60 protein-coding genes, 4 tRNA genes, 2 pseudogenes and 1 other annotated feature (1 of these 67 running past the window's edge) are annotated in these 55,958 nt (G+C 53.2%); of the genes and pseudogenes, 34 read left to right on the forward strand and 32 right to left on the reverse strand.

Going from position 1 to position 55,958, the window contains the following annotated elements:
- Positions 1 to 425: 425 nt before the first annotated feature.
- The 3 genes from clpB to rluD all read right to left on the reverse strand — a co-directional run bounded on the left by clpB (position 426) and on the right by rluD (position 4,838).
- Complete coding sequence (gene clpB / locus ACUTSU_RS19235) at positions 426 to 2,999, reverse strand: ATP-dependent chaperone ClpB (RefSeq protein WP_445651465.1); 2,574 nt, start codon at positions 2,997 to 2,999, stop codon at positions 426 to 428.
- Between the two features lie 130 nt (positions 3,000 to 3,129).
- On the reverse strand, positions 3,130 to 3,861 hold the full coding sequence (yfiH, locus tag ACUTSU_RS19240) for a purine nucleoside phosphorylase YfiH (protein WP_445651464.1): 732 nt from the start codon (positions 3,859 to 3,861) through the stop codon (positions 3,130 to 3,132).
- Positions 3,861 to 4,838, reverse strand: coding sequence for a 23S rRNA pseudouridine(1911/1915/1917) synthase RluD (gene rluD / locus ACUTSU_RS19245; protein WP_135315212.1), 978 nt, complete (start codon positions 4,836 to 4,838; stop codon positions 3,861 to 3,863). The genes yfiH and rluD overlap by 1 nt, the downstream gene beginning before the upstream one ends.
- 131 nt (positions 4,839 to 4,969) lie before the next feature.
- Between rluD and bamD the strand changes: the two genes are divergently transcribed.
- The 4 genes from bamD to pheA all read left to right on the forward strand — a co-directional run bounded on the left by bamD (position 4,970) and on the right by pheA (position 7,803).
- Positions 4,970 to 5,701, forward strand: a complete 732-nt coding sequence (bamD, locus tag ACUTSU_RS19250; RefSeq protein ID WP_445651463.1) for an outer membrane protein assembly factor BamD — start codon at positions 4,970 to 4,972, stop codon at positions 5,699 to 5,701.
- 312 nt (positions 5,702 to 6,013) lie between these two features.
- Entirely contained in the window at positions 6,014 to 6,355 is a 342-nt protein-coding gene (gene raiA, locus ACUTSU_RS19255; protein WP_012005327.1) for a ribosome-associated translation inhibitor RaiA, read from the forward strand.
- 122 nt (positions 6,356 to 6,477) lie between these two features.
- Positions 6,478 to 6,604 (forward strand) — a sequence feature (Phe leader region).
- On the forward strand, positions 6,479 to 6,526 hold the full coding sequence (pheL, locus tag ACUTSU_RS19260) for a pheA operon leader peptide PheL (RefSeq protein ID WP_198010413.1): 48 nt from the start codon (positions 6,479 to 6,481) through the stop codon (positions 6,524 to 6,526). It overlaps the preceding feature by 48 nt.
- Positions 6,605 to 6,645: 41 nt before the next feature.
- On the forward strand, positions 6,646 to 7,803 hold the full coding sequence (gene pheA / locus ACUTSU_RS19265) for a bifunctional chorismate mutase/prephenate dehydratase (RefSeq protein ID WP_153857977.1): 1,158 nt from the start codon (positions 6,646 to 6,648) through the stop codon (positions 7,801 to 7,803).
- Positions 7,804 to 7,843: 40 nt separating this feature from the next.
- Here pheA and tyrA read toward each other — a convergent pair whose 3' ends face one another.
- The gene (gene tyrA, locus ACUTSU_RS19270) at positions 7,844 to 8,965 is read right to left on the reverse strand and encodes a bifunctional chorismate mutase/prephenate dehydrogenase (RefSeq protein WP_445654601.1); all 1,122 of its coding nucleotides are present in this window, start codon (positions 8,963 to 8,965) and stop codon (positions 7,844 to 7,846) included.
- A 6-nt stretch (positions 8,966 to 8,971) separates the two neighbouring features.
- Entirely contained in the window at positions 8,972 to 10,045 is a 1,074-nt protein-coding gene (locus ACUTSU_RS19275) for a 3-deoxy-7-phosphoheptulonate synthase (RefSeq protein ID WP_135315208.1), read from the reverse strand.
- A 584-nt stretch (positions 10,046 to 10,629) separates the two neighbouring features.
- Between ACUTSU_RS19275 and ACUTSU_RS19280 the strand changes: the two genes are divergently transcribed.
- The gene (locus ACUTSU_RS19280; protein WP_445651461.1) at positions 10,630 to 11,394 is read left to right on the forward strand and encodes a DUF481 domain-containing protein; all 765 of its coding nucleotides are present in this window, start codon (positions 10,630 to 10,632) and stop codon (positions 11,392 to 11,394) included.
- Between the two features lie 52 nt (positions 11,395 to 11,446).
- Here the strand turns inward: ACUTSU_RS19280 and ACUTSU_RS19285 are convergent, their stop codons facing one another.
- On the reverse strand, positions 11,447 to 12,343 hold the full coding sequence (locus tag ACUTSU_RS19285; RefSeq protein WP_445654602.1) for a helix-turn-helix domain-containing protein: 897 nt from the start codon (positions 12,341 to 12,343) through the stop codon (positions 11,447 to 11,449).
- A 246-nt stretch (positions 12,344 to 12,589) separates the two neighbouring features.
- Between ACUTSU_RS19285 and ACUTSU_RS19290 the strand changes: the two genes are divergently transcribed.
- From ACUTSU_RS19290 to ACUTSU_RS19355, 14 genes are all read left to right on the forward strand, one after another.
- On the forward strand, positions 12,590 to 12,895 hold the full coding sequence (locus ACUTSU_RS19290; RefSeq protein WP_037424877.1) for a hypothetical protein: 306 nt from the start codon (positions 12,590 to 12,592) through the stop codon (positions 12,893 to 12,895).
- A gap of 74 nt (positions 12,896 to 12,969) precedes the next feature.
- Complete coding sequence (locus tag ACUTSU_RS19295; RefSeq protein WP_445651459.1) at positions 12,970 to 13,191, forward strand: TraR/DksA C4-type zinc finger protein; 222 nt, start codon at positions 12,970 to 12,972, stop codon at positions 13,189 to 13,191.
- Positions 13,192 to 13,195: 4 nt separating this feature from the next.
- Positions 13,196 to 15,259 carry a replication endonuclease gene (locus ACUTSU_RS19300; protein ID WP_445654603.1) on the forward strand — a complete coding sequence of 688 codons (2,064 nt, stop codon included), beginning with the start codon at positions 13,196 to 13,198 and terminating at the stop codon, positions 15,257 to 15,259.
- A 63-nt stretch (positions 15,260 to 15,322) separates the two neighbouring features.
- Positions 15,323 to 15,517, forward strand: a complete 195-nt coding sequence (locus tag ACUTSU_RS19305; protein ID WP_445651457.1) for a hypothetical protein — start codon at positions 15,323 to 15,325, stop codon at positions 15,515 to 15,517.
- Positions 15,518 to 15,724: 207 nt separating this feature from the next.
- Positions 15,725 to 15,928: a tail protein X gene (locus ACUTSU_RS19310; protein ID WP_012005318.1), complete on the forward strand. Its 204-nt coding sequence runs from the start codon at positions 15,725 to 15,727 to the stop codon at positions 15,926 to 15,928.
- A 3-nt stretch (positions 15,929 to 15,931) separates the two neighbouring features.
- Complete coding sequence (locus tag ACUTSU_RS19315) at positions 15,932 to 16,150, forward strand: HP1 family phage holin (RefSeq protein WP_445651456.1); 219 nt, start codon at positions 15,932 to 15,934, stop codon at positions 16,148 to 16,150.
- Entirely contained in the window at positions 16,134 to 16,646 is a 513-nt protein-coding gene (locus ACUTSU_RS19320) for a lysozyme (RefSeq protein WP_445654604.1), read from the forward strand. Before ACUTSU_RS19315 ends, ACUTSU_RS19320 begins: the two co-directional genes overlap by 17 nt.
- Positions 16,647 to 16,685: 39 nt before the next feature.
- A complete protein-coding gene (locus ACUTSU_RS19325; RefSeq protein WP_445654605.1) occupies positions 16,686 to 17,150 on the forward strand; it encodes a phage tail protein in 465 nt (154 codons plus the stop codon).
- Between the two features lie 88 nt (positions 17,151 to 17,238).
- Positions 17,239 to 17,874: a phage baseplate assembly protein V gene (locus ACUTSU_RS19330; protein ID WP_261097060.1), complete on the forward strand. Its 636-nt coding sequence runs from the start codon at positions 17,239 to 17,241 to the stop codon at positions 17,872 to 17,874.
- Entirely contained in the window at positions 17,871 to 18,221 is a 351-nt protein-coding gene (locus ACUTSU_RS19335) for a GPW/gp25 family protein (protein ID WP_037424856.1), read from the forward strand. The genes ACUTSU_RS19330 and ACUTSU_RS19335 overlap by 4 nt, the downstream gene beginning before the upstream one ends.
- Positions 18,222 to 18,225: 4 nt before the next feature.
- The gene (locus tag ACUTSU_RS19340) at positions 18,226 to 19,134 is read left to right on the forward strand and encodes a baseplate assembly protein (RefSeq protein ID WP_445654606.1); all 909 of its coding nucleotides are present in this window, start codon (positions 18,226 to 18,228) and stop codon (positions 19,132 to 19,134) included.
- Positions 19,127 to 19,735: a phage tail protein I gene (locus ACUTSU_RS19345; protein WP_445654607.1), complete on the forward strand. Its 609-nt coding sequence runs from the start codon at positions 19,127 to 19,129 to the stop codon at positions 19,733 to 19,735. The genes ACUTSU_RS19340 and ACUTSU_RS19345 overlap by 8 nt, the downstream gene beginning before the upstream one ends.
- The gene (locus ACUTSU_RS19350) at positions 19,732 to 21,180 is read left to right on the forward strand and encodes a phage tail-collar fiber domain-containing protein (RefSeq protein WP_445654608.1); all 1,449 of its coding nucleotides are present in this window, start codon (positions 19,732 to 19,734) and stop codon (positions 21,178 to 21,180) included. Before ACUTSU_RS19345 ends, ACUTSU_RS19350 begins: the two co-directional genes overlap by 4 nt.
- A complete protein-coding gene (locus ACUTSU_RS19355) occupies positions 21,180 to 21,803 on the forward strand; it encodes a tail fiber assembly protein (protein ID WP_445651448.1) in 624 nt (207 codons plus the stop codon). Before ACUTSU_RS19350 ends, ACUTSU_RS19355 begins: the two co-directional genes overlap by 1 nt.
- A gap of 63 nt (positions 21,804 to 21,866) precedes the next feature.
- Here the strand turns inward: ACUTSU_RS19355 and ACUTSU_RS19360 are convergent.
- Positions 21,867 to 22,489, reverse strand: a pseudogene (locus ACUTSU_RS19360) (transposase).
- Between the two features lie 202 nt (positions 22,490 to 22,691).
- On the opposite strand from ACUTSU_RS19360, the gene ACUTSU_RS19365 reads away from it, so the two are divergent.
- From ACUTSU_RS19365 to ACUTSU_RS19400, 8 genes are all read left to right on the forward strand, one after another.
- Positions 22,692 to 23,861: a phage tail sheath protein gene (locus ACUTSU_RS19365; RefSeq protein ID WP_445654609.1), complete on the forward strand. Its 1,170-nt coding sequence runs from the start codon at positions 22,692 to 22,694 to the stop codon at positions 23,859 to 23,861.
- Positions 23,862 to 23,874: 13 nt separating this feature from the next.
- Complete coding sequence (locus tag ACUTSU_RS19370) at positions 23,875 to 24,384, forward strand: phage major tail tube protein (protein ID WP_006323695.1); 510 nt, start codon at positions 23,875 to 23,877, stop codon at positions 24,382 to 24,384.
- A gap of 65 nt (positions 24,385 to 24,449) precedes the next feature.
- A complete protein-coding gene (locus ACUTSU_RS19375; RefSeq protein WP_085120321.1) occupies positions 24,450 to 24,737 on the forward strand; it encodes a phage tail assembly protein in 288 nt (95 codons plus the stop codon).
- A 20-nt stretch (positions 24,738 to 24,757) separates the two neighbouring features.
- Positions 24,758 to 24,892, forward strand: coding sequence for a GpE family phage tail protein (locus tag ACUTSU_RS19380; protein WP_445651446.1), 135 nt, complete (start codon positions 24,758 to 24,760; stop codon positions 24,890 to 24,892).
- Positions 24,885 to 26,942, forward strand: coding sequence for a phage tail tape measure protein (locus ACUTSU_RS19385; RefSeq protein WP_445651445.1), 2,058 nt, complete (start codon positions 24,885 to 24,887; stop codon positions 26,940 to 26,942). The genes ACUTSU_RS19380 and ACUTSU_RS19385 overlap by 8 nt, the downstream gene beginning before the upstream one ends.
- A 12-nt stretch (positions 26,943 to 26,954) precedes the next feature.
- On the forward strand, positions 26,955 to 27,416 hold the full coding sequence (locus ACUTSU_RS19390) for a phage tail protein (RefSeq protein ID WP_445651444.1): 462 nt from the start codon (positions 26,955 to 26,957) through the stop codon (positions 27,414 to 27,416).
- A complete protein-coding gene (locus ACUTSU_RS19395; protein WP_445651443.1) occupies positions 27,413 to 28,567 on the forward strand; it encodes a contractile injection system protein, VgrG/Pvc8 family in 1,155 nt (384 codons plus the stop codon). The genes ACUTSU_RS19390 and ACUTSU_RS19395 overlap by 4 nt, the downstream gene beginning before the upstream one ends.
- Before the next feature lie 90 nt (positions 28,568 to 28,657).
- Complete coding sequence (locus ACUTSU_RS19400; protein ID WP_445654610.1) at positions 28,658 to 28,876, forward strand: ogr/Delta-like zinc finger family protein; 219 nt, start codon at positions 28,658 to 28,660, stop codon at positions 28,874 to 28,876.
- Between the two features lie 155 nt (positions 28,877 to 29,031).
- On the opposite strand, the gene rplS is transcribed toward ACUTSU_RS19400, so the two are convergent.
- The 5 genes from rplS to ffh form a co-directional block, all read right to left on the reverse strand.
- Positions 29,032 to 29,388, reverse strand: a complete 357-nt coding sequence (rplS, locus tag ACUTSU_RS19405) for a 50S ribosomal protein L19 (protein ID WP_445651442.1) — start codon at positions 29,386 to 29,388, stop codon at positions 29,032 to 29,034.
- Positions 29,389 to 29,442: 54 nt separating this feature from the next.
- The gene (gene trmD / locus ACUTSU_RS19410; RefSeq protein ID WP_012005299.1) at positions 29,443 to 30,210 is read right to left on the reverse strand and encodes a tRNA (guanosine(37)-N1)-methyltransferase TrmD; all 768 of its coding nucleotides are present in this window, start codon (positions 30,208 to 30,210) and stop codon (positions 29,443 to 29,445) included.
- 52 nt (positions 30,211 to 30,262) lie between these two features.
- On the reverse strand, positions 30,263 to 30,811 hold the full coding sequence (gene rimM / locus ACUTSU_RS19415; protein WP_037424830.1) for a ribosome maturation factor RimM: 549 nt from the start codon (positions 30,809 to 30,811) through the stop codon (positions 30,263 to 30,265).
- An 18-nt stretch (positions 30,812 to 30,829) separates the two neighbouring features.
- On the reverse strand, positions 30,830 to 31,078 hold the full coding sequence (rpsP, locus tag ACUTSU_RS19420; protein WP_004932501.1) for a 30S ribosomal protein S16: 249 nt from the start codon (positions 31,076 to 31,078) through the stop codon (positions 30,830 to 30,832).
- 215 nt (positions 31,079 to 31,293) lie between these two features.
- Positions 31,294 to 32,655: a signal recognition particle protein gene (ffh, locus tag ACUTSU_RS19425; protein WP_135315188.1), complete on the reverse strand. Its 1,362-nt coding sequence runs from the start codon at positions 32,653 to 32,655 to the stop codon at positions 31,294 to 31,296.
- Positions 32,656 to 32,824: 169 nt separating this feature from the next.
- Here ffh and ACUTSU_RS19430 point away from each other — a divergent pair, with 169 nt between their 5' ends.
- The gene (locus ACUTSU_RS19430) at positions 32,825 to 33,616 is read left to right on the forward strand and encodes a cytochrome C assembly family protein (RefSeq protein WP_445654611.1); all 792 of its coding nucleotides are present in this window, start codon (positions 32,825 to 32,827) and stop codon (positions 33,614 to 33,616) included.
- Between the two features lie 40 nt (positions 33,617 to 33,656).
- Positions 33,657 to 34,946, forward strand: coding sequence for an HlyC/CorC family transporter (locus tag ACUTSU_RS19435; protein WP_445654612.1), 1,290 nt, complete (start codon positions 33,657 to 33,659; stop codon positions 34,944 to 34,946).
- 68 nt (positions 34,947 to 35,014) lie between these two features.
- Here the strand turns inward: ACUTSU_RS19435 and luxS are convergent, their stop codons facing one another.
- The 13 genes from luxS to pncC all read right to left on the reverse strand — a co-directional run bounded on the left by luxS (position 35,015) and on the right by pncC (position 44,689).
- Positions 35,015 to 35,530: an S-ribosylhomocysteine lyase gene (gene luxS, locus ACUTSU_RS19440; RefSeq protein WP_020825287.1), complete on the reverse strand. Its 516-nt coding sequence runs from the start codon at positions 35,528 to 35,530 to the stop codon at positions 35,015 to 35,017.
- Between the two features lie 166 nt (positions 35,531 to 35,696).
- Complete coding sequence (gshA, locus tag ACUTSU_RS19445) at positions 35,697 to 37,259, reverse strand: glutamate--cysteine ligase (protein WP_445651439.1); 1,563 nt, start codon at positions 37,257 to 37,259, stop codon at positions 35,697 to 35,699.
- An 82-nt stretch (positions 37,260 to 37,341) separates the two neighbouring features.
- Complete coding sequence (locus ACUTSU_RS19450) at positions 37,342 to 37,770, reverse strand: YqaA family protein (RefSeq protein ID WP_012005293.1); 429 nt, start codon at positions 37,768 to 37,770, stop codon at positions 37,342 to 37,344.
- Positions 37,767 to 38,333, reverse strand: a complete 567-nt coding sequence (gene yqaB, locus ACUTSU_RS19455; protein WP_445654613.1) for a fructose-1-phosphate/6-phosphogluconate phosphatase — start codon at positions 38,331 to 38,333, stop codon at positions 37,767 to 37,769. The genes ACUTSU_RS19450 and yqaB overlap by 4 nt, the downstream gene beginning before the upstream one ends.
- A 174-nt stretch (positions 38,334 to 38,507) precedes the next feature.
- Positions 38,508 to 38,584 (reverse strand) — tRNA-Arg (locus tag ACUTSU_RS19460).
- A gap of 51 nt (positions 38,585 to 38,635) precedes the next feature.
- Positions 38,636 to 38,712: transfer RNA gene (locus ACUTSU_RS19465), tRNA-Arg, on the reverse strand.
- 61 nt (positions 38,713 to 38,773) lie between these two features.
- Positions 38,774 to 38,850: transfer RNA gene (locus ACUTSU_RS19470), tRNA-Arg, on the reverse strand.
- Between the two features lie 3 nt (positions 38,851 to 38,853).
- Positions 38,854 to 38,946, reverse strand: a tRNA-Ser gene (locus ACUTSU_RS19475).
- A 310-nt stretch (positions 38,947 to 39,256) separates the two neighbouring features.
- Positions 39,257 to 39,442 (reverse strand): carbon storage regulator CsrA, encoded by a 186-nt coding sequence (csrA, locus tag ACUTSU_RS19480; RefSeq protein ID WP_002209449.1) that lies wholly within the window; start codon positions 39,440 to 39,442, stop codon positions 39,257 to 39,259.
- A 252-nt stretch (positions 39,443 to 39,694) separates the two neighbouring features.
- On the reverse strand, positions 39,695 to 42,322 hold the full coding sequence (alaS, locus tag ACUTSU_RS19485) for an alanine--tRNA ligase (protein ID WP_445651437.1): 2,628 nt from the start codon (positions 42,320 to 42,322) through the stop codon (positions 39,695 to 39,697).
- A 133-nt stretch (positions 42,323 to 42,455) separates the two neighbouring features.
- Entirely contained in the window at positions 42,456 to 42,962 is a 507-nt protein-coding gene (gene recX / locus ACUTSU_RS19490; protein WP_445651436.1) for a recombination regulator RecX, read from the reverse strand.
- A gap of 64 nt (positions 42,963 to 43,026) precedes the next feature.
- Positions 43,027 to 44,088 (reverse strand): recombinase RecA, encoded by a 1,062-nt coding sequence (recA, locus tag ACUTSU_RS19495; RefSeq protein ID WP_012005289.1) that lies wholly within the window; start codon positions 44,086 to 44,088, stop codon positions 43,027 to 43,029.
- A 112-nt stretch (positions 44,089 to 44,200) separates the two neighbouring features.
- Positions 44,201 to 44,689, reverse strand: a complete 489-nt coding sequence (gene pncC / locus ACUTSU_RS19500) for a nicotinamide-nucleotide amidase (RefSeq protein ID WP_445651435.1) — start codon at positions 44,687 to 44,689, stop codon at positions 44,201 to 44,203.
- A gap of 250 nt (positions 44,690 to 44,939) precedes the next feature.
- Between pncC and ACUTSU_RS19505 the strand changes: the two genes are divergently transcribed.
- Entirely contained in the window at positions 44,940 to 46,334 is a 1,395-nt protein-coding gene (locus tag ACUTSU_RS19505; protein ID WP_445651434.1) for an MFS transporter, read from the forward strand.
- Positions 46,335 to 46,368: 34 nt separating this feature from the next.
- Here ACUTSU_RS19505 and chbG read toward each other — a convergent pair whose 3' ends face one another.
- The 5 genes from chbG to ACUTSU_RS19530 form a co-directional block, all read right to left on the reverse strand.
- Positions 46,369 to 47,130 carry a chitin disaccharide deacetylase gene (chbG, locus tag ACUTSU_RS19510; protein ID WP_445654614.1) on the reverse strand — a complete coding sequence of 254 codons (762 nt, stop codon included), beginning with the start codon at positions 47,128 to 47,130 and terminating at the stop codon, positions 46,369 to 46,371.
- Between the two features lie 153 nt (positions 47,131 to 47,283).
- Entirely contained in the window at positions 47,284 to 48,147 is an 864-nt protein-coding gene (gene chbR / locus ACUTSU_RS19515; protein ID WP_445651432.1) for a transcriptional regulator ChbR, read from the reverse strand.
- Entirely contained in the window at positions 48,147 to 49,532 is a 1,386-nt protein-coding gene (locus ACUTSU_RS19520; RefSeq protein ID WP_445654615.1) for a glycoside hydrolase family 1 protein, read from the reverse strand. Before ACUTSU_RS19520 ends, chbR begins: the two co-directional genes overlap by 1 nt.
- Before the next feature lie 49 nt (positions 49,533 to 49,581).
- Positions 49,582 to 50,943 (reverse strand): PTS N,N'-diacetylchitobiose transporter subunit IIC, encoded by a 1,362-nt coding sequence (gene chbC, locus ACUTSU_RS19525; RefSeq protein WP_012005283.1) that lies wholly within the window; start codon positions 50,941 to 50,943, stop codon positions 49,582 to 49,584.
- A gap of 11 nt (positions 50,944 to 50,954) precedes the next feature.
- Positions 50,955 to 51,272 carry a PTS sugar transporter subunit IIB gene (locus tag ACUTSU_RS19530; RefSeq protein ID WP_445654616.1) on the reverse strand — a complete coding sequence of 106 codons (318 nt, stop codon included), beginning with the start codon at positions 51,270 to 51,272 and terminating at the stop codon, positions 50,955 to 50,957.
- A 1,041-nt stretch (positions 51,273 to 52,313) separates the two neighbouring features.
- On the opposite strand from ACUTSU_RS19530, the pseudogene ACUTSU_RS19535 reads away from it, so the two are divergent.
- Both ACUTSU_RS19535 and ACUTSU_RS19540 read left to right on the forward strand, forming a co-directional pair.
- Positions 52,314 to 52,484: pseudogene (locus tag ACUTSU_RS19535) on the forward strand (cell filamentation protein Fic); the annotation flags it as partial.
- A gap of 101 nt (positions 52,485 to 52,585) precedes the next feature.
- Positions 52,586 to 53,721 (forward strand): IS3 family transposase gene (locus ACUTSU_RS19540; RefSeq protein ID WP_445654617.1). Its coding sequence is split into 2 segments (ribosomal slippage): positions 52,586 to 52,832 and positions 52,832 to 53,721, totalling 1,137 coding nucleotides; the frame shifts between segments, so codons are not numbered across the junction.
- 13 nt (positions 53,722 to 53,734) lie between these two features.
- Here ACUTSU_RS19540 and ACUTSU_RS19545 read toward each other — a convergent pair.
- Together ACUTSU_RS19545 and ACUTSU_RS19550 are read right to left on the reverse strand one after the other, a co-directional pair.
- Entirely contained in the window at positions 53,735 to 54,070 is a 336-nt protein-coding gene (locus ACUTSU_RS19545; RefSeq protein ID WP_445654618.1) for a hypothetical protein, read from the reverse strand.
- A gap of 63 nt (positions 54,071 to 54,133) precedes the next feature.
- On the reverse strand, positions 54,134 to 54,514 hold the full coding sequence (locus tag ACUTSU_RS19550) for a DUF4136 domain-containing protein (RefSeq protein WP_445650874.1): 381 nt from the start codon (positions 54,512 to 54,514) through the stop codon (positions 54,134 to 54,136).
- A 69-nt stretch (positions 54,515 to 54,583) separates the two neighbouring features.
- On the opposite strand from ACUTSU_RS19550, the gene ACUTSU_RS19555 reads away from it, so the two are divergent.
- Positions 54,584 to 54,934 (forward strand): DUF4377 domain-containing protein, encoded by a 351-nt coding sequence (locus ACUTSU_RS19555; protein WP_445650875.1) that lies wholly within the window; start codon positions 54,584 to 54,586, stop codon positions 54,932 to 54,934.
- Positions 54,935 to 55,153: 219 nt separating this feature from the next.
- Positions 55,154 to 55,958, forward strand: the 5' portion of a protein-coding gene (gene fabV / locus ACUTSU_RS19560; protein ID WP_012006373.1) for an enoyl-ACP reductase FabV. The gene runs 395 nt beyond the window's last position; 805 of the gene's 1,200 nt are visible here — the first part of the coding sequence; its start codon is at positions 55,154 to 55,156; its stop codon lies beyond the right edge, outside the window.

Raw genomic sequence — 55,958 nt, forward strand, 5'->3', positions numbered from 1 at the left:
TTAGAGGAGTCGTTGTTCCCGGTCAGTGGAGGCGCATTATAGGGAGTTCTCAGAAGGCCGCAACCCCTAAATGCAAAAAACTTTTCAAGCGTTCAAATAACAACCAACAAAGTCCTTTTAGGATATTTATTAGCCAGAAAAGTGGTATTTTAAGGCCGTTAGCCCGGAAAACTCTATAAGTGCAATGAAAACAGATAAAGAAAAGGGAGCGGTCGACCGCTCCCTTCAGACTGATGACAAACCTCATTCCTGCCCAGACCTGCCCAGAGCGAGTAGAGGTCGATAAATAAAAATCAGGAAAATCAATTTGTTGATTTTCGGCTGTTCACCACAAAGCAGGAAAAACCACGCTTTTTCCTGCTTTGTCAGCAACCTAAAGGGAGCGGTCGCCCGCTCCCTTTTATCACAATGGCTATAGATAGCCGCTATTGTTTGGCGACGATATGCTCGTCTTCTACATCCAGCGTCACCGGTTTGCCCGGAATCAACTTGCCGGAAAGAATTTGCTGCGCCAATGGGTTTTCGATCTCTTGCTGGATAGCGCGTTTCAACGGACGCGCGCCATACACAGGATCGAAACCGGTTTTGCCCAGCAGCTCCAACGCCGGTTCGGTGATAGTGACTTCGTAACCGCGCTCTTCCAGACGTTTGTACAGACGCGCCAGCTGAATCTTGGCAATCTCGGCAATATGTTTCTGGCTGAGAGGGTGGAACACTACTACCTCATCTATACGGTTGATGAATTCCGGACGGAAATGATGCGTGACCATTTCCATCACCGATTCCTTCATCTGCGCGTAGTTCATCTGACCGAAGTGTTCCTGGATCAGATCGGACCCCAGGTTAGAAGTCATAATCACCACGGTATTACGGAAATCAACGGTACGTCCCTGACCATCGGTCAGACGCCCATCGTCCAATACCTGCAACAGGATGTTGAACACATCCGGGTGCGCTTTCTCCACTTCATCCAGCAGGATCACTGAATAAGGTCGACGACGTACTGCCTCGGTCAGATAACCGCCCTCTTCATACCCGACATAACCCGGAGGCGCCCCCACCAGCCGCGATACCGAATGTTTTTCCATAAACTCGGACATATCGATACGCACCATTGCGTCGTCACTGTCAAACAGGAACGAGGCCAGCGCCTTACAGAGTTCGGTTTTACCCACCCCAGTCGGGCCGAGGAACAGGAACGAACCGATAGGACGGTTTGGATCTGAAAGCCCGGCTCGGCTACGGCGAATTGCGTTAGATACCGCGCTTACTGCTTCATCCTGGCCAATGACCCGAGAATGCAGTTCCTGCTCCAAACGCAACAGCTTGTCACGCTCGCCTTCCAGCATTCTGGCAACAGGAATACCGGTAGCCCGCGCCAACACTTCGGCAATTTCTGCGTCAGTCACCCGGTTACGCAACAGCTTCATGGTTTTGCCTTCGGCCAGCGTGGCGGCGGCAAGCTGTTTTTCCAACTCAGGGATCTTGCCGTACTGCAGTTCCGACATCCGCCCCAGATCGCCAACGCGACGCGCCTGCTCTAGGGTGATCTTGACCTGCTCAAGTTCCGCTTTGATATTCTGCGTACCGGAGAGTGAAGCTTTTTCCGCCTTCCACTCTTCTTCCAGCTCTGAATATTCACGCTCTTTCTGTTCCAGCTCACCGCTAAGCATTTCCAGGCGTTTTTTGCTGGCGTCGTCCGACTCTTTACTCAGCGCCTGCTGCTCCAGCTTAAGCTGAATAATGCGACGTTCCAGACGGTCGAGCGATTCCGGCTTGGAGTCCATCTGCATGCGGATGCTGGACGCCGCCTCATCGATCAGGTCAATAGCCTTATCCGGCAATTGACGATCGGAGATATAACGGTGTGATAAGGTCGCCGCCGCAACAATCGCCGGGTCAGTGATCTGCACATGGTGATGCAGTTCATAACGTTCTTTCAGGCCTCGCAGGATCGCGATGGTGTCTTCAACGCTGGGTTCCGCCACATAGACTTTCTGGAAACGACGCTCGAGCGCCGCATCCTTCTCTATATACTGACGATATTCGTCCAGCGTGGTGGCACCGACGCAGTGTAGTTCCCCACGCGCCAGCGCCGGTTTCAACATATTGCCGGCATCCATCGCGCCATCGGCTTTACCCGCGCCGACCATAGTATGCAATTCATCAATAAACAGAATGACGCTTCCTTCCTGTTTGGACAGATCGCTCAGCACCGCTTTCAGACGCTCTTCAAACTCACCGCGGTACTTGGCCCCGGCTATCAGCGCCCCCATATCGAGGGACAGCACACGTTTATGCTTTAGGCCTTCCGGGACTTCACCATTAATGATGCGTTGCGCCAAACCTTCTACGATGGCGGTTTTACCTACGCCAGGCTCGCCGATCAACACCGGGTTGTTTTTGGTACGACGTTGCAGCACCTGAATGGTGCGACGGATCTCTTCGTCACGGCCGATAACCGGGTCAAGTTTGCCCTGCTCGGCACGTTCGGTCAGATCAATAGTGTATTTCTTCAATGCCTGACGTTGGTCTTCAGCACCTTGGTCTTCCACGCTGTCTCCACCTCGCATTTGCTCAATAGCCTTGCTGATTTTATCGGTTGTCGCACCGGCCGCTTTCAACAGATCGGTCAATGTTCCACGATCCTCAAGCACCGCCAGTACAAAGAGTTCGGAAGAAATGAATTTGTCCGCCCGCTTTTGCGCCAGCTTGTCGCACAGGTTAAGGACACGCACCAGTTCATGGGACGGTTGAACGTCACCACCGGTACCTTCGACTTGAGGCTGACGAGACAGTGCCTGTTCGATTTCAGTGCGCACGCGCCCTGCATCAATACCGGCAGAAGTTAAGAGTGGACGAACCGTGCCCCCGTCCTGATTGAGTAAAGCGCTCATCAGATGTAACGGTTCAATAAACTGGTTGTCGCGCCCAAGGGCTAAAGATTGGGCATCGGCGAGAGCAAGCTGGAATTTGTTAGTAAGACGATCCAGACGCATAACACCTCCAAGATGAGTCGAAATTGCTACTGGAGATTAAATGAGGTCATCCCTCAAAAATTCAAGGTTATTTCGACTGTATATTTTCGGTACTACATCATGCGTCGTTGGACCGTCCTAATTCAATAGGTTATATCAGCCAGATTAAACTTGCCAGACGTCCGGTTATTCCATCACGACGATAAGAGAAAAAATGACTGATTTCGCTCACCGTACAGCGATCGCCACCGTAGATGGCGTGGATGCCTGCGCGTTGCAGGCGCTGACGAGCTAATAAATAGATATCGGCCAGGAATTTATCACCCTGGGGGGTGAAAGCTGCCGCCGCGGCGTCATCCACAGCAATAAATGCCGCACGGACCTCCGGCCCCACCTCAAACTGCTGCGGGCCAATCGCCGGACCGAGCCAGGCATTGATACGAGCCGGTTCAGCAGCAAAAGCAGCCAGAGTTTGTTCCAGCACGCCATTGCACAACCCACGCCAACCAGCATGGGCTGCTGCAACTTCATCACCGGCCTGCGAGCAAAACAACACCGGCAAGCAATCCGCCGTCATCACGGCACATACTTGCCCTGGGACATTACTGTAAACGGCATCCGCTTGCAGGTCAGCTAGCGTTTGCCCATCCAGCCGCACTACACGGGTACCATGAACCTGCTCCAGCCAGACTGGCATCTGCGGCAAGTCGGCCCCCATCACCAGCCGTTGGCGGTTATCCGCCACTGCCCGCGCATCGTCACCCACGTGGGTTCCGAGGTTGAGCGAGTCATACGGCGGCAAACTAATACCGCCATGACGAGTAGTGCTGCAGGCTTTTACCCCTGCAGGCAACGGCCAATCGGGCAGGATGAGCGTATCCATTACCAGTTCATCTGATCTTTAAATTCTTCGGTATCGGCTTTCAGCGCGTTAATCAAATCGACCATATCCTGAGGCAGCGGCGCATGCCACTCCATCTGGATACCGCTGATGGGATGATATAAACGCAGCATGGTAGCGTGCAGTGCCTGACGATCGAAACCGCGCAGCGTGGCAATAAATGCATCCGACGCACCTTTTGGTGGACGCGGACGGCCACCGTACAGCTGATCGCCCACCAACGGATGATTGATATGTGACATATGCACGCGGATCTGGTGAGTACGGCCGGTTTCCAGACGCAGACGCAGACGAGTGTGCGCACGGAAGTGCTCCATAATACGGTAATGCGTCACCGCGGGTTTCCCCATCGGGTGCACTGCCATATGGGTGCGCTTGGTCGAATGGCGCGAAATTGGCTCTTCGACAGTACCGCCGGCGGTCATGGTACCAATGGCGACCGCTTCATATTCACGGGTAATATCCCGCGCCTGCAGCGCTTCTACTAGTCGGGTTTGCGCCGGAACAGTTTTGGCCACGACCATCAAACCGGTCGTGTCCTTGTCCAAACGGTGCACGATGCCGGCACGTGGCACATCGGCAATTTCAGGATAGTAATGCAGCAACGCATTGAGCACCGTGCCATCCGGGTTACCGGCGCCAGGGTGCACGACCAGGTCGCGTGGCTTGTTGATGACCAGAATATCACTGTCTTCGTAGACGATATTCAGCGCGATGTCCTGCGGTTCCCAACGGGCATCTTCTTCTATCTGTGCATCAATGGCGACCGTCTCTCCCCCCAGTACCTTCTCTTTCGGTTTGTTTATCGTTTTGCCATTAACCTGTACCCGATCGTCCAGGATCCAATCTTTTATGCGAGATCGTGAATAATCAGGGAACAATTCGGCCAAAGCCTGATCTAAACGTTGTCCGAGTTGAGATTCGGCCACCGTTGCGGTGAGTTGTACTTGTTGTGCCATATGCAGCTTCTTCGTTAACGTTGGGTTTTCACGGCGATGCCGTTTAATATAATGTGCTATTGTAACTGGTCTTTGTCGGGAGCTTAACGGACAGTCTCCCGGAATAACACCCTGAGGATAATCAAAACGTCATGACGCGTATGAAATATCTGGTGGCGGCAGCCACGTTGAGCCTGGCGCTGGCAGGTTGCTCCACATCCAAGGATGCGGTTCCCGACAACCCACCTTCGGAAATCTATGCTACTGCCCAGCAAAAACTGCAGGACGGTAACTTTAAGGGCGCGATTACGCAACTCGAAGCGTTAGATAACCGCTATCCTTTCGGGCCGTACTCTCAGCAGGTTCAGTTGGACCTGATTTATGCCTACTACAAATCTGCCGATTTACCACTGGCTCAGGCGTCTATCGATCGTTTCATGCGTCTGAACCCTACGCACCCAAACATCGACTACGTGATGTACATGCGTGGTCTGACCGATATGGCGTTGGATGACAGTGCATTGCAAGGCTTCTTCGGGGTCGATCGTTCAGACCGCGATCCACAGCATGCTCGCGCTGCGTTTCGCGATTTCAGCCAGCTGATTCAGCAATACCCGAACAGTCAGTATGTGACCGATGCCAACAAGCGCCTAGTGTATCTGAAAGACCGCCTGGCCAAGTATGAGCTTTCGGTGGTGGAATACTACACTAAACGCGGTGCCTACGTCGCGGTCGTTAATCGCACCGAACAGATGCTACGTGAATATCCGGATACCAAAGCGACGCGCGACGCGCTGCCGCTGATGGAAAATGCGTATAAGCAGTTGCAATTGAACGGTCAGGCCGACAAAGTGGCCAAAGTGATTGCCGCCAACCCGGCATAACCAAATTGGCAACGGCAGAAAAACAAAACGGCAGCTTCGGCTGCCGTTTTCATTTGCTGTGAACTTAGCCAGAGCTGGAAAAATACACGAGCAAAAACACGATGTTAGCAAGTCTGCCTCACCGCTTATCCTTTCAATAATGCGCGTTCTGCTCACAAGACTCAAGCGTTAGATAGCCAATTCAAATGCTGAATCACAGATTGAACTAACTTTGCAAAAAGTGACAAAAATACGTGATTTTCATCACACATTTAAGCAAAAAGCGAGGTATGCTGGATCCATCCAAGACGGAAAGACAGAGAGGTAAGTTATATGACATTGAACATTACCAGCAAACAAATGGATATCACTCCCGCAATCCGCAGTCACGTCGAAGACCGTCTCACCAAACTGGAAAAATGGCAGGCCCAACTGATTAACCCACATATCGTCTTATCCAAAGAACCGAAAGGGTTTGTTGCCGACGCCACCATTACTACCCCTAACGGCCCGCTGGTCGCCAGCGCTAAACATGAAGACATGTACACCGCCGTTAACGATCTGATCGCCAAGCTGGAGCGTCAGTTGAATAAGGTGCAGCACAAAGGCGAAGCACGCCGTGCCGCAACCAGCGTGAAGGACATCATTCCGGAAGTAGAACCGGAACAGGAATAACCGTTTAGCGGCTGTTTCACATCAAACGCGCCTGAGGGCGCGTTTTTTGTCTGGTTTTTTTATTGACGAGATAAAGGCCTGCGGTTACTTTAAAACCTGTCTCACGCATACTCTGGATAACCCATGCTCCGTAAACCGTTTTTCTTCGCATTCTTTTTTACCTTCCCCTGATTGGGAGGCGTTTCGTCGTGTGATAAAGAATGCGAAGACGAACAGTAAAGCCTCCTGAAACCAGGGGGCTTTTTTTATGGCTATTTACGACGTATAAAAATATAAGGCAGAAGCTGATTATGACTGACAACCCGTTACTCGTGCTGCGCGAACGCATCAGCGCACTGGATCTGAAACTGCTGTCCCTGCTGGCAGAACGCCGTGAGCTAGCGGTAGAAGTAGGGAAAACCAAGCTTCACTCTCATCGTCCAATCCGGGATAAAGAGCGTGAGCGCGACCTGCTGGACGCCCTGATCGCTGCCGCCAAGCCCTACGATCTGGACGGGTTCTACGTCACCCGCCTGTTCCAACTGATTATCGAAGACTCGGTATTAACCCAGCAGTCGTTACTGCAAAACCAGCTCAATCAAGTCAGTCAGCATTCAGCCCGCATCGCTTTCCTCGGCCCGAAAGGCTCTTATTCACACCTGGCCGCACGCCAATACGCAGCTCGTCATTTCGATCAGTTGATCGAGTGTGGTTGCCAGAAATTCCAGGACATATTTACCCAGGTCGAAACCGGTCAGGCGGATTACGCCATTCTGCCAATCGAAAATACCAGCTCAGGTTCGATTAACGACGTCTACGATCTGCTGCAGCACACCAGCCTGTCGATCGTCGGCGAACTGACCAACCCTATCGATCACTGCGTCCTGGTCGCCAGCGACACCGATCTAGCCCAGATCGAAGTCGTGTATAGCCACCCGCAGCCATTCCAACAGTGCAGCCAGTTCATTAATCGTTATCCGCACTGGAAAATCGAATATTGTGAAAGCACTGCCGCAGCGATGGAAAAAGTCGCCAAATTGAACTCGCCAAAAGCCGCAGCGCTAGGCAGCGAAGCTGGCGGCGCGCTGTATGGCCTGCAGGTACTGGAACACAATCTGGCCAATCAACAGCAGAACATCACCCGTTTCATCGTGCTGGCGCGTAAGGCTATCGACGTCTCTGAGCAGGTGCCGGCTAAAACCACGCTGATCATGGCCACCGGGCAGCAGTCTGGTGCACTGGTTGAAGCACTGCTGGTGTTACGCGAGAACGGTATCATCATGACCAAACTGGAATCTCGCCCGATTAACGGCAATCCTTGGGAAGAAATGTTTTATATCGATGTGCAGGCTAACCTGCGTTCTGAATCAATGCAGAAAGCATTGAGGGATTTGACGCCTATCACTCGCTCGCTGAAGGTGTTGGGCTGCTATCCCAGCGACAACGTGGTGCCGGTCAATCCATCCTGATGATGTAAAAAAGGGTTCGGCATTGCCGAACCCGGATACTCTATTGTCGGTTGTCATTCGCCTGACGCAGCAACGAACGGCTTTCCACCAGGAAACGCTGCGCATACTCGCCAAACCAATGCTCGACCTTCTGGAAACTTTGAATAAACGCCTGTTTATCACCCTGTTCCAGCAGTTTGATCGCCTCACCGAAGCGCTGATAGTAACGTTTGATTAGCGCAATGTTCTCTTCCGACGACATGATGATATCTGCGTACAACTGAGGATCCTGCGCAAACAGCCGTCCGACCATCGCCAACTCCAATCGGTAGATAGGTGAAGAGAGTGCCAGCAACTGCTCCAACTGAACGTTTTCCTCCGCCAAATGCAGACCATAGGCAAAGGTGGCAAAATGGCGCAGCGCCTGAATGAACGCCATGTTCTGATCGTGCTCAACCGCGCTGATACGGTGCAAACGCGCGCCCCATACCTGCAACTGCTCCAGCAACCATTGATAGGCTTGCGGCTCGCGCCCATCGCAATAGACCACCACCTGCTTGGCCACACTGCCTACGTCCGGACCAAACATCGGATGCAGACCCACCACCGGGCCAGAGTGCGCTGCCAACATGGCATTTAGCGGACGATTTTTTACCGAAGCCAGATCGACCAGGATACAGTCCTCCGGCAGCGGAGGTAATCTTTCAATCACCTGTTCAGTCACGTGAATCGGCACGCTGACAATCACCATTCCGGCGTCTGCCAGCAAAGTATCGGCCTGCGGCCAATCTTGCTGATCCAATACCTTGACCTGGTAGCCGGACAACGTCAGCAGGCGATTAAACAACCGGCCCATTTGGCCGTTACCACCGATAATGACAATCGGACGTAGCTGTGGGTTCAGAGTTTTAAAGCCTTTGTCGTTTTCGCTGACATAAGACTCACGCATTACCCGGCGTAGCACGTCCTCGATCAGATCAGGGGGGACACCAAGATTTACTGCTTCCTGACGCCTTGAGGCCAACATCGCCGCCTCACGTTCAGGAACATATACCGGTAATCCGTGGTGGCTCTTAACCTCACCTACTTCTGCCACCAGATGCAGGCGTTTTGCCAGCAGCTCCAGCAACGCCTTATCCACTTCGTCGATTTGATCGCGCAACGCGGTCAGTTCAGCCACCATAACTTACTACTCTCCAGTACGTGCCGTCAGCGCAGTGCCGAGTTCCTGGTGCATATGGCGCAGAAGCGTCTCTGTACTTTCCCAGTTAATGCAGGCATCGGTAACAGAAACCCCGTAGCGCATATCTGCACGCGGTTGCTCAGAGGACTGGCTGCCTTCGTGCAGGTGGCTTTCCAGCATGATGCCGGTGATCGAACGGTTACCCGCTTTAATCTGCTCTACCACGGACTCGGCAACCGTCGGCTGACGGCGATAGTCTTTATTCGAATTGCCATGGCTGCAATCTATCATCAAGGACGGGTGGAGTCCCGCCTCCTGCATCTGTTTTTCACAGGCCGCAACGTCTTCGGCACTGTAGTTCGGCGTTTTGCCACCGCGCAGGATCACGTGCCCATCCGGGTTACCCTGCGTTTGCAGCAGGCACACTTGCCCTGCCTGGTTAATGCCGACAAAACGGTGTGGCATAGCCGCTGCACGCATCGCGTTGATTGCCGTGCCCAGGCTACCGTCGGTACCGTTTTTGAAGCCCACCGGCATTGACAAGCCTGAAGCCATCTCGCGGTGAGTTTGCGATTCTGTAGTACGCGCACCAATTGCTGACCAACTGAACAAGTCGCCCAGGTATTGCGGGCTGTTCGGATCCAACGCTTCTGTCGCCAACGGCAGGCCCATACCTACCAGATCCAGCAACAGACGACGCGCGATGTGCAGACCTGCTTCAACATCAAACGAACCATCCATGTACGGATCGTTAATCAGACCTTTCCAGCCAACGGTGGTTCGTGGTTTTTCAAAATAGACGCGCATTACGATATATAGCTGATCGCTCAATTCAGCCGACAGGGTTTTCAAATGACGGGCGTAATCCAGGGCAGCATCCGGGTCGTGGATAGAACAGGGTCCGCACACCACCAGCAGGCGATGATCACGCCCCTGCAAAATATCAGCGATGGTTTTGCGCGCGGTCGCGATTTCATTTTCATCGCTGGCGCTGAGCGGGAACTGGTTCTTCAGTTCTTCCGGAGTAATCAGAATTTGTTCTGCACTGATATGAACGTTATTAAGCGCGTCTTTTTGCATGATGCTATTCCTGTCGTTTGCCGTTATGCGTAAGCGTTAATACAACCTTGAGCGTTTCAGGTCCTTACCATACCATGTGATGTAAAGTTTTCAATCCGATATCTGTAAATAAAAAATTACCAATGAAAAATCATCTTGAAATGTCGTATTAAAAAAGAATGGAAAACAAACTTAATAATATGATTTATAAATAAAAATATTAAAATTAAACCAAGACTTTCTTTTATCCCTTTTAACCTTAAAGGGTGGGCACTATTGCCATAAAGTGTAAATATAAATATACACAATATATTCCACGGCAAAGTATCAGGCCGCGATACAGTTCTCGGTCTCATCCGGATGATCGAGCACGGCAGCCCACCCGCTGTTGCTACCAGGCGACAACCTTAGCCAAAACCCAGTCAAACGCTAAGGATACTCAGCATGATATGCCGCAGGAAGGGGTTAATTAAGTAGAAGAAAAGTGAATAAGTAAGGATGAGAAATTAAAAACTTAAGCTAATCGTAGCTATTTTGGTCGCCATGACGAACCGATATAATGTGACTGACATCACTTATAATCACTCTTAACAACTGGATCCAAAATGCTCTCTTTACGCGCTCGCCGCGCTATTCCGCTGTTCATTAGCTGCTTAACGACTTTCACCAGTGTTTCAGCCCTTGCCGACAATACACTTTTCACCGCGATGGACGATCCGGCCACCGCCAAAAAACCGTTTGAAGGCAACATCCAGGCCGGTTACAACTCGCAGTCAGGCAACTCACAAAGCTCTACCCTGTTGGCCAATACCAGCATGACCTGGTTCAACAGCGATGCCGCCTACAGCCTGTGGGGAGCCGCCAACAACACCACTTCCTCTAACGTGCGCTCGTCAGAAAAGTATCAGGCCGGTGGTCGTACTCGTTATAATCTGTCCGATCGTAACTACCTGTTCGGTCAGGCGAGCTGGCTGAGCGATCGCTTCAACGGTTATGACTCCCGTTCCACGTTGACCGGCGGTTATGGTCGCCAAATCCTCAATGGGCCGCTTAGCGATCTGCGAGTTGAATTCGGTCCGGGCGTGCGTCACGATGAATATCATGGCGGTGGTCGCTCCACCAAAGCGCTGGCTTACGGCGCAGCCAACTATTCGTATCAGTTGACCGACAATACCAAGTTCACCGAGGGCGTTTCCGCCCTGGCTAACGAAGAAACCACCTTGAACTCCGAAACCGCGCTAAGCGTCGCAATTAACGAAAGGTTCGCACTGCGTCTGGCTTATAACGTGACTTACAACAGCAAGCCGCCAGCCTCAGCACCGAAGAATACCGACACCACGACTTCCATCAGTCTGGTATACGGTCTGTAATCCTTTCGCCCAGGACACTGATTCCACCAAGCCCATCATCGATGGGCTTTTTTTATGCCTGAGGTGTCAGAGTCAACCAGACCATGCCCAAGGCTTTCAGCGCATCGGTGGAACACTGGAAGTCAGCATTTCCCCCACTGACCTGTACCTGATTACCCGGCAAACGCGCAATATCATAGACGTCGATATTGCCGTCGATATCGATCAACCAACGGCCATTGGCAATGTGCGTCACGGCCAAATCTACCAGCCAGGATAACCGACCGCCGTCAACGTAAGCCGGCTGCGCTACCCCTGCCGAGATCAGCGAACTGTCCGCCAACCATTCTCCCGCATCTTTCAACTGCCCGGCGACGAGCCAGTATTTCGGCAGCGCCCGCCCGCCAGTCGGTACCGCCACCGCCGTGCCGCCACTACCCATTCCCCCCTGCCCGGTTGCCAGCCACAACAGAGAAACACCGGTATCCAGAGCGCAAGTCACCACGATATCTCCCGGGAAATAGTTACGACGAACCCAGGTGCTCATGGTGCCCGACGAAATACCCAGTAAATCTCCCAGTTCTTTCTGCAGACTGAAGCCATAGGCATCGAGAATGCGCCGCAGCACACCTTTACCGCCAGAAGCCAGAACCCGCTCGTAAAGCGCTTTTCCCTGCGCGGGTTGAATCGGTTTACGTTCACTTTTTGCTTTTGCAAGCTCTCCGGTCATAAGCCAGGCCAAATCAGCGCCCGTAGCCAGTGCGCAGCTGATGATCACATAACCGGGCACGCTGCCACGTTGCTGCCAACTGCTGATGTTGTTAGGGGCTATCCCCAGGATTTCACTCAGCTCTTTCTGCGTGCCAACACCATAAGATGAAAGGATCCTTTCAATCACTGCGCCTACTGAGGCGTTATCGTTCACAGTATCTTCACGCATATCATCACCGATTAAAATCAAAATTTGCATTTACAAGTCGCATTTTGCGATCTAAAGTGCCACATGAATGTTTCACAAACGGCTTAAATGTCACTTTAGTTAAGATGATGCGACATGATTGATGAAAATGCAAACATCGTGGTAGTCCAATAGCAAGTTATGCTGCCATTGGTTAACGGTAAGCAGGCACGTTGCTCACAGAGTGAGGGTGATTCGAACCGAGATCCGCCTCGCTTTTGCAAGCCCATATATCACTTAGCATCCAGGGAGGTTGCCATGCTGTTGGCGAATGAAGAACAACGGGCTATCGGCCTACGGCGTATCGCTGAAATCCGCCGCACGCTATTCGCCCAATATAAAAATCAGGCCGAGGAGATCTACAACACGGCACCGCTGCATCTACGTCACACGCTCTGCTTTCATGCAGGCCTGACCGAGCGTCACGTGATGTTGCAGTTCCACGAGATGAGCTATCCCCAGCGACAGAAAATTGTCGCTGCACTCAATGCATTCATTGAACTGGGCAAATCACTGCCGCGCTATATCAGCGAAGAGGATTGCCTGCTGAATCAGAAAAAATAGCCGTTCTGCAACCTCTGGCGTGCAACCCGCCGGATGTCGCTCGGCCCAAATTTACCCTATCTGGAGAACACACCATGGCTGATACCATAGATATGGCGCAAGAACGCCAGGCCTTGATGCTCGAAAAGCAGATCGCGCACGCCAGGCCCGTAGTCACCCAAGCCTCAGCTCAGTTTTGCGTAGACTGTGACGGGGAGATCCCGGAGGTACGACGCCGCGCTATTCCCGGCGTAAGCCGCTGCGTAGCCTGCCAGGAGATCGCAGAGGCCCAGCAACGTCACTTTATCCGACGTTAATACGATGCTGGCTCCCCCCGACCTTATTGGCCCCCCGCCTTCGCCCTTGTTTGAAGGTGCCTATCCCTGGAATGCTCCGCGGCCAGCCATTGGCCGCGAACCCACGCTTAACCGCGATCGGCTACGCCAGTGGCAGGCCTCGCTGTGCCGCATCAACACCCTGCCTTATTATTTGCGCATAAAGTTTACCGAGCGCCACCAACTTCTGTTGCGTCAGCAAGGTGCGCAGGCTGCCTGGCACTACCTGGTGCGGGTTTTCGACCGCCGCCTATGGCCACGGATCCAACAAGTGAACAATAAATTTGGCCAAAATCACCAAGCCTCAATGCACTTTGGCAATGAGGCCGACAACTATAGCGCTTTGCCAACGCTGGGCGACAAGGCGCTGGAACAATTGGCAAAACGAATCGCAGGTCAGTTACTGGCACTTTATCAAAGTGAGTGCGACACCTTACTGACCCGGCACGCGGGAGACTCTTCTGTCCTGCTGCGGGACGAAATTCAATCAAAACTGTATGGCCAGATTGCAAGCATGGCACTCGCTTTTAATATTCAGCCCATGCACTGGCACTGTTATCGCAAAGGATTGTTGGACAGCCACCGCGCGGTAGCGGCACTCTCCAGACTGACCAGCGATCGTTGGTGGCTGCGGCGCCTGAAGATGCAACGTATGCAGTGGCGCGAAGCGCTGCTGATCGCCATTGGCAACGTCAGCCGCAACACTTCCCCCTATGCCAGCCGTCAGGCTATTCGTGACGTGAAGGCGCGCCGTCAATCAAATCAGGATTATCTTCGCCGCTGCGATTTGGAAAATACCGTTACCGGGGAGCGTGTCGATCTGATGGAGAAAGTGCTGAGCAGCATCGCCAACCCGGCTATCCGCCGTATGGAGCTGATGAATACCCTCGCAGGCATTGAAACTTACGCCGCGCGCAGCACCCATATCGGGCTGTTTGTCACCCTGACGACTCCCGCACGTTTTCATCCCACTCGAACCCTTGGCGGCCACGGCAAGGCACGCTTCAATCACCGTTGGGATCCTGAAGACTTCACCCCAAAAGACGGCCAACGCTACTTGGTGAAGCAATGGAGCAAAATGCGCACCGCATTTAAGGATCGTCAACTTCAGGTCTACGGTATCCGGGTGGTGGAACCACACCACGACGGTACACCGCATTGGCACCTGATGCTATTTACTCCCCATCATCACCGTCAACCGGTGATCGATATTCTGCTCCGTTATGCACTGCAGCAGGATGCCGGGGAACCCGGAGCGCAAGAGAATCGTCTCCAGTATAAGCACCTGAATCGAGGGGGGGCGACAGCTTATATGGCCAAATACATTGCCAAGAATCTCGATGGCTATGCGCTGGAGGAAGAACTCGATCATGAGACTGGTACCCCCCTGAGTGAAACCGCCAATGCCGTCAGCGCCTGGGCCAGCACCTGGCGTATTCCGCAGTTTCATCCTTTTGGTTTGCCCAGCATGGGCGCATACCGCGAGTGTCGGCGCATTCGTGGACAAAGCCTGACGCAGCTGTTCGATGAGCGAACCGAAGCCGTACGCGCCGCTGCCGATACTGGCGACTTTTCCGGTTATATCGATGCCCAGGGCGGTGCCAACGTGCCCCGCAGCCGGCAATGGGTACGTGTAGCGCGTGATGATGCGCCCACACTGAACAGTTATGACGAACGAGTGCAAAAAGTGGTCGGTATTTATGCTCCTCATCTGGGCTCCGAACGGGTATACCGGACAAGGACGCTGCAATGGCGCATCGTCGCCAAAAGTAGCGAATCTGCGACACCTTGGAGTTCTGTCAATAACTGTGGATCCGCTCCCTTTAACGGCCCGAAACTGGCGCCCTCCGCACGTCTGACTCCAGCACAACAGCAATATTGCCTGACGATTGCCCGCGATCTTCGACAGACAGGTATCGATCCTCAGCGCTGGCAGTTGGAAGTATTAGCAAGAGGAGGGAAAATCAGCTTTGACGGTCAACTTGTACAATTTCCGCTAATCAATGACTGGGCCAATTTTTACTGCACAAATGATAAATCCAATCATTGACGCCTTTAGCGTTTTGCTTAATACTGTATAAATAAACAGTATACTTAAGAGAGGGCAAGAACAGTGGAAATTATGGATAAACAACAGCTAACACTGTCCCGCATCCAGTTCATCGCCGATGTTTCGCAGGCTGCGCAGTGCAATGCCGCCGAATTTCTGATCGCCATGTCGCTGATTTCGGATCTGGCCGGCCAGGTGCTGCCAAACAATGATTATCAAGAAATATTTTACCCGGCCGACGGACAAGACTCTCGTTAAACCAGCCCCTGCTTACGCTAAATCCCCCCTTTTCCAACACCCGCCGCCGGCGGGTGTTTTCGTTTCTGCGTCCGGTATTTTCTGTCCTCGGTTGTGCCAGCCCATCCACAACCCCATCGCGTTGCCGACGCCTGCCTGCTACGGGAAACTGGCGCATATCCAGGGCCTTCGCGCCTACGGCATTTTCCCCCACGCAGGAGCGTAATGATGAAAATTTATGCACAACAGGGCGACACCATCGACGCGATTTGCTGGCGCTATTACGGCAGCACTCAGCGCCTGGTGGAGCAGGTCTATCTCGCTAATCGCGATCTGGCCGACGCAGGCCCGCTACTCCCCCACGGTCATCCGGTCGAACTGCCGGATCTGCCAGCGGCCGCTCAACGAGAAACCGTCAAACTGTGGGACTAAGCGATGGAAAAACTCACCTCAACGCTTGCCTACCTCACGGCGGCCTGCCTGGCCTGGATGGGGCAACATTCCACACAGGACATTGCCCTCTTGGTCGGCGCTGCGGTCGGCGTCGGTACTTTCGCCGTCAATTGGTACTACCAGCGTAAAAGTTACCAGCTGTTGAAATCGTTAAAAAAAAACGGTTTGAAACGCGGAGTCTACGATGAGCTCACTCGCTAAACGCTGCAGCGTGGCGGCTATTCTGGCCCTCGCTACCCTGCTGCCGCAGTTCAATACCCTGCACACCTCTGAGCAGGGATTGCGGCTGATTGCCGATTTCGAAGGCTGCCGGCTCGCCCCCTATCAGTGCAGTGCCGGAGTCTGGACCAACGGTATCGGCCATACCGCCGGTGTGAAATCCGGCTCCGTCATCAACGAACGCCAGGCAGCGGCCAATCTTATCGAGGATGTCCGCGCCGTCGAACAAGGGATAGCCCGTTGCATGACGGTAGAGATGCCTCAGCCGGTTTACGACGCGGTCAGCGCCTTTGCCTTCAACGTTGGCGTCAGCGCTGCCTGCAATTCCACATTGGCCACCTTTATCAAACGCCAACAATGGCAGGCAGCTTGCGATCAGCTACCGCGCTGGATCTATGTCAAGGGCGTTAAAAGCCAGGGGCTCGAACGCCGTCGCACTGCCGAACGGGCGCTGTGCCTGCAAGGTGTCCAGCGCTGATCGCAGCTGCTTCGACTCAACCATTCAAGGAGAGACATCATGTTAAAACCCGAGCAGTTACGTACTGCGCTGACCACCGCTCTGCCAGACCTGCAGACGCACCCCGATAAGTTACGCATCAGCCTGGATAACGGCCGCGTAGTCTCGACATTAGGCCCTTCGCTGTCATTCGAATACCAATACCAGCTCAATCTGACGCTGAGCGATCAGACAACCGAAGAAGACCTGGTGATGGTCACAGTCCTGTCCTGGATGCGTAGCCACCAGCCCGACATTCTCGCCAACCCGGATAAACGTAAAAACGGTTTTGCCTTTAAACGCGACGTCAGCGCCGCCGGCCAGCTTGATCTTCAGTTGCAATTGACCGAACGCATCCAGGTGGAACAGCGCGAAGGTGCACTGCATATCACCCCCCTGGCCGAGCCGCCGGAGCCGGAGAACGTCATTCGCTTCACCCGTGTTTACCTGCACGGCGAGCTGATCAGCCAATTTCAGCAGCCATAAACTGACCCTGGGGACGGCTTCTGTTGTGCTGGCGTCAGCTAAACGCCGCCGCGTTGTCGCCCCCCTTATACGGCGGCATTCTTAACAGATGAACACAGACAACTTCGATATTCAGCGCCTGGTGCGCAACCTGATACGCATCGGCACCATCAGCGAGCTCGACCTCGAACGCGGGCGCTGTCGCGTTGCTACCGGTGGCAACCTCACCGACTGGCTTAACTGGCTAACCGGCCGAGCCGGTGACGCCCGCTGCTGGTGGGCACCCAGCGTAGGTGAACAGGTGCTGGTGCTGTCGCTGGGGGGCGAGCTTGATACCGCCTTCGTGCTCCCCGGCATTTTTTCCGATGCCCATCCCGCGCCGTCAACCTCGGCTCAGGCAGCACATATCACCTTCCCTGACGGCGCGGTGATCGAATACGAACCGGCTGAGGGGGCACTGAAAGTCACGGGTATCAAAAGCGCCACCATTGAAGCCACAGAGCAGGTGAGCGTCACTGCACCGGCCATCACCTGTCGTGCAACGAGCAAGATCACGCTGGATGCCCCCGAAGTGGAATGCACCCAGCTATTAACCACCGGCACCATCGCCATCCGTCAGGGCGGCTCGATGACCGGCGATCTCAACCACTCCGGCGGCAGCATCAGTTCTAACGGCGTGGTGGTACATACCCACACCCACGGCGGCGTGCAAAACGGCGGAGGCCAAACGGATAAACCAGCATGAATAACGCGAAATATCTCGGCATGAACCGCGGCTCCGGTCGCACGATCACCGATCTTGACCATATCCGCCAGTCGGTTAGCGACATTTTAATCACTCCGATCGGCTCACGCATTATGCGCCGCAATTACGGTTCGCTGCTGTCCGAGCTGCTGGATCAGCCGCAAAACGACGTGCTGCGGCTACAGATTATGGCCGCCTGCTACAGCGCGCTGCTGCAGTGGGAGCCGCGCATTCAACTTAGCGGCATCACCTTTAACACAACCATCGACGGAAAAATGGTGGTCGACATTACCGGCAACCGTACCGATACGCCGGATACCTTTTCTCTTTCTGTTTCTGTGAGCTGACACCATGGCAACCATTGACCTGAGCTTATTACCCGCCCCCACGGTGGTGGATCCCCTCGACTACGAGTCGCTGCTGGCCGATCGCAAGGCCACGCTGATTTCCCTTTACCCGGAAGAACAGCGTGAAGCCATTGCACGCACACTGACGCTGGAGTCGGAACCGATCGTCAAACTGCTGCAGGAAAACGCATACCGCGAACTGATCCTGCGCCAGCGCATCAATGAGGCCGCTCAGGCGGTGATGCTCGGCTATGCTGGCGGCAGCGATCTCGATCAGCTTGGCGGTAACTTCCAGGTTGAGCGCTTGGTGGTCCAGCAGCCTGACAATACGGTCACTCCACCGGTGGCGGCGATTATGGAGTCCGACAGCGATTTTCGTGTGCGCATCCAGCAGGCATTCGAAGGTCTGAGCGTTGCCGGCTCCAGCGGTTCCTACGAATACCATGGCCGCTCCGCCGATGGTCGGGTAGCCGACGTTTCCGCCACCAGTCCCAGCCCTGCCAACGTATTGATCTCGGTGCTGTCGCGTGAGGGTGATGGCACCGCCAGCGCCGAGCTGGTGGCGATTGTCGATAAAGCGCTGAACGATGAAGACGTGCGCCCGGTGGCGGATCGGGTCACCGTCCGCTCCGCCACTATCGTCAATTACAATATCGATGCGCTGCTCTATCTCTACCCTGGTCCGGAAGCCGAACCGATCCGCCGCGCTGCCGAAGCCAAGCTGAAAAGCTATATCAGCGCGCAACATCGCCTGGGCCGTGATATCCGTCTGTCGGCGATTTATGCCGCTCTGCATGCCGAAGGGGTGCAACGGGTAGAACTGAAAAGCCCGCAGGCCGACATCGTGTTGGATAAAACCCAGGCTTCGTACTGTGCCAGCTATCTTCTGGCGGTAGGAGGCTCCGATGAGTAACCGCCTGCTGCCAGTCGGCTCTTCACCTCTGGAGGTCGCTGCGGCCGCCGCCTGCGCCGAGCTGGCCGTGATGCCGGTCCCCCTACGGGAACTGTGGAACCCGGCCACCTGCCCGGTCAACCTGCTGCCGTATCTGGCATGGGCGTTTTCGGTCGATCACTGGGATGAGGGCTGGACGGAGGAAAGCAAACGCAACGTCGTTTCCTCTGCCTTCTTCGTACACCGTCATAAAGGCACTATCGGCGCCATCCGCCGCGTGGTGGAGCCGTTGGGCTATCTGATCAAACTGCGTGAATGGTGGGAAACCAACGCGGAACCCGGCACCTTTTCACTGGATATCGGCGTGCTGGAAAATGGCATCACCGAAGAAATGTACCTGGAAATGGAACGGATGATCGCCGACGCCAAACCGGTCAGCCGCCACTTGACCGGCCTGGCGTTGAACCTGTCCAGCATTGGCACTGGCTATGTGGGGGCAGGCAGTTACAGCGGCGATGCTTTGACCGTTTATCCCTATTTACCCGAAATCATATCTGTCGGCAGCACCGGTTATAGCTGTGCGGCAATTCATCTTATCGATAACCTGAGAGTAAACACATGACAGCAAAATTCTTTGCCATTCTGACTAATCAGGGTGCGGCAGCACTGGCAAATGCGACCGCACTCGGCACCCGAGTTGACCTGACTCATATCGCCGTCGGGGACGGCGGTGGTGTCCTGCCGACGCCTGACCCGGCTCAAACGGCCCTTAAGGGGGAAAAGCGTCGCGCGGCCATCAATATGCTGACCATTGACCCCGGCAACGACAGCCAGATTATCGCCGAGCAAATCATCCCGGAAAATGAGGGCGGTTGGTGGATTAGAGAGATTGGTTTGTTTTCTGCTGACGGCACGCTGATTGCGGTCGCTAACTGCCCGGAGACCTACAAGCCGCAGTTACAGGAAGGCAGCGGCCGCACGCAAACCATTCGCATGGTGCTGATTATCTCCAGCACCGAGGCGGTGACGCTTAAGATTGACCCGTCCGTCGTGCTGGCAACCCGGCAGTATGTTGATGAACAAATCGGCGAGCACGCGAAATCACGCAATCACCCCGACGCCACGTTAACGGAAAAGGGCTTTGTGCAACTCAATAGTGCCACTGACAGCAACAGTGAGGTGCGCGCGGCAACCCCTAAAGCGGTGAAGGCGGCGAATGATAATGCGAGCACCCGATTATCAACGGCTAATAACCTGAGTGAGATCCGTGTCGCCGGGCGCAATGCACAGTTAGCCGCACAGGAGAATATCGGGCTTGCTGAATACGGCATTTCCCCGGCGGTTAAAGCGACAGCGGGGACGGATTTAAATACGATTTTGACACGGGGTGATAGCGTTGTGACTGCTCCGCTTAATGGGCCCATGAGTGGTGATACCGGGACTATTTTCTTGCAGGTGAGGACGTGGCAATCGGGAACGGGGGTTACAGGTTACCGTACGGTTCAAGAGGCTAGCGGCTATGGTCAGTCTGGTAGCACAGGCGGCAGGGTTTGGCGTCGTACGTGGACGGGCAGCAGCTGGAGTGGCTGGATTGAGTTTTATTCTGAAGCGCGTAAACCCACCGCTGATGACGTTGGGGCACTTAGCCGTAAAGATTTCCCTGTAGGCATTCCGCAACCATGGCCTACGGCTATCGCGCCAGAGGGGTGGTTGAAATGCAACGGGGCGGCATTTGACAAAGTCCAATACCCATTACTGGCACAAGCCTACTCAAATGGCCGTTTGCCCGACCTGCGCGGAGAATTCCTCCGGGGTTGGGATGATGGCCGAGGGGTAGACAACGGACGCGGGGTGCTGACGGCGCAAGCCGCAACATGGATACAACCGAATATTGAAAATAACCCCGTAACTACCGGCATTATGTTGGGTAACGGGGAGGGGGAGTTTAATTCGGGGGCGCTTGGTGCAGTCACCAACTTACCGGGCGCCGGCAATAATGGGCCTCGTAACAAATGGTATATCCGTCCGCGTAACATCGCATTTAACTACATCGTGAGAGCAGCATAATGAACAAACACAGCACAGATTTACCCACTGCAACCTTGAATGATGCAGGTCTGGCCGTGGAGGCGGGTTGGCTGACGGTTTATAGCATTGAGCCGGTACAGCGTGAGTATCAGCAAGCTGTATTGGAATATCTGCCGGAGGGTGTCGGCCTGCCAGCATTGAGTTTCGTGGATAAGCCGACATTGCCTAATAAAGCCGGATTAGCGCTGGTGCGCAGCGTTGACGGGACTGCATGGGAGACACTGCCTGATTACCGTGGGCAGACAGTTTATAGCACGGTTACCGGCGAACCGCAGACTGTGGCTGTCATCGGTGATTTACCGCAAGAGGTTACGCTACAAGTACCATCATCACCGTTTGATAAGTGGAACGGTAAGAAATGGGAAACGGATACCGACGCACAGCACAAAGCCGTTGTAAATGCGGCTCAGCAAGAACTGGCAGTGCGCCAGCGGGAAGCCGCAAACGCAATCGCTCCACTGGCGGCGGCCATTAGACTGAATATGGCGACGGAGGCAGAAAAAGCGGCGCTGACGGCGTGGGAAACCTACAGCGTACTGTTGAATCGTGTGGATACGACAACCGCTCCTGATGTGGCGTGGCCGCAATCGCCGGATGCCTAAAAATAAATATCCTCCGGCATAGCCGGAGGTTTTTCATACACGGTTCTCATAACCTCAACTTCACTAACCGCCCGGTGCGGACCTGCATGCCGGGTGGTAATAAGATGGACGCCCCCATTTAACTGGCATACTCCATTTTTTTGAAGCATCCTTGCTTGCCAGATAAATGACCTTTCGCACTGAGTCGTCTGTCTGGGACACTCTCCGCTTTTTGATGGCTACGCGGATCACGCTGTTCAGCGACCCGATGGCATTCGTCGTGTAGATAGCTTTACGGATATCCGCTGGATAGTCGAAGAACATATTGAGATTTTCCCAGTGAGCACGCCAACTTTTGCTGATTTACGGGTATTTATCGTCCCAGACGCCCGCAAACTCATCCACGCATCGAGAGGACATTTTTGACATTCTGCGACCTGCCATTTGACCGCATCGGTGACTTTAGATATCAGTGTGGGTGACACACCAGCATCGCACAGTAGCGTTTTGGCTGAATAGCCATTGTGGGTATTCGAGCCTGCTTTAGGGGCATTTTTCTCGTGCCCGAGGGGGACAGTCAGCCCTGCATTGAGCGCTGTTTCGACGGTTAACTTCGTCAGCATACGGGAAAACGCATTGAGGTTGGCTTCGGTTTTAAGGCCTTTAGCCAGTTCAGCCGCAAGGGCCTTAAGTTTCTTCTCGTCCATAATTTGCCTGTCTCTGTTACTGGAGTGAACATGTCAAAACAGGTAATTACACAATTTTAATTACAGTCTCCAGGACCTGGCCCCCCTATCCCGATATCTTGATTTTCCTGCTGTTGTACCAGTTCTCATACATACCCAATGAGATGCGCAGCCCCGTCACGAAAGGCATTCTGTTGTTACCAACCACAAACGGAGTAATGCTATGGGTGATTATCACCACGGCGTGCGTGTCCTCGAAATCAATGAAGGCACCCGCGTAATTTCCACCGTCTCGACGGCAATTATTGGCATGGTTTGTACTGCAGAAGATGCCGATGCAACCCTGTTCCCCCTCAACACTCCTGTGTTGATCACTGACGTTCTGGCCGCCAGTGGCAAGGCCGGCAAGAATGGCACCTTGGCACGTTCGCTGCTGGCGATCGCCGAGCAGGCCAAACCGGTCACCGTCGTGGTACGCGTGGCGGAAGGCAAAGACGAGGCCGAAACCACTTCCAATATCATTGGCGGCGCCGATGAAAACGGTAAATACACCGGCATGAAAGCCTTGCTGGCAGCACAGGCCGAGCTGGGCGTGAAGCCGCGTATTCTGGGGGTGCCAGGCCACGACAACCTGGAAGTTGCTACCGCACTGGCCGGCATCTGCCAGCAACTGCGCGCCTTCGGTTATATCAGCGCGTACGGCTGCAAAACCGTTTCCGACGCCATCAAGTACCGCGCCGGCTTCAGCCAACGCGAACTGATGCTGATCTGGCCGGACTTTGTTAACTGGAATACCACCACCAACAATAGCGATATCGCTTACGCCACCGCTCGAGCACTCGGTCTGCGCGCCAAAATTGACCAGGAAACGGGTTGGCATAAGACTCTGTCCAACGTCGGCGTCAACGGCGTCAGCGGTATTTCGGCCAGCGTATTTTGGGATCTGCAAACCGTCGGCACCGACGCTGACCTGCTAAACCAAGGCTGTGTGACCACCCTGATCCGCAAAGATGGCTTCAAGTTCTGGGGCTCACGCACCTGTTCCGACGATCCATTATTCCAGTTCGAAAACTACACCCGTACCGCGCAGGTATTGGCTGACACCATGGCCGAAGCGCATCTGTGGGCCGTTGACCGCCCGGTGACGCCAACGCTGATCCGCGACATGATCGACGGCATCAAAGCCAAATTCCGCGAGCTGAAATCCGCCGGGCTGATCATTGACGGCGACTGCTGGTATGACGAAAGCGCCAACGACAAGGAAACCCTGAAGGCCGGCAAGTTGTTTATCGATTACGACTACACCCCGGTACCGCCGCTGGAAGACTTGACCCTGCGTCAACGCATTACCGACCGCTACCTGGCGAACTTCGCCGCGTCCGTGAACAGCTAAGGAGACCTGAATCATGGCACTGCCAAAAAAACTGAAATACCTGAACCTGTTTAACGATGGCTTCAACTACATGGGCGTGGTCTCCGCCATGACCCTGCCAAAATTGACCCGCAAGCTGGAGAAATTCCGCGGTGGCGGTATGAGCGGTGCGGCGTCGGTGGACTTCGGTCTGGACGACGATGCGCTGGTGGTCGAATGGACCATGGGCGGCATCGATGAGCTGGTGCTGAAGCAATGGGGCCGTGTCGATGCGGTACCACTACGCTTCACCGGTTCTTTCCAGCGTGATGACACCGGTGAAGTATCGGCGCTCGAAGTGGTCATGCGCGGTCGCCACAAAGAAATCGACAGCGGCGACTTCAAGCAAGGCGAAGACACCGAGACCAAGGTTTCTACCGACTGTACCTACTTCAAGCTGAGCATCGACGGCAAAGAGCTGATCGAGATCGATACCGTCAACATGATCGAAAAAGTTGACGGAGTGGATCTGCTGGCGGCCCACCGCCGCGCTATCGGTCTGTAATTTACCACTTCAATGGCCAGCCTTGGTGCTGGCCCTGTTTCCTCTGACAATAATTGGATACCCCCATGGAACTGAATGCATCACCAGAAAATACCGTAACGCTGGAAACCCCAATCAAACGCGGCGACAGCGAGATCCGTGAAGTCCAGGTCACCAAACCGAATGCAGGCAGCCTGCGCGGTATCGGTCTGGCGGCGCTGGCCAACGCCGACGTCGACGCCCTGATCACCATCCTGCCGCGCGTGACCTATCCAAACCTGACCAAAGAAGAGTGCGCCCGTCTGGAACTGCCGGACCTAATTGCGCTGGCCGGCCAGGTGATCGGTTTTTTGTCACCGAAATCGGCCGAGTAAACATCGACCCCGTTCTGACCGTGAACGACCTGATGGCGGACATCGCAGTGATTTTTCACTGGCCGCCATCGGAGATGAACGGCATGACGCTGACCGAGCTGATGGACTGGCGCTATAAGGCCCTTCAACGTAGTGGAGTAAATACAGATGAGTAGCAGCGGCAGCAAAAAAGCGTTGGCAAACGCGGACACCAGCATCCGCAACCAGCAAAAGCGGCTAAAAACAGAACAAAAAAACCAGGCTCAACTTACCCAATTACTGAAGATAAAAGCGGCGCAGGCCGACGTACTGATTGAGCTTGATGCAATTCAAAATACCCGTATGGCTTTGCCCGCGTTTTTATCTTCCCCCAAAGATATTGAAACGGCACAGCAGGCGAATCTAAATCACGTCGTGCAAAAGGCCCGTGGAGCCATTTTATCGCTCCAGCAAGGCCATATTGAAAAACGGCTCCAGGGCAAAGGGATCGATACCGCCGATTTAACCGGCGCCCAGCAACGCTCACAAGAAAAATCAGAGACAGCCCAAAGCCATCTTAACTTCCAACAAGGCGTCCGCCAAAAACTGAGTCAGCAAAGACGCACAGAAGTGCTTGGTGATTTTCAAACGCGGCAGAACGGAATTGGAAAGATTCGCGATGTTACTTCAAAGGGGTTGGGACTGGCAGGAAGTGCCTTCAACACCGGTAAAGATTTGCTGGCACCGGGTTTGAAGTTTGAACAGAAGATGTCCGGTGTGCAGGCGCAGTTGGGATTAAACAACGACGACCGCCGATTAACAGCCCTGCGCCAGCAGGCAACCGGCAGGGTGTCCAAGGGACAGTCCCCGCAGGAGGTCGCTGAAACGCAATCCGCTCTGGCCGCCGCTGGCTACAACCCTCAGGAAGTTTTGACTGCGGCACCTGCAGCACTGAATCTGGCCAAGGCCAGCGGCAGCAGCATCGAGGAAGCAGTAAAAGCGCTGTCGGGTATCCAGCAGGCGTTTCAGTTGCCGGCCGATCAGGCTGGAAATATCGCCGATATAATGGCCAAAGCCAGCAGCAGCTATCAGTGGAGCCTCGATGAGTTCGATAAAAAAATGCGGACCGCCGCACCGGCAGCCCTCCAGAGTGGACAGGGCCTGGAGCAAACCGCCGCACAGTTGGCCCCACAAGGGCACAGCCTAGGGAGCGTTGATGGCGCCGCTCAGGCGATGGTCACCGTACGGGGGGATAATCTGGATGGCGATATCAAGAAACTGTTCGCTTCCTGGGACAGCATCCGCATCGACCTGTTCGATGGGCAAAACTCAGCCCTACGGCAGTTGACGCAAACCGCGACCGGCTGGCTAAACACCCTGGGTCAATGGTCAAAAGAAAACCCTGCGTTGACCAATACCCTGATGACGGTAGCCATTGCCGTAACCGCACTGACTGGCGGCCTGTCAGCCATAGGTACCTTTATCGTGCCGGTGCTGAGCGCCATTAACATGCTGATGGCCGGTGCGGGTCTACTGGGCACCGTATTCACTTCCGTTGGCGGCATGATAGCCGGAGTCTTTGCTGCCCTCAGCCTGCCCATTGTCGCCGTAGTCGCAGCGATCGTCGGAGGAGCCGCCTTAATCTATAAATATTGGGAACCGATTAGCGCCTTTATCGGCGGAGTCGCGGAAAGTTTCAGTACGGCAATGGGTCCTATTAGTGAGGCATTTTCTCCAGTGAGAACAGCCTTCAACAGCCTCATGGACACGTTAAAACCGGTCTATAACTGGTTTATGCAATTATTGACACCGATCAAAAGCACTCAGGAAGAACTGAACACCGCAGCGGCTTACGGAAAAATGCTGGGCGAATGGCTGGTTTGGGCATTCAGGCTGCCCGGCGATGCGCTTAACCAGTTGATTGGCTTAATCGGCAAGGCACGAGGCATCATTGATTCGGCAATTGGATGGTTTAGCAATGAAAAAAGGGATCCAACCTCGGAAAAATATGACAGCAGCCTTTCCCCCAGCGGTGGCATATTGAGTTTGGGCAACGAAAACTATCGTGCCGTTCGCCCAACCACTCACCCTAACCTTTCGGATAACAGCGTACTGACCAATAACATCGCCATCAACGTACCGGAGGGAACTACCCGTGACGAAATGGAACGTGTCGTCCGTTCAGCCATGATGGACATCGAAAATACTCGCCGTAATCAGCACCTCAGCGCTTATGCGCAGGTATAAGGAGCCAGACTAATGATGCTAACTCTGGGACTGTTCGTATTTATGTTACGTACCCTGCCCTACCAAACCATGAACCGCCAGCTAAGTTATCGCTGGCCGACAGGAAGCCGTGTCGGCCAAAGACCAAGTGCTCAATTTTTGGGCGTGGATGGCGAAACTATCACCTTAAGCGGACAACTGATGCCTGAGCTAACCGGTGGGCGGCTATCTTTACTGACTCTGCAAACCATGGCCGAACAAGGGCGTGCCTGGCCGCTTATTGAAGGCAGCGGCACCATTTACGGTATGTTCGTGATCGAGAAAATTACTCAAGACAGCAAAGAATTTTTCGCTAACGGTCAACCACGCCAAATTTTCTTCACCATCACATTAAAGCGCGTAGATGAATCGCTGCATGCCATGTTCGGCGATTTGCACCACCAGGCTGGCGAGCTACTGGCGAAAGCGCAAAAAGCGACGGGAATATCATTATGATCGCCGATGTTTATCAACCTATGGGGGCCAAACCGGCCCCCGACTTTATCCTTACGCTGGCAGATAAGGATATTACCAATGATATCCGTCAGCGGCTGATCTCGTTAAACATGGTAGATAATGGCGGCCTGAGCGCCGATCAATTGACCATTAATCTAGACGACAGCGATGGCCTGATGTCCCTGCCCAGTCGGGGGGCCATTCTGGAGTTGTTTCTTGGTTGGAATAACTCAGCACTGGTTGGCCAAGGCAAGTTTATTGTCGATACTATCATCCACTCTGGCGCTCCAGATCTCATATCAATCACAGCCCGTAGCGTTGATTTTCGTGGCTCGTTAAACGAATCCCGCAGCGAGTCTTATTCAGACAAGACCTTTGGCGAAATCGTGCAACAAATTTCAACGCGTAATGGGCTGAACGCCCCCTATTTGAGCGATGAGTTGGCCGCAACAAAGATTGCGCATATCGATCAAACCAATGAGACCGATGTTCAATTTCTTTCCCGGCTGGCCTTGGCAAATAGTGCACGGGTGACTATCAAATACCAGCGCCTGCAGTTTATCAAACCCGGATTTGGTCGTAGCCCGCGTGGCGAGCCAAACCCTATTAAAACACTGACCCGCAATGACGGCGACACTCACCGTTTTGAACTGAAAGATCGCGGCGGTTACACCGGTGTCAGTGCCAGTTGGCTGAATACCGAACATCCGGAGCGAGCCAACAGCAGCGTACAAGTAGAACGGGAAATCCCGCAGGCAAACGCCAGTACCTCCCGACATCCTGCCGCCAAATTCGCTGACAAAACAGCTACCGCCCCACAGCAAACCAGTAGCTATATGGTCGGTAAAGAAAAGCAGGTCTGCCACATTGCAAAAATCTATCGTGATAAAGAAACCGCCATGCGGGCAGCTCAGTCACTGTTTGAGCAATTACAAAGAGGGATCGCAACCTTCAGTATCAGCCTGGCCACCGGACAGCCAGACCTGTTCCCTGAGACCCCTATCCGAGTTTATGGTTTTAAGGAAGCTATCGATCAGCAGCTGTGGGTGGTTAATAAGATCACCCATACCTTAAGCAACAGTGGCTTCTTCAGTAATCTGGAACTTAACGTCTACATTGAGGGTGTTGAGATCACTACCAACGAAAATTAATCTCGCTTTCGAAAATCAAATCTTGTATTTGCAAGTTATTGGGATATTATAAGTCATATAACTTGATGCAGTCGAAAGAGGGATTCAACTATGATGCACTGTCCACTTTGCGGTAGCGTGGCCCATACTCGTTCCAGCCGTTACCTGAGTGAAGCGACCAAAGAGCGCTATCACCAATGCCAAAACATTAACTGCAGCTGTACCTTCGCCACGCACGAATCTGTCGCACGCGTGATTGTAAAGCCTGGCGATATTATTCCGGCTCAGCCGCACCCGGAAAAAGCCAAACTGCGCGCCGCCGCACTGTAACGCAAAGAGCCTGCCACCGCAGGCTTTTTTATATCTGCGGAAACTTACTTTTCCGAAAACAAAATCTTGCAAATGCAACCAACAAATTTTAAGCATAAAAAAAGGGGTCAGCATATTGCCAACCCCTTCATAGTTATTAACTTTTGGATGCAGCGTTAGCCGACGCGGTTCAGACGCTCTTTGATACGAGCAGACTTACCAGTACGCTCACGCAGATAGTACAGTTTGGCTTTACGAACGGCACCACGACGTTTAACAGCAATGCTGTCAATTACTGGTGAGTGAGTCTGGAATACACGCTCAACACCTTCGCCGTTGGAAATCTTACGAACAGTGAATGCAGAGTGCAGACCGCGGTTACGGATAGCGATAACCACGCCCTCGAATGCCTGCAGACGTTTTTTGCTACCTTCAACGACCCATACCTTAACTTCCACGGAATCACCCGGACGGAATGAAGGTACGTCTTGCTTCATCTGCTCTTGTTCAATTTGCTTAATAATGTTGCTCATAATATGTCTCTTACCCTAGGTAAACTGATATATCGGTCCCGTCGAGCCAGTTGCTCAGACGTTCCCTTCATAGTCCTGCTGCTTGGTCTGATGTTCCCGTTGGAACTCAGCCAGCAACACCGCTTGCTCGTCAGTCAGAGCTAGGCTTTCCAGAAGTTCAGGTCTTCTAAGCCAGGTACGGCCCAGCGACTGCTTTAAGCGCCAGCGACGTATCTCGGCATGGTTGCCCGACAGTAAAACTGGCGGAACCTCCATCCCTTCCAACACCTCAGGACGGGTATAGTGCGGGCAGTCCAGCAATCCATCGGCAAAAGAATCCTCTTCTGCTGAAGCCTGATGGCCCAGCACACCCGGTATAAAGCGGGCGACTGAATCAATCAGGGTCATTGCCGGCAGTTCCCCGCCGCTGAGGACGTAATCGCCGATTGACCATTCTTCATCAATTTCGGTTTGGATTACGCGCTCGTCAACCCCTTCATAACGACCGCACACCAGAATCATCTTCGGGTTGGCCGCCAGTTCGCACACGCCGGTTTGATCCAGCTTACGCCCCTGAGGTGACAGATAAATCACCTTTGCTCCCTCGCCTGCCGCTGCTTTTGCTGCATGAATGGCTTCCCGCAAGGGTTGCACCATCATCAGCATTCCCGGGCCGCCACCATAAGGGCGATCGTCCACGGTACGATGCCGGTCGTAGGTGAAGTCACGTGGACTCCAACACTGCACGCTCAGCAGGCCATTTTTTACTGCCCGGCCAGTCACCCCGTAATCGGTGATCGCGCGGAACATCTCAGGAAACAGGCTTACAATACCAATGAACACAAGCCAATCCCCATACTGTCATTCCACTTGTTTCGACCGTTTAATTCGGAGGTCAAAAACCAGGATCCCAATCTGCTTCAATCACGCGAGCAGTGAGATCGACTTTCTTGATAACCTGCCCATGAAGAAACGGGACCAACCGCTCCTTCATGCCGAACGCATCTTTCAGGTTAGCTTTCACAACCATCACATCGTTCGAACCGGTTTCCATCATATCGATGACTTTACCCAGTTCGTAGCCGGTGGTGGTGACGACCTGGCAGCCCATAAGGTCTTTCCAGTAATAATCATCACCTTCCAGCGGAGGAAGTTGTTTTGAATCTACCAAGATCTCGCGATTGGTCAGTAGATTCGCAGCATCCCGATCGTCAACGCCTTTGACTTTGATGATCAGGTCCTGACTGTGGCGCTTCCAGTCTTCCAACTCGACAAGCTGCCATTGACCCGCCTGCTGGATAAACCACGGCTGATAGTCAAAAATGCTTTCGGCGTTCTCGGTGGATGAAAATACTCTGAGCCAACCACGGATGCCGTAAGTAGACCCCATTTTACCGAGTACAATCGGCGCGATCGGTGCTACCGGTTTGAGTTGCTTGCTCATTGCCACCACCGCGACAGATTAAGCTGCTTTCTTAGCGTCTTTGATCAGCGCGTGAACGCGATCAGAAACAGTTGCACCCAGGCCGACCCAATGTTCGATGCGATCCAGGTCCAGACGCAGTGCTTCAGCCTGACCAGATGCGATCGGGTTGAAGAAGCCTACGCGCTCGATGAAACGACCATCACGAGCATTGCGGCTGTCGGTCACTACTACTTGATAGAACGGACGCTTTTTTGCGCCGCCACGTGCCAAACGAATTGTTACCATAACATCCTCTTTAGTTAATAAAACAGCCGGGCCCCATTGAGGGAACGGGGCCCGGTTGCAATATAAAAAGCCCGAAAATTTTACTCATTTTGGCGCAAAAAGCAATCGAAAGCGTAGATCGTCGTCAACTACTTTTTTCGCCAGTAATATTTCGGGCGGTTTTCACCGCGAACGGCAAATGCTTAAACAGACTCACCCCAGAGGGCAAGCGGCTGTTAGCGGCCTGGGAAGCCCGGCGGCATCATACCTTTCATGCCGCGCATCATCTTCGCCATTCCGCCTTTCTTCATCTTTTTCATCATGCGTTGCATGTCGTCGAACTGCTTTAACAAGCGGTTAACATCTTGCACCTGCATGCCGGAACCCACCGCAATACGACGCTTGCGCGAACCTTTGATGATTTCCGGTTTGGCGCGCTCTTTGAGCGTCATCGAGTTGATCATTGCCTCCATGCGCACCAAAACCTTGTCGTCCATCTGCGATTTCACATTGTCCGGCAGTTGGCCGGCACCGGGCAGTTTGCTCAGCATGCTAGCCATACCGCCCATATTACGCATCTGCTTGAGCTGTTCCAGGAAATCGGTCAGATCGAAACCGTCGCCCTTCTTCAGCTTGTTAGCCAGTTTTTCCGCCTGTTCGCGGTCAACTTTGCTTTCGATATCTTCAATCAGCGACAGTACGTCGCCCATGCCGAGAATGCGCGATGCCACGCGGTCCGGATGGAATGGCTCCAGCGCTTCGGTTTTCTCGCCCACGCCGAGGAACTTGATCGGTTTGCCGGTAATGTGACGGATGGACAGCGCAGCACCGCCGCGCGCATCGCCATCGACCTTGGTCAGCACCACGCCAGTCAGCGGCAGCGCCTCGTTAAAGGCCTTGGCGGTGTTGGCCGCATCCTGGCCGGTCATGGCGTCGACCACAAACAGGGTTTCCACCGGCTTGATCGCCGCGTGTACCTGTTTGATCTCGTCCATCATCGCTTCATCAACGTGTAAACGGCCGGCGGTATCGACGATCAGAACATCGTAGAATTTCAGCTTGGCCTGTTGCAGTGCACGGTTAACGATGTCGATTGGCTTGTCTTTAACATCGGACGGGAAGAAGTCAATGCCAACGCTTTCCGCCAACGTTTCCAACTGTTTGATCGCCGCAGGGCGATAAACGTCAGCTGAAACCACCAACACTTTTTTCTTCTGTTTTTCTTTCAGGAACTTGCCGAGCTTGGCGACGCTGGTGGTTTTACCGGCACCCTGCAGGCCCGCCATCAGCACCACTGCCGGCGGTTGTGCCGCCAGGTTCAGCTCGGTGTTCACTTCGCCCATCGCGGCAATCAGCTCGCTCTTGACGATTTTTACAAACTCTTGCCCAGGCGTGAGGCTTTTGTTGACTTCATGACCGACCGCGCTTTCTTTTACGCGATTGATAAAGTCCCGCACCACCGGCAGCGCAACGTCCGCTTCCAGCAATGCCATGCGCACTTCGCGCAGGGTTTCCTTGATATTTTCTTCGGTCAGCCGCCCACGGCCGCTGATATTGCGCAGGGTGCGCGACAAACGATCGGTTAAATTTTCAAACATCGTCTCTTGCTCAACGTGTAATGACAGGCCGCTCTGGCGACATAATTGCGGCGATTATAACACGAAGCGAAGAGGATCTCTGCCTCAGCGTTGGAGATCGGTTGGAGTGGGGCGCGCTCAACGCTATACTGGCAATCCCATTCACCTCGCCGAAGCAAAATTAAACGCTATGCCAGTTTTCTCCATTGTGGCTTTGATCGCCTACCTGCTCAGCCTTGGACTGATTATTCCCAGCTTGTTGCGGAAGAACAGCGCATACCGTCGGCTTGCTCTCGTCTCGGCGGTGGTGGCACTGGTTTGCCACGCCATCGCACTGCAGCAGCGTATTTTTGACGTCAGCGCCGGACAAAATCTCAGCCTGCTGAACATCGGCTCGATAGTCGGCCTGATCATCTGTTCGGTCATGACCTTTGTCGCCTCACGCGACCGCGGTTGGTTCCTGCTGCCGATTGTTTACAGCTTCGCGATGATCAATCTGGCCTTCGCCAGCTTTATGCCAGGTGAATTTATTACCCATCTGGAAGCCAGCCCGGAATTGATGGTGCATATTGGCCTGGCGCTGTTTTCCTACGCTACGCTGATTATTGCCGCGCTGTATGCGCTGCAACTTGCCTGGCTGGACTATCTGCTGAAAAACAAAAAGCTTACCTTCAGCGCCGATATGCCGCCGCTGATGAGCATTGAACGCAAAATGTTCCACATCACCCAGATCGGTGTCGTGCTGCTGACGCTCACACTCTGCACCGGCCTGCTGTATATGGATAACCTGTTCAGCAAAGAAAACGTGCACAAGGCCGTCCTGTCGATCATGGCATGGTTTGTCTATATCGTCTTGCTGTGGGGACATTACCATGAAGGCTGGCGTGGCCGCCGTGTCATATGGTTCAGCTTTGCCGGTGCCTTTCTGCTAACGCTGGCCTACTTCGGCAGCCGTCTGATCCAGCAAGTAATGGTTCGCTAAGCCCTCAGGCTATCTTTCTCCATACATAAGGAATACCGCGTTGGAGCACGTTTCGACAGGGACCCTGATCATTATCCTGGTGGTTATGATCGTGGTTTCCGCTTACTTCTCAGCATCCGAAACCGGCATGATGACGCTAAACCGCTATCGTCTCCGTCATCTCTCCAAGCAGGGCAACCGCTCTGCCCGCCGGGTCGAGAAGCTACTGAAAAAACCGGATCGCCTGATCGGCCTGGTGCTGATCGGCAATAATCTGGTCAACATTCTCGCCTCAGCGCTGGCAACTATTGTCGGTATGCGCCTGTATGGTGATGTGGGCGTCGCTATCGCCACCGGTATCCTGACCTTTGCCGTGCTGTTGTTCGCCGAAGTACTGCCGAAAACCTTCGCCGCGTTATATCCGGAACGCATAGCATTCCCCAGCAGCGTTTTACTGGCACCGCTGCAGAAGGTGATGTTTCCGCTGGTGTGGCTGCTTAATGGCATCACCACGCTGGTCTTGCGCCTGTTCGGCATCCACACCAACGTACGGGTCAGCGATGCCGTCAGCAAGGACGAGTTGCGCACCATCGTTAATGAATCCCACTCACAGATTTCTCGCCGCAATCAGGACATGTTGATTTCCGTGCTAGATCTGGAGAAGGTGACGGTCGACGACATCATGGTGCCCCGCAACGAAATCGTCGGCATCGATGTCAACGACGACTGGAAGTCGATCATGCGCCAGCTCACCCACTCGCCACACGGCCGCATCGTGCTGTACCGCGGCTCACTGGATGATGCCATCGGCATGCTGCGGGTACGTGAAGCCTACCGCCTGATGACCGAGAAGAAAGAGTTCAACAAAGAGAACCTGCTGCGCGCCGCCGACGAGATTTACTACGTGCCTGAAGGCACGCCGCTCAACGTTCAACTGGTGAAGTTCCAACGCAACAAAGAGAAAGTCAGCATCGTGGTGGACGAATACGGAGATATTCAGGGGCTGGTGACGGTCGAAGATATCCTGGAAGAAATCGTTGGTGATTTCACCACCTCCATGTCACCAACGCTGGCGGAAGAGGTCAATCCACAAAGCGACGGTTCAGTCCTGATCGACGGTACCGCCAACGTGCGCGAGTTGAACAAGGCATTCAACTGGACATTGCCAGCCACCGATGCACGCACCATTAACGGTATGCTGTTGGAAGAACTCGAAGAGATCCCCGAAGTGGGCACCCGAGTCCGGGTTGGCCATTATGACGTTGATATCCTCGACGTGCAGGGCAACATGATCAAACAGGTGCGGGTCACGCCGATAAAATCGCTGCAATCGAGCGTTCAACAACACTGACCGCCCACCAGAAAGGATAAAAGACGCGAACATCGCGTCTTTTTTTATCGCTGAAGCCAGGTAACGAACTAGATATGCAATTCCTGCAACTTCTCTTTCGGCAGCGCCAGCTCTTCGTTGTGGTTCACTACCACGTCGTGATCAAGAATGTGCTTGGCGATTTCCTGCGCTTCCTCCAGTGAGTGCATGTGGTAAGTGCCGCACTGGAACTCATTGAGCTCAGGAATTTTACGCTGATCGGTCACTTTCAGCACGTCAGCCATCGCCGCTTTCCAGGCATCGGCAACTCGCTGCTCCTCCGGCACGCCAATCAGGCTCATGTAGAAACCGGTACGGCATCCCATCGGGGAGATATCGATAATCTCAACGCCCTGGCCATTCAGATGGTCACGCATAAAGCCGGCAAACAGGTGTTCCAGCGTATGGATACCACGCTCAGGCATCACTTCCAGATTCGGGCGGCAAAAGCGCAGATCGAATACGGTGATGGTATCGCCATGAGGAGTTTTCATGGTTTTCGCAACGCGGACAGCCGGAGCTGCCATGCGGGTATGGTCTACGGTGAAGCTATCCAGCAGTGGCATTTCGTTACCTCCTCGTAAAAGAGTATTTATTTCGAAACTTTTTTATCTATCCAGGAAACCTTTTCTAACTCAGCGAGTCTTAATATGTGAAAGACGCGCATTTGTTATCATCATCCCTGTCATCAGAGATGCATATTTGGCCACATTGATGTGGCCTTTTTCTTTTTCAGCTCCCGCCATGTACCTTCAGGAACTCTTCAAAGCTTAGCGTATCACTGGCTTCTATGTTGCGCTGGCGCTGCCATGAGGCTTCCTGCTCCTTCGCCAATTCGGCTTCAGTCAGGATTTCCAACGGCTCTTCAATCAGCATCTGACGGTATTGCTCAGCCAATTGCAGGCCCACACGACCGGTGCCCTCTTCCTTCATCGCTTTCAGGATACGAGCCGAGAACGTCAGTTCCGGATCGTCAAACGCTGCGACCAGTTCATCACACACCTGCTGATACTGGCGATCGCCGGCTTCGCTATCCAACACTTCCGCCACGCTGCGAAAATCGTCAAACAAGGCTTTGCCTACTTTTGCCAATGGCTCACGGCTGTCATCACAACCGATGCCAATGGTCTGGCCCGGTTTACGTCCTTCGAGGATCACCCGGTTCCAGTTTTTGCGCGTGCAGAGCAATTCATCACTGCTCATCTCTGGCGCATCGGCCAACACACACCATACCAGGAACAGGTCCAGGAAACGTGCCTGTACCGCATCCACGCCGATTGGCGAGAACGGGTTGATGTCCAGCGAGCGAACCTCGATGTATTCGATACCGCCGCGCAAAAGCGCATCTGACGGTGTCTCGCCACTGTTGGTCACACGCTTCGGCCGGATTGGCGCATAGAGTTCATTTTCGATCTGAAGCACGTTACTGTTCAGTTGCAGATAACGATCGCCATCCTTCACGCCCAGTTTGGCAAACTCTTCGGAAGGCGTGGCAATTGCTCGCTTCAGGCCTTCGACATAGCTTTGCAGATCGTTGAAGGTGATACCCAAATTGCTCTGAGATTTATTGGTGTAGCCCAGGTCACTTAACCGCAGCGAGGTGGCATACGGCAGATAACACATGCCCTGCTCGGTCCGCTCAAACGGCAATGTTGTCTCACGCCCTTTCAGGAACGAGGAACAGATCGCCGGCGATGCGCCGAACAGATATGGGATAACCCAGCCAAAACGGTAATAGTTGCGGATCAGACGGAAATAGCCTGCCGAAATCTGTTCCTTACCGCTTTCGGCATCTTTAACGCCGGCCCATGCCTGCCAGAACTCCAGCGGCAGGGAAAAGTTGTAGTGCACGCCGGAAATGGTCTGCATCAGCGCACCGTAACGGTTCTTCAACCCTTCGCGGTATAACGTCTTCATGCGGCCAATATTCGACGAGCCAAACTGCGCCAGTTCAATGTCCTGCTCGGCTTCAATAAAGCACGGCATGCTGAGGGGCCACATGCGCTCCTCACCCAGATTACGCGCTACGTGACGATGAATATCACGCAAGAACGTCAGCAGGTGATCGAGGTTATCGTCAACCGGCGTAATAAATTCTAACAGCGCCTCGGCAAAGTCTGTGGTTATCCAGTGGTGCGTTAATGCCGCCCCCAATTTTTCCGGATGTCCGGTTGTTGCCAGCTTTCCGTCTTCGGTGACGCGCAACGTTTCACGCTCAATGCCGCGACGAATGCCTTTTAATGCATGGGGATGGGCTTCCAACCAAGAAAGCGCCTGGGATACGTCCGGGATCAAATTGACCTCCCGCTTCTAAAAACAAGAACTCGTAAGCATACTGAATCTGCACCCGAGAGAATATTGAGTTATATTCACGTCGTTAATGCCACCAGGCCATTCCCTGTAGCGTTATCATAGTCAAAATGATGTAACGCAGCGCCTTTCCGATACACAGAAATAGCGCAACAGGGCCCCAGGGCATGCGCAGCCAGCCTGCCAACACGCACAACAAATCGCCCACTACCGGTACCCAACTGAGCAACAGCGCAGCCGGGCCAAAGCGTTGCATCCACCCAAGCGCGGTATCCAGCCCTCGCTGTGGTTTCAACGCCGGTAACAGGCGCCCGATAATGACATTGGTCAGCCCACCGAGCGTATTACCCAACGTCGCGGCCAGCACCAGCAGCTCCGGTGATACACGACTGTTGGTCAGCAAGGCAACCAAAATAATTTCTGAATTTCCCGGCAGCAACGTCGCACTGAGAAAGCTGCCGCCGAATAACGACATCACCGCCAGCGTACTACTCACAGCGTACGAACGTCGACCACGGCCATATTGGCGCTTTTCGCCGCCTGGATGCCGAAATCTGCGTCTTCAAACACCACGCATTTCTCCGGCAATACGCCAATCAGTTCGGCACAGCGCAGGAAGGTGTCCGGCTCTGGCTTGTGGCGCTGCACATCATCGGCGCCCACGATCGCATCAAAGCAGTGGAACAGGCCCAGATGGCGCAGCAGAGTTTCCGCCATGCGGTGCTCACTGCCGGTACCCACCGCCATGGGACGGCGGCCATGGTAGGCCTTCACCACCTCAATCAACGGCAAGGGCTGTACGCTGTCCAGCAGCATCACCTCAACAGCACGAGTTTTCTCCGCAGCCAACTGATGGGGATCAAGATCGGCCTGATGGCTGGCAATAACCGCCTGGGCAATGCGCCAGGTCGGAGAACCGCTCAACGCCATCACCGCGGGTTCATCAAACGTCATACCGTAACGGGACAACACTTCACGCCACGCCTTTCGGTGCGTCGGCTCGGTATCGAGAATGGTGCCGTCCATGTCGAAAATAAGACCCTGATAGCGGTCGTACATCGTTACTCCATGATCGTTGAGGAAAGAAAACTACTTTAGCGTAAAGCCGGAAGGTTGTCGCTGATCGCGTAATAGCGGAATGTGCTGTGCACAAGAGGAAAGATGATGGAATTACAGCAGCGTATCACCGAATACCAGAAAGCGAAAAACCCGCCAAGGCGGGTTTTTCTTAGATGGTGCATCCAGGAGGATTCGAACCTCCGACCGCTCGGTTCGTAGCCGAGTACTCTATCCAGCTGAGCTATGGATGCATTACTATTTTTTGGTTTGTCTGCTTGAAGAAACAAGTTTGACAGAAAGAATGGTGCATCCAGGAGGATTCGAACCTCCGACCGCTCGGTTCGTAGCCGAGTACTCTATCCAGCTGAGCTATGGATGCACGGGAATTCTTTTTTGATACCGTATGGTACGTTGTTACTACCCCACCATACTGCAAAATATGGTGCATCCAGGAGGATTCGAACCTCCGACCGCTCGGTTCGTAGCCGAGTACTCTATCCAGCTGAGCTATGGATGCAAATGGCGGTGAGGCGGGGATTCGAACCCCGGATGCAGCTTTTGACCGCATACTCCCTTAGCAGGGGAGCGCCTTCAGCCTCTCGGCCACCTCACCATACGCTTCTTGCGAATTGTGCCTAACTTGCTTTGGAGAAGCTCATCGGCACTGCGTGGCGCACATATTACTTTCTCCGACTTTTAAGTCAAACAATTTTTCCCATCTCATGTGCGTTTGCACAATTCACACTCAACATGGGCGATTTCACGTCAAAAAGATTGTTTTATCAACAGACAATAACAGTGGATCAGCAAACGAAAGTGGGAGGAACTGCAGGAAGATTTAACAGGGTAAGTCAGAGGAAGGTCTGTGGGGGCACAAGAAAGCTCAGTAGCGTCTCGCTGAGCAACGAGACGCTACATCGAAATCAGTAAGTCGTCGGTTGAGACTTCTCTGCCTGAATGCGCTGATAGATTTCTTCGCGGTGAACTGACACCTCTTTGGGGGCATTCACACCAATACGAACCTGGTTGCCCTTGACCCCTAACACTGTGACAGTGACCTCATCGCCAATCATGAGGGTTTCACCAACTCGACGAGTCAGAATTAACATTCTTTGCTCCTTGAAAGATTAAAAGAGTCGGGTCTCTCAGTTTCCCCGTCATTATCCATCATATGTTGTGAAAACGTAAGTCTTGTAATCCACAATAAGTGTAAGCAGACTTGGTCTCACCTCAGATAATGATAAGTTTAGCCGACCTGAAAAACTTTGTTCCCGTAATTATAACCAAATTGTGTTAGCACAGGTTAAAAACGCCATAATCAGTAATGAGTTATGGCGTTTGTAAGTGCTATTTATTTATATTCACAGTTTCGAGGCCACCCAGGCTTCTACGCTGTCTAATGCCGCTGGCAGGGCGCTGACATCGGTCCCCCCGGCTTGCGCCATATCAGGGCGTCCGCCCCCTTTACCGCCAACCTGCTGCGCTACGTTACCGATCAGCTCGCCGGCTTTTACCCGGTCGGTCAGATCTTTGGTCACGCCGGCAATCAGGCTCACTTTATCATCGGCCGTGGTGGCCAGCACGATAATCGCGGAACCCAGTTGATTTTTAAGATCATCAACCATAGTACGCAGCATTTTGGCCTCAACGTTATCCAGTTGGCTGACCAACAGCTGTACGCCGTTAACCATTTTCGCCTTGCTGGACAATGAAGCGCTTTCTTGCGCCGCCTGCTGGTCCTTCAACTGCTGCAGCTCTTTTTCCAATGCGCGGGTACGATCGAGCACCGCACGCACTTTGTCCGTCAGGTTATTGCTGTCACCCTTAACCAGATGAGCAACGTCCTGTAACAGATCGTTTTGCTGATGCAAGGTAGCTATCGCACCATCACCGGTTACCGCTTCAATACGGCGGATACCCGCGGCGGTACCAGACTCACTAAGAATGCGGAACAGGCCGATATCGCCGGTACGGCTGGCATGGGTGCCGCCACACAGCTCCGTCGAGAAGTCGCCCATGGTCAGTACGCGGACGTTGTCGTCGTACTTCTCACCGAACAGCGCCATAGCGCCCTTCTCTTTGGCATCATCCAGCGCCATAACCTCGGTTTGCACCGGCAGGTTACGACGAATTTGTTGGTTCACCAAATCTTCCACGATGCGAATTTGCTCCGGCTTCATTGCTTCAAAATGCGAGAAGTCGAAACGCAGGTATTTATCGTTAACCAACGAGCCTTTCTGCGCCACATGCTCACCCAGCGTCTGACGCAGTGCAGCGTGCAGCAGGTGGGTTGCGGAGTGGTTCAGACGAATGCGGTTGCGTCGCACGGTGTCGATCTGCGCATCAACGCGGTCGTTCACCTTCAGCGAACCATGAGACAGCTTGCCCTGATGGCCAATAGCCTGACCGTATTTCTGGGTGTCGCTCACTTCAAAATCAGCGTTGGCAGCTTTCAGCACGCCTTTATCGCCAACCTGACCACCAGACTCACCGTAGAACGGGCTCTCGTCCAGTACCACTACGGCGTCTTCACCGGCGCGGATCTCGTTCACCGGTTGACCATCACGGAACAGCGCGGTCACGGTGGACTGCTGTTGCTCGTGGTCATAACCACTGAATTGGCTGGTCCCATCAACGCGGATCATGCTGTTGTAGTCAGCACCGAAGCCGCTGGACTCACGCGCACGGCGGCGCTGTGCTTCCATTGCCTGCTCGAAACCGGCTTCATCCACTTTCAGACCACGTTCACGGCACACGTCTGCCGTCAGATCGACCGGGAAACCGTAGGTGTCGTACAGACGGAATGCGGTTTCACCATCCAGGGTATCGCCCTGCAAGTTGGCCAGCTCTTCGTCCAGCAGCGTCAAACCACGTTCCAGAGTACGGGCAAACTGATCTTCTTCGGTTTTCAGGACTTGCTCAACCAGTGACTGCTGACGTTTCAGTTCGTCGGCTGCCGGCCCCATTACTTCTATCAGCGGGGCTACCAACTTATAGAAGAAGGTATCTTTCGCGCCCAGCATGTTGCCATGGCGAACGGCGCGACGGATGATGCGGCGCAGAACATAACCACGACCTTCGTTGGACGGCGTCACACCGTCCGACACCAGGAAGGCACAAGAACGAATGTGGTCGGCGATCACGCGCAGGGATTTGTTATCCAAATCTGTGGCACCGGTCACGTTGGCCACGTCGGCAATCAGCTTGCTGAACAGGTCAATTTCATAGTTGGAGTTCACGTGCTGCAATACTGCGGCAATACGCTCCAGCCCCATACCGGTATCTACCGAAGGCTTTGGCAGCGGCAGCATAGTACCGTCGGATTGACGGTTGAACTGCATGAAAACGAGGTTCCAGATCTCAATGTAGCGATCGCCGTCTTCTTCCGGGCTGCCCGGCGGGCCACCCCAGATATGATCGCCGTGATCGTAGAAAATCTCGGTGCACGGGCCGCATGGGCCGGTATCGCCCATCTGCCAGAAGTTGTCAGAGGCAAAGGCACCGCCCTTATTGTCGCCAATGCGGATAATGCGTTCTGCCGGCACACCAATCTGCTGCTGCCAGATGTCGAAGGCTTCGTCATCGGTTTCATAGACGGTCACCCACAGCCTTTCTTTCGGCAGGTTGAACCAGTTTTCACCGGTCAACAATTCCCACGCGTAGCTGATGGCATCATGTTTGAAATAATCGCCGAAGCTGAAGTTGCCCAGCATTTCAAAGAAGGTGTGGTGACGTGCGGTATAACCGACGTTCTCCAGATCGTTATGCTTACCACCCGCACGGACACAGCGCTGTGAGGTGGTGGCTCGGGAATAGGCACGCTTGTCCAGCCCCAGGAAAACATCTTTAAATTGGTTCATGCCGGCATTGGTAAACAGCAATGTCGGATCATTGTCAGGCACCAGGGAGCTACTCGCTACAACCTGATGGCCCTTACTATGAAAGAAATCGAGAAACGCTTGACGGATCTCAGCGGTGCTCTTGCTCATAATTTTCCCGGAAAGGCTAGAATAACGACACGTGAGCAAGATACTCGACATCCTGACGATGGCACCTAGCTCACGAACAAAAAGTGGGGATAAGATAAATTTTCTTCAGAGGGAAGTAAAACCCCGTGTGCGTTCATTGCGCAAAATCACGGTAAATTGACTGAATTTCTTCCTGGAAGAAGCCACGATAGAGCAGATAGCGCTGCACTTTGGCTTTCTCCTTCCAGTCCGTTGGCAGTGATTCGCCAAATTTACGTTGAGCCACCTGTTTGGCCTGCTCACACCAGTCAATCTCGCACTCCGCCAGCGCTGCCTGCGTCAGTTCTTTATCCACACCTTTTTGCATCAATTCGGAGCGAATGCGCTGCGCGCCATAGCCTTTACGGCTGCGGCTGCCAATATAACTGCGGGCAAAGCGTTGATCGTCCAACCAGTTATGCTGGTAACAATAGGCAATAACCTGTTCTATAACGGCAGGATCGACGGGTTCTTCAGGCAGCGGAGCGGAGGACGAGGGAGTTTTGGTGCCAAATCTGGCTTTCGCCATAAATGGCTGCGCCGCAAGTTTGCGGCCCAGTTCAGCTTCACTATGATCGCGTTGCGACAGCAGGCGCATGGCGCGGCTTAGCAAGTCATTCATTTTTCAAGCCTGATTTAGTTGACGTTCGTGAACCTATAACGGTGTTCACGAACGCCAGCAGCGATTAAAACTCTTCGCTGGTTTCAGCTTCGTCGTCGAAGCCTTCGTTGGTTGCAGCAACCAGTTCGCCGTTACTGTGCAGCAGCAGGTCACGCAGTCGTTTATCCAACTCGGCAGCAACCGCCGGGTTTTCTTTCAGGAAGTTACAGGCGTTGGCCTTGCCCTGACCGATTTTATCGCCATTGTAGCTGTACCAGGCGCCGGCTTTCTCGATCATCTTGTGCTTCACGCCCAGATCAACCAGTTCACCACGGCTGTTGATACCTTCACCGTACAGGATTTGGAACTCGGCCTGTTTGAACGGCGCAGCGATTTTGTTTTTTACCACTTTTACGCGGGTTTCGCTGCCGACCACTTCATCGCCTTCTTTAACCGCGCCGATACGGCGGATATCCAGACGGACAGAAGCATAGAATTTCAGAGCATTACCACCGGTGGTGGTCTCCGGGTTACCGAACATCACACCGATTTTCATACGGATCTGGTTGATGAAGATCAGCAGCGTATTGGCGTTTTTCAGGTTACCGGCCAGCTTACGCATCGCCTGGCTCATCATACGTGCCGCCAGCCCCATGTGTGAGTCACCAATTTCACCTTCGATTTCCGCTTTTGGCGTCAGCGCCGCTACTGAGTCAACGATGATCACGTCAACCGCGCCAGAGCGGGTCAAGGCATCACAGATTTCCAGCGCTTGCTCACCGGTATCCGGCTGCGAACACAGCAGGTTGTCGATATCAACACCCAGCTTTTTCGCATAAATCGGATCCAGCGCGTGCTCGGCATCGATGAACGCACAGGTTTTACCTTCGCGCTGTGCCGCAGCAATAACCTGCAGCGTCAGGGTAGTTTTACCGGAAGACTCCGGGCCATAAATTTCAACGATGCGCCCCATTGGCAGGCCGCCCGCACCCAGTGCGATGTCCAGTGACAGTGAGCCGGTAGAGATCGTTTCTACGTCCATAGAACGGTCTTCACCCAGACGCATGATGGAGCCTTTGCCGAACTGTTTCTCAATCTGGCCCAGTGCCGCAGCTAGCGCCTTTTGCTTGTTCTCATCAATAGCCATTTTTGCTCCTTCGTTATGCAATGTCGGTGTTACCCCACACTGCCACTGATTGTATGTTGTGCAGGAAATGTCACTAATTATACTGTATGGTCATACAGTATCAAGCCTAATTTTACAAAAAATCATCAAGCGCGGTTTGCAGCGCAAAAATCGTTGCCTGAAGCCGCACTGCATCGCGATCGCCGACAAATTGCTTCCTGTGCGCCAGTACCCGCCCAGTGCCGTCGGCAAAGCCAAACCAAACGGTGCCCACCGGTTTTTCTGCAGTCCCGCCGTCCGGCCCGGCAATGCCGCTGACCGACAACGCCAAACTGGCCCGTGCTGCGTGTAATGCCCCTTGGGCCATCTCGCGCACTACTTCTTCGCTCACTGCGCCATAGGCCGTCAGAGTGGCCTCCGCCACGCCCAGCAATTCATGCTTTGCCGTATTGCTGTAGGTGACAAAGCCGCGATCAAAATAGGCAGAACTCCCGGCAATATCGGTGATGGCTTTGGCGATGCCGCCCCCGGTACAGGACTCCGCGCAGGTGATCCACTGGCCGTTGGCCTTCAGTTTTTCGCCCACCGCAATACTGAGTTTACGCAGTTGATTTTCACTCATAACCTCTCCTTAGCGAATCAGGTATATGCGCCCGATAGTAGCATTTATCAAGCTTGCCCGACCGCGCGATGACAGAAATGCGCGCAGCTTCGCAGGCGAAGCGGTGTTAAGCGGCAAACCAAACTGCTAGTATCGAATGTAACGCTCGGGTTAACGGGCGGTGTTTTGCACGAGGGATCTCACCGGGTTGCCTTTGCCGCCGGCAGGGTCAATCCCAGGGCAAACCAGGATAAAAGATTAGGATGATAGAGTGAAAAAAACGTTAGGCGTCTTCTTTCCGTTGTATACCACCACCCTGCTGATGCTGCTGGGTTCAGGGTTGCTCACCACTTATATCTCCCTGCGTTTAACCTCTATCCACGTGACCGGCGCGCTGATCGGGGCAATTATTGCCGCCAACTACATCGGCCTGGTGATCGGCGGCAAGGTCGGCCATTTTCTGATTGCCCGCGTCGGCCATATCCGCGCCTACGTTTCCTGCGCCGGCATTATCACCGCGGCGGTGCTGGGGCACGGCCTGACGGAATACATTCCGATATGGGTAGTACTGCGGCTGATTATCGGCATGTGCATGATGTGTCAATTCATGGTGCTGGAAAGCTGGCTGAACGACCAGGCAGAGTCCAATCAGCGCGGTATGGTTTTCGGCTTTTATATGGCAGCGACTTATCTGGGCATGTCATTGGGCCAGGTGGTGTTAATGCTGCAGAGCAATCTCGGCATCACCACCCTGCTGGTGATTGCCCTGTGCTTTGCACTGTGCCTGGTGCCTATTGCTCTCACCACCCGCACCAATGCCCGCCATATGTCACCGGCCCCTATGGAGCTACGCTATTTTATCGGGGCTATTCCCAAAGTGCTGGCAACCACGCTGGTGATCGGCATGGTGGTGGGATCTTTCTATGGTTTGGCACCGGTGTATGCAAGTCTGCAATCGCTAACCACCCAGCAAACCGGCCTGTTTATGGCGATAGCCATCTTCGCCGGGCTGGTGGCGCAGTTCCCACTCAGTTGGCTGTCAGACCGTTACAATCGAACGCTGTTGATGCGCATCAACGCCATTTTATTGATCGTAGCTTCCCTGCCGCTGGCGCTGGTACCGCACATTGATTTTCCGGTGTTGCTGGTAGTGGGCTTTATCGTCAGCATGTTGCAGTTCACGCTGTATCCGCTGGTAGTCGCCCTGGCGAACGATTTGATCGAACCTGAACGGCGCGTATCCCTCGCCGCCTGTTTGCTGATGGCCTTCGGTGTCGGTGCCAGTATCGGCCCATTGGCGGTCGGTTCACTAATTGAACCGTTAGGAGGCAATATTCTGTATGCCTTCTTCTCGCTTTGTGGCGTGTTGCTGGTAGGCTTCAGTCGGACGGTAAAACAGGACGAGTCGCAGTTTGCGCAGGATGCGCCACTGCCGCATATTCCGCTGCCGGACAGCCTGACCAGTTCCCCGCTTTCTCCGGCGCTGAACCCAACCTTCGATGAGCAGACAATCCATGACACCATGCCGCCTCCGGAAGCGGCACCTGATCCGATAGATCCGCAGGCCAGTGAAACCTCGGAGGCAGAAGAAGCCGATGAGCCCATCCCGCAGGGTGCCGATCCTGATGAGGATACCGGGTTGAAGAAGGCCCACTCGATGCTTTAATCATTGCTCCCTCTTTGAGCGCGATATCCGAACGTCACAGATCCAGGAAGGATCCCAGGCGGTAACCGCGCTCCGCAATCACGTTTTTAATGCCTGGTGCGGTTAAAACATCCACTTCAGCAAGCCGCGGGTAGCAGTATTTGCTCTCCAGAAGGGTTTTATCCAGGAATGCCGGATGGCACATCATCTCTACTGAACCGGCGCTGTGTTCGTCGGCCCGCTCAAGCACCTGCAAAAACAGCGCTTCGGATATGGCCTCACCATAAAAGCCCGCATCAAACCACTCGGTGCTGCGATCATAATGCAGCGGAATGTTTTGTTGCTCCACTGCCTGACGGTCAATACGCAGCGGAATGGATTTGGACTGAGCGAAGGCTTCCACCAACGGATAGATTTGCGGCAACATATGCGTATGATGGTGGCTGTCGATATGAGTCGGCGCTTTGCCGAAAACGGCCACAAACCTGTCGTATTGCCCCACCAGCTCATTGTAGATTTCGTCCAAATCCAGCATCTCAGACTCGGCCCTTTCCCATAACCACTTGCCCAACTCCCCACGTTCGTTGACCAGCGACGGCATGGCAGTCAGGGGCTTCCCGTGGGTCAGCACAAAGTGCAGGCCAATCTGCAGCCCAGAATAAAGCTGGCTGAGCCTGGCGGCATGGTGTACATCCACGCTATTGACCATAGCAGTGGTTGAAGAGACAACCCCGTAGTGATAAGCCTCGATAACGCCATAGTTTTGGCCCTTGCTCAGACCAAAATCGTCAGCATTCACTATCAGTAACTTTTCCATTTTGGCATCCATTTAACAAATTTTTGGCAAGGGAATACCCTCCGTCAGGTACGGCAATTCCCCTTCGCTTAAGCAAAGAAATTTATCTCATCAGGCTATTGGCGGCCTGAAAGGCATTCGGAATATCGGCGTTAATGCTTATCGGGCTCGGCCCTAAATAGGGCCGTAGAACTTTTTTCGGTAATTACCCGGCGTCACTTCAGTGAGTCTTTTAAAGTTTTTAATAAACAGGCTCACGTCGCCATAGCCGGAATCAAAGGCGATATCCGAGACCGAATAGTTGGTGACCTCAAGCTGGGTTTTGGCGAAGTTAATGCGGATTTCATTAATCACCTGCATCGGCGTTTTATGGTAATAACGTCGCATTGCCCGGGTCAGGTATTCCTGCGTTTTCCCCGACAGCTCAACCATATTGAGCAACGCTTTTTCACCAAACATCGCTTTATCATGCATGCCAGCCAGAGTGTTCTTCAGCCACTGAGGAATATCATCCCCCTCACCGCTCTCTTCCTTATAATGACGAATACGGCTGATGATATAAAAAGTCAGCGTTTCCAGAAATTCGGCAAAATCATCCTCCCGGAACTGCGGCGAACTGACCACCGACTCGATATAAGCCAGGAACTCATTCTTCAGGCTATAGGCCTGAGAAGCGACAAAACAACGAGGCAGCTGCTGCAGGTAGTTTTCTTCAAAGAAAACCTTGCCGACCGCCACGTTAAAGATTTTCGCGGCGCCGAACTCATAAAAGCTCTGGTGATGCGAGCCAATGGGGATAAACACAAAATCCCCGCGCTCCAGCAGCACCCGCTTACCGTTGATCTCCTGATAGCATTTGCCGCTCAGGACGATGGTGAATTCGTAATAATCATGCTGATGCAGCCCGGTGGCGCTCTCCACCTTGTTATAGATAAATAGATGGAAATCTTTGCAGTTAAAAAAATCCTGCTCCCGAATCAGCTTAACGTCGTTCGCATTCAGCGAAACCAGGTTTTCAGACACCGCGCACGCTCCCATTAATCAAAACCGTTTTGCCTGGCCGTCTCGGCAAACCAATAGCCGCTCTTTTTAATCGTGCGTTGCTGGCTATTCCGCTCCAGCCGAACCAACCCGTAGCGATTTTTGTAGGCATTCAGCCAGGACCAGCAGTCAATAAAGGTCCATAGATGGTAGCCCTTACAGTTAGAACCCTCGGACAACGCCTGATGCAACCATTTCAGATGGTCGCGAATAAAGTCGATTCGATAATCGTCCTCTACCCGCCCACTGGCACCGATGAAGGCCTCTTCGCCCTCTACCCCCATGCCGTTTTCTGAAATATAGCAGGGAATGTTGCCGTAGTTTTCCTTCAGATCCATCAGGATGTCATACAGGCCTTTTTCATAGATTTCCCAGCCGCGGTGCGGGTTAATCTTGCGGCCCGGCATCTCGTAATAGTTGAACAAGTCTTCCGGCATTGTCACCGGGTCGCTGGCCCGATAGCCTTGCTTCGCTTTGACCCTGCGCGGTTGGTAGTAATTGACGCCCAGAATATCCACTACACCATCGGCAATCAGCTGCGCGTCTTCCGGCGCAGTCTGCGGCAATAAGTCATTGGCACGCAGTATATTCACCAGATCGTCCGGATAGCGCCCTTTGGTCACCGGATCGAGGAAACTTTTGTTCAACAGCAGATCCGCATGATGGGCGGCAACCAAGTCTTCCTGGCTGTCCGAACGCGGGTAAGTCGGGCTCAGGTTCAAAATAATGCCTATCGAGCCCTGGTTCCCCAGCGCCCTGAACTCGCTCACCGCTTTGGCATGAGCCAAAACGCTATGGTAAGCCACTGCAATCGCCCTTTTGAAATCAACCACGCAAGGATAATGCAGGTCGTTCAGATACCCGGCTTCAACCGGGACAATCGGCTCATTAAAGGTGAACCAATGGCTGACTCTGTCGCCGAACAGGCTGAAGCAGGTTTTGGCATAACGCGCGTAGGCATCAACCACCGCCCGGCTTTCCCAGCCACCCTGTTGCTGCATGCACAGCGGCATATCAAAATGGTAAAGATTGATAAATGGCGTGATGCCCTGAGCCAGCAGGCTATCGATCAGCGCATTATAGAAAGCGACCGCTTTCGGGTTCACTTCGCCATCCCCTTGCGGGATCAACCGTGACCAGGAGATCGAGGTTCTAAAGCTATTGTGCCCAAGGGCCTTTAGCAGTTGGATATCCTGCTGGAAATTATCATAAAAGGTGGAGGTTTCGGACGGGCCAACCTGATGATGAAAGCGTTCTGGTGCAATCTCATACCAGTAATCGAAGATGTTCTGGCTTTTGCCATCCCGCGCGGCTGCCCCTTCCGACTGGGGTGCCGAAGTGGCGCTCCCCCACCAGAAATCGTCAGCAAATTGATATTTCATCCGAAGCCCCTCTAAAACCGGGGCAGCGGATTGCTGCCCCAGACTGCAGTTAGAATTTCAACGCCTTGGCGATGTCTTCTTCGCTTTCCGTCGCCTGATCGATCTGGCTCTGTGCCTTGTTGGAGATCATCACGAACGGCAGGTAAATCAGGGTCGCTACCCCCAGGTTGAAGAAGCTCAGCAACATGGCCACAATACTGCCGTTGGTGTTGAAGAACGCCCCCAGCCCCACCGGCATGGTCCATGGCGCAATATTGGTAATTGGCGGGATCAATCCGGTGTAATAAGCCACGGTGGTAATAATCGTCAGTACCGGCTGAACCAGAATAAACGGAATAAACATCACCGGGTTCATAATCACCGGCAGGCCGAACAGAATAGGTTCGTTGATCTGGAAGATGCCCGACGGCGTCGCCAGCTTGGCAACCTGACGATAATCTTCGCGGCGTGAAGCGATAAAGATGGCAATAATCAGCCCCAGCGTCGAACCTGTTCCGCCCAGATAGATGTAGGAGTCAACGAACGGCTTCGCCCACATGTGGAACTCTTTACCTGCAGCCACTGCGGCTTCGACAGAACCGTACTTGTTGTACAGCTCGACGTTCTCCAGCGCGAATGGCGTCATGATACCGCTGTCCAGTGCAGCCAGCGCCATTGAACCATGTACCCCAAAGAACCACAGCAGCGAGGAGAACATCACATATACCCAGCCCACGACGCTGCCCATTTTTGCCAGCGGTGCCGAGATGCTGTCCATGATGATTTGGTGGAAGTTGGTGCCCCACAGCGTCAGACAATAGGCCAGTACGCCCATGATCGACAGGATAAGAAAGCCGGGGATCAAGGCAGAGAACGAGCGTGACACTGAAGAAGGAACGCTGTCCGGCAGGCTGATCACCCAGTTGCGACGAACCACAAAGGTAAACATCTCCGCCACCACCAGGCCGATCACCATACCGGAAATGATGTTGGCACCACCCAGCCAGTTAGCGCCTACGGCATAAGCTTCGCCGACGCTGAACGGGGTCACGGTCATAAAGGCGGCAACCGCCAGCAGCGCTGCGGCCAACGGGTCGACTTTGCGCTCTTCAGCTAAAGCCATACTGATAAAAAAGGGCGTCATCAGGGACATAATCCCCAGGGTGCCGTTATAAACGCTGCCACCGATGGCCTTCAGGCCATTCAACGTCTCAATGGTAGACGCATCCAGCCGCACGCCCATTGAAAAGAAGAACGATCCTTCGCCGAAGCTAAGAAACACGTTGTTGATCAGAACGAACATCGCGCCGGTCAACGTCAGTGGCATCAAGCGAATGAACCCGTTTTTGATGGCATTAACGTGGGGCTGTTTACCAATTTTCACGGCAAAGGGCAGAATGACCTTTTCCAACGAGGCAATTAACGTATTCACGGCAGACCCCTTTATTGGTTAGCTTTTTTTATGGTGGCGACTGCGGCCTTCAATACGCCCAGGCCATCGAGCTTGCCGTATAAAGCAGAGTCGATCACTTCAACAGGCTTGTTGGGTAACTGCTTTTGCACTTCGGCTAGCGTGTAGGCAATCTGTGGCCCGAGCAGAACCAAATCTGCCTCTGCCCCCTTTTCTGCGGCCAACGCCTCAGGATAGGCGGCAATGATCACCGGCACTTCGTACTTCTCGGCCTGTGCTTTCATTTTTGAAACCAGCAGGGAAGTCGACATACCGGCAGAACAAAACAGATAGATTTTTTTCTTTTCCATACCCAATCCCTCAAGATAATCAAAAAAGCCCCGTGTCATTTGTTTGCCAGATGCAATAGTCATTGCCTCACGCACATTCCTTATGAAAATTTCCCTTACTTTGCCCTGGTTGCAGACAGTATACGGAGGCAGTGCAGCGGATCGGTAAGCCACAAGCAGTTAGAACCGTCTCTGCTTGACCTTCCTGATTGACCCTCTTCACATTTCACATAAAAAAATAGTGTGACCTGTCTCTCAAATAACCTTTAATTACTGAATAAATTCGTCATAAATAAACAAATAATAATTATAAACAATAAGTTAAAAACATGCAGGGTGTTTATGGATAATTCTGTGTGCGGGATCGTCCATAGGTCGATTGGTGACCATAAAATCGTTCGCCCTTGATTAGCGCGCTTCAGCAAGATAGGACGATCCGGGGGATGGAAAAGAAGTGGTAAATGGCTGGGGTTTTGGGGGCCAGGGTTTGGCAGGCCAGCTTCAGGCAGAGCAGGGTACCCTTCGCGGTAGATCGCCTGATTGGGGTAACGCATTGCTTTGATTACTCACTAAGGACATCTGCAATACAGCCCTGCATCACTCCATGATTAACCTGTGTAACGCAATCCATACCTTACAAACCGACTTTGCGTAAAGCTTCCCATTTTACCTGTGACAGCCGATTGCCCGCTGGGCTAGTATAGCGAGAGTATTAAGGGCTTATTGATCCTTACCGCCGTCAACCACTGCTCTATCGAGTAGTTTTTTGTGCCGCGGCGTGACGACCCCTAATGATGACAATCAACATCACAAGCAACTTTAAATTCAATGGATTGGAAACAGTAATCTTATGAATAGTACCGATAAGCTCGATTCGCACACGCCGATGATGCATTGGTGTGTTAATGCTGATTACTAACGATTATTTTCCACCAGTGAATAAAAAACACATTTTAACCTAAACATTTGTAACTATCTGATTTTACAAATATTGTTTGCTGTACTCATCCAGCGTTATAATCCCTCTGTTTTTCCATCCCTCTAATAACACAGGGCATCTCCATGAGCCGATACCATGTATCCAGCAGTGAAGGTCAGTATGAGAAAGACTCTGGCGAACAAGTTTTGGCTAATAAGCTGGGGCTCGCTACTTCTGATGAGATGGATGAGGCTGAACTTTTCCTGTTAGAACAACTATACCAGTCTGTTTTTGAAGAACAGTTCCCGGAAGGACTGGACTGACCCCACCCCGGTAGACGATCCTGCCCTATAGTTTGGACTGACCCCACCCCGGTAGACGATCCTGCCCTATAGTTTGAGCATAGGAGGAGCGTATGGGCACACCACGATTTACCCCTGAATTTAAGGAAGAAGCCGTCCGTCAAATAACGGAACGCGGTTATTCCGTCGCTGAAATTTCTGACCGGCTGGGCGTTTCCACACACAGTCTTTATAAGTGGTTACGGGCGATTAAACCCTATAACAGCGAACAGCATGCCCGGGATTTACTGGAAGCCAAAAGCGAGATCCTGAAACTACGGGCGCAGCTAAAACGCACCGAAGAAGAACGGGATATCCTGAAAAAGGCCGCGCGGTACTTTGCAAGGGAGCCCGACTGAAGTACCGCTTTATCAATGAGCACTGCACTGTATGGGGTGTGATGACGATGTGTCGGGTACTGAATGTCGCCCGGGCCGGATTCTACGCGTGGCTGCATAACCCGGTCTCGGCGCGTGATAAAGATAACCAGCGTCTGCTGGCGCTTATCCGTGACTCATATTCACTGAGTGGAGGCGTATACGGTTACCGGCGGGTTCATGGCGATCTGAACGAAATCGGGGAAACCTGCGGTAAAAACCGGGTGGGCCGTATTATGCAACTGAACCGGATCAAAGCCGTGCGCGGCTATAAAGCGCCGCGTCGTATCGCTGGGCGACCTTCAGTGATTGCCCCTAATCGCGTGCAGCGGCAGTTTACTGTTGTCCGGGCCAATCAGGTCTGGGTCACCGATATTACTTATATCCGCACCTGGCAGGGCTGGTTGTATCTGGCGGTGGTTATCGATCTCTTCGCCCGTAATGTGGTCGGCTGGTCGATGAAACCCACACTCTCACGCGAACTGGCGCTGGATGCGCTGATGATGGCGGTCTGGCGACGTAAACCCGACGGCGAGGTCATCGTGCACTCAGACCAGGGCAGCCAGTACGGCAGTGATGACTGGCAGCGCTTCTGTCGGGCCAATAACCTGGCCCCGAGCATGAGCCGTCGTGGCAACTGCTGGGATAATGCGGTGGCCGAATCGTTCTTCAGTTCGCTGAAAAAAGAACGCATCAGGAAGAGAATATACAAAACCCGGGATCTGGCCCGGGCCGATATATTCGATTACATTGAAGTGTTCTACAACCGGGCCCGGCGCCACAGTCATCTCGGCGGCGTCAGTCCGGAGGCCTTCGAACAGGCCTCGTCGTGAGGACAGGATATGTCTACTGTCGTGGGGTCAGTCCAAGGTACCTCAGTGTGTCTGTTAATGGTTGGCTATTATTCATGTTTAGTTGCTGCAGATCAGATATAAACCATGGCCAATGATTTGAATCTTCTTCTGCATGGGTATTGATGGCTTTTTCAAGATCATTTTGAGGCAAGGGGAAGGGGAGTACATATTTATTTATGTCACCAAAACTCATAATGAAGTGTGACATGTTAGGTAGGAATGATAGCCGTTCCTCAAGTGAACGTGATGTATCACAAATATAAGAAAAGAATTTATGATTTGCGAATTTTTTTTTCTTCTCTTCAATCAAGTTTGATAATTTTATCATGTAATATTTCCTTTGTTATCAAAGTGGTGAGGGTTATTTATCTCATGAAGCAACTCTGACTTATTAGATGGTATAAACATTATTGATAAACGTTAGATTGTAATCAGACCAGCTGTTTTGCTTGCTGTCCACCAGGTCAACCGGCAGGGTGCCTTCGGTATAGCTCCATACGGTTTGATTATAACCGCCCCAGCCTGCATAACCTCGACGGCCAACCGGAGCCGGGGTGTCATTCACCTGCACTTTTTTCTGTTTCATTGCACTGCTGTACACCAACAGGTCAGGCGTTGTGCTGGCTTTATAACCGCGCTGCTCCATCTGTTGTTTAATTGCCGATTGAATATACTTGCCCATCAGTGTCTGGTATTGCCCGGTCGTCTCTGTGGCAAAGCCGTAGGTGTGATATTGGCTGAAGTTAGCGCTGTGATCATAATTACTGGTCACCTGCCGCTGGCCTCGATAGTCGTAGCTTTGTTACTATCACCCAACCTAAAGACTTGATGGTGTATTACATTGAAAATCAAAGCGTTGTTATTTTTTGCCTTGGCCGGTCTGGCCGGCTGCAGCCAGGAGGGAGCGACAGTGAGCCAACCGGTGAATAAAGACGGAAACCATATGGAAGTGTTGCTGGTGAACAGCGCGCTGGTAAATTGCACGGGCGTTGCCCCAATGAAGTGCATGCAGGTGCGTCATTCCGCGCAAGAACCGTGGGAATTGTTTTATACCGGGATTGAAGGTTTTACTTTTGAACCGGGCTACAACTACCGCCTGAAAGTGCAGGTGACACAGGTGGAAAACCCGCCGGCCGATGCATCGTCACTGCGTTATACGCTGATTGAACAGTTGGAAAAGAACAAAGTCTGATGGGTTTTATCGGGCCGGGCGTACAGTCCACTGGCCTTGAAAACCCCCGCCAGGTTCCTCGCTTCTATCCCCATGATCCTGAAGCGGTAACAAGATTTTCACCGGGACAACTGGTCTGTTCACTGCACTTGTTGCGATTCTGCCATGCGCCCAGCTTAAGTATATTGAGAAAATCAGGTATATTGTCCTTCGGTTTTTAGCTACCAAGAAAAAATTACTATGATTATCAAACCTAAAATTCGTGGTTTTATCTGCACTACCGCTCATCCGGCAGGTTGTGAAGCCAATGTCCGTGAGCAAATTGCCTACGTTAAGTCACGTGGCGAACTGAAAAACGGCCCGAAAAAAGTGCTGGTGATCGGTGCTTCCACCGGTTACGGCCTGGCGTCACGTATCAATGCCGCATTTGGCAGCGGTGCAGCCACCATCGGCGTATTTTTTGAAAAGCCGGGCAGCGAAGCCAAAACCGGTTCTGCCGGCTGGTACAACTCTGCTGGTTTTGACAAGGCAGCTAAAGAAGAAGGCCTGTACGCGAAAAGCGTTAACGGCGATGCGTTTTCCAATGAATGCCGCCAAACGGTTATCGACCTGATCAAACAGGATCTGGGCCAGATCGACATGGTGGTTTACTCGCTGGCCTCGCCAGTGCGTAAAATGCCTGAAACCGGTGAAGTGGTGCGCTCTGCGCTGAAACCTATCGGCGAACCGTACAAATCCGTGGCGCTCGATACCAACAAAGACGTGCTGGTTGAAGCCGTGGTTGAACCGGCCAACGAGCAAGAAATTGCTGATACCGTCAAAGTGATGGGTGGCCAGGACTGGCAGTTGTGGATGGACGCACTGGAAGAGGCCGGCGTGCTGGCGGACAACGTGCAGGCAGTGGCTTACTCCTATATCGGTACCGATCTGACCTGGCCAATCTACTGGCACGGTACGCTGGGCAAAGCCAAAGAAGATTTGGATCGTGCGGCTCTGGCCATCGATCAGAAACTGAAGGCTAAAGGCGGCGCAGCTTACGTTGCCG

The organism is Serratia sp. NA_13 (assembly GCF_052691735.1).

What these genes read in the sequence shown, in the direction of transcription:
- ACUTSU_RS19325 (WP_445654605.1), top strand. Translation starts at nt 16,686, where the DNA reads ATGTTAAAACCCGAGCAGTTACGTACTGCGCTGACCACCGCTCTGCCA.
- rluD (WP_135315212.1), bottom strand. Translation starts at nt 4,838, where the DNA reads ATGGCACAACAAGTACAACTCACCGCAACGGTGGCCGAATCTCAACTC.
- ACUTSU_RS19345 (WP_445654607.1), top strand. Translation starts at nt 19,127, where the DNA reads ATGAGTAACCGCCTGCTGCCAGTCGGCTCTTCACCTCTGGAGGTCGCT.
- ACUTSU_RS19520 (WP_445654615.1), bottom strand. Translation starts at nt 49,532, where the DNA reads ATGAAATATCAATTTGCTGACGATTTCTGGTGGGGGAGCGCCACTTCG.
- ACUTSU_RS19280 (WP_445651461.1), top strand. Translation starts at nt 10,630, where the DNA reads ATGCTCTCTTTACGCGCTCGCCGCGCTATTCCGCTGTTCATTAGCTGC.
- yfiH (WP_445651464.1), bottom strand. Translation starts at nt 3,861, where the DNA reads ATGGATACGCTCATCCTGCCCGATTGGCCGTTGCCTGCAGGGGTAAAA.
- ACUTSU_RS19545 (WP_445654618.1), bottom strand. Translation starts at nt 54,070, where the DNA reads ATGATAAAATTATCAAACTTGATTGAAGAGAAGAAAAAAAAATTCGCA.
- ffh (WP_135315188.1), bottom strand. Translation starts at nt 32,655, where the DNA reads ATGTTTGAAAATTTAACCGATCGTTTGTCGCGCACCCTGCGCAATATC.
- rimM (WP_037424830.1), bottom strand. Translation starts at nt 30,811, where the DNA reads ATGAGCAAGCAACTCAAACCGGTAGCACCGATCGCGCCGATTGTACTC.
- ACUTSU_RS19430 (WP_445654611.1), top strand. Translation starts at nt 32,825, where the DNA reads ATGCCAGTTTTCTCCATTGTGGCTTTGATCGCCTACCTGCTCAGCCTT.
- ACUTSU_RS19295 (WP_445651459.1), top strand. Translation starts at nt 12,970, where the DNA reads ATGGCTGATACCATAGATATGGCGCAAGAACGCCAGGCCTTGATGCTC.
- bamD (WP_445651463.1), top strand. Translation starts at nt 4,970, where the DNA reads ATGACGCGTATGAAATATCTGGTGGCGGCAGCCACGTTGAGCCTGGCG.
- recX (WP_445651436.1), bottom strand. Translation starts at nt 42,962, where the DNA reads ATGAATGACTTGCTAAGCCGCGCCATGCGCCTGCTGTCGCAACGCGAT.
- csrA (WP_002209449.1), bottom strand. Translation starts at nt 39,442, where the DNA reads ATGTTAATTCTGACTCGTCGAGTTGGTGAAACCCTCATGATTGGCGAT.
- raiA (WP_012005327.1), top strand. Translation starts at nt 6,014, where the DNA reads ATGACATTGAACATTACCAGCAAACAAATGGATATCACTCCCGCAATC.
- recA (WP_012005289.1), bottom strand. Translation starts at nt 44,088, where the DNA reads ATGGCTATTGATGAGAACAAGCAAAAGGCGCTAGCTGCGGCACTGGGC.
- ACUTSU_RS19355 (WP_445651448.1), top strand. Translation starts at nt 21,180, where the DNA reads ATGAACAAACACAGCACAGATTTACCCACTGCAACCTTGAATGATGCA.
- ACUTSU_RS19530 (WP_445654616.1), bottom strand. Translation starts at nt 51,272, where the DNA reads ATGGAAAAGAAAAAAATCTATCTGTTTTGTTCTGCCGGTATGTCGACT.
- ACUTSU_RS19335 (WP_037424856.1), top strand. Translation starts at nt 17,871, where the DNA reads ATGAATAACGCGAAATATCTCGGCATGAACCGCGGCTCCGGTCGCACG.
- clpB (WP_445651465.1), bottom strand. Translation starts at nt 2,999, where the DNA reads ATGCGTCTGGATCGTCTTACTAACAAATTCCAGCTTGCTCTCGCCGAT.
- ACUTSU_RS19375 (WP_085120321.1), top strand. Translation starts at nt 24,450, where the DNA reads ATGGAACTGAATGCATCACCAGAAAATACCGTAACGCTGGAAACCCCA.
- ACUTSU_RS19330 (WP_261097060.1), top strand. Translation starts at nt 17,239, where the DNA reads ATGAACACAGACAACTTCGATATTCAGCGCCTGGTGCGCAACCTGATA.
- ACUTSU_RS19390 (WP_445651444.1), top strand. Translation starts at nt 26,955, where the DNA reads ATGATGCTAACTCTGGGACTGTTCGTATTTATGTTACGTACCCTGCCC.
- ACUTSU_RS19385 (WP_445651445.1), top strand. Translation starts at nt 24,885, where the DNA reads ATGAGTAGCAGCGGCAGCAAAAAAGCGTTGGCAAACGCGGACACCAGC.
- chbR (WP_445651432.1), bottom strand. Translation starts at nt 48,147, where the DNA reads ATGGGAGCGTGCGCGGTGTCTGAAAACCTGGTTTCGCTGAATGCGAAC.
- ACUTSU_RS19310 (WP_012005318.1), top strand. Translation starts at nt 15,725, where the DNA reads ATGAAAATTTATGCACAACAGGGCGACACCATCGACGCGATTTGCTGG.
- ACUTSU_RS19300 (WP_445654603.1), top strand. Translation starts at nt 13,196, where the DNA reads ATGCTGGCTCCCCCCGACCTTATTGGCCCCCCGCCTTCGCCCTTGTTT.
- pncC (WP_445651435.1), bottom strand. Translation starts at nt 44,689, where the DNA reads ATGAGTGAAAATCAACTGCGTAAACTCAGTATTGCGGTGGGCGAAAAA.
- ACUTSU_RS19365 (WP_445654609.1), top strand. Translation starts at nt 22,692, where the DNA reads ATGGGTGATTATCACCACGGCGTGCGTGTCCTCGAAATCAATGAAGGC.
- ACUTSU_RS19370 (WP_006323695.1), top strand. Translation starts at nt 23,875, where the DNA reads ATGGCACTGCCAAAAAAACTGAAATACCTGAACCTGTTTAACGATGGC.
- rplS (WP_445651442.1), bottom strand. Translation starts at nt 29,388, where the DNA reads ATGAGCAACATTATTAAGCAAATTGAACAAGAGCAGATGAAGCAAGAC.
- chbG (WP_445654614.1), bottom strand. Translation starts at nt 47,130, where the DNA reads ATGGAAAAGTTACTGATAGTGAATGCTGACGATTTTGGTCTGAGCAAG.
- ACUTSU_RS19340 (WP_445654606.1), top strand. Translation starts at nt 18,226, where the DNA reads ATGGCAACCATTGACCTGAGCTTATTACCCGCCCCCACGGTGGTGGAT.
- alaS (WP_445651437.1), bottom strand. Translation starts at nt 42,322, where the DNA reads ATGAGCAAGAGCACCGCTGAGATCCGTCAAGCGTTTCTCGATTTCTTT.
- ACUTSU_RS19290 (WP_037424877.1), top strand. Translation starts at nt 12,590, where the DNA reads ATGCTGTTGGCGAATGAAGAACAACGGGCTATCGGCCTACGGCGTATC.
- ACUTSU_RS19350 (WP_445654608.1), top strand. Translation starts at nt 19,732, where the DNA reads ATGACAGCAAAATTCTTTGCCATTCTGACTAATCAGGGTGCGGCAGCA.
- ACUTSU_RS19400 (WP_445654610.1), top strand. Translation starts at nt 28,658, where the DNA reads ATGATGCACTGTCCACTTTGCGGTAGCGTGGCCCATACTCGTTCCAGC.
- rpsP (WP_004932501.1), bottom strand. Translation starts at nt 31,078, where the DNA reads ATGGTAACAATTCGTTTGGCACGTGGCGGCGCAAAAAAGCGTCCGTTC.
- ACUTSU_RS19285 (WP_445654602.1), bottom strand. Translation starts at nt 12,343, where the DNA reads ATGCAAATTTTGATTTTAATCGGTGATGATATGCGTGAAGATACTGTG.
- pheA (WP_153857977.1), top strand. Translation starts at nt 6,646, where the DNA reads ATGACTGACAACCCGTTACTCGTGCTGCGCGAACGCATCAGCGCACTG.
- yqaB (WP_445654613.1), bottom strand. Translation starts at nt 38,333, where the DNA reads ATGTACGACCGCTATCAGGGTCTTATTTTCGACATGGACGGCACCATT.
- luxS (WP_020825287.1), bottom strand. Translation starts at nt 35,530, where the DNA reads ATGCCACTGCTGGATAGCTTCACCGTAGACCATACCCGCATGGCAGCT.
- ACUTSU_RS19315 (WP_445651456.1), top strand. Translation starts at nt 15,932, where the DNA reads ATGGAAAAACTCACCTCAACGCTTGCCTACCTCACGGCGGCCTGCCTG.
- ACUTSU_RS19320 (WP_445654604.1), top strand. Translation starts at nt 16,134, where the DNA reads ATGAGCTCACTCGCTAAACGCTGCAGCGTGGCGGCTATTCTGGCCCTC.
- ACUTSU_RS19275 (WP_135315208.1), bottom strand. Translation starts at nt 10,045, where the DNA reads ATGCAAAAAGACGCGCTTAATAACGTTCATATCAGTGCAGAACAAATT.
- ACUTSU_RS19395 (WP_445651443.1), top strand. Translation starts at nt 27,413, where the DNA reads ATGATCGCCGATGTTTATCAACCTATGGGGGCCAAACCGGCCCCCGAC.
- tyrA (WP_445654601.1), bottom strand. Translation starts at nt 8,965, where the DNA reads ATGGTGGCTGAACTGACCGCGTTGCGCGATCAAATCGACGAAGTGGAT.